46 protein-coding genes and 1 tRNA gene are annotated in these 54,935 nt (G+C 37.0%); 14 read left to right on the top strand and 33 right to left on the bottom strand.

Annotated features, from left to right (window positions below; translation table 11 throughout):
- Positions 1-157: 157 nt before the first annotated feature.
- The 6 genes from D0T49_RS03050 to D0T49_RS03025 form a co-directional block, all read right to left on the bottom strand.
- Positions 158-346 (bottom strand): hypothetical protein, encoded by a 189-nt coding sequence (locus D0T49_RS03050; protein ID WP_163629112.1) that lies wholly within the window; start codon positions 344-346, stop codon positions 158-160.
- A gap of 13 nt (positions 347-359) precedes the next feature.
- Positions 360-1,340 carry a hypothetical protein gene (locus D0T49_RS03045; protein WP_163629111.1) on the bottom strand — a complete coding sequence of 327 codons (981 nt, stop codon included), beginning with the start codon at positions 1,338-1,340 and terminating at the stop codon, positions 360-362.
- Between the two features lie 780 nt (positions 1,341-2,120).
- The gene (locus tag D0T49_RS03040) at positions 2,121-3,326 is read right to left on the bottom strand and encodes a hypothetical protein (RefSeq protein WP_163629110.1); all 1,206 of its coding nucleotides are present in this window, start codon (positions 3,324-3,326) and stop codon (positions 2,121-2,123) included.
- A complete protein-coding gene (locus D0T49_RS03035; RefSeq protein ID WP_163629109.1) occupies positions 3,313-3,519 on the bottom strand; it encodes a hypothetical protein in 207 nt (68 codons plus the stop codon). The genes D0T49_RS03040 and D0T49_RS03035 overlap by 14 nt, the downstream gene beginning before the upstream one ends.
- A gap of 259 nt (positions 3,520-3,778) precedes the next feature.
- On the bottom strand, positions 3,779-4,018 hold the full coding sequence (locus D0T49_RS03030) for a hypothetical protein (protein WP_163629108.1): 240 nt from the start codon (positions 4,016-4,018) through the stop codon (positions 3,779-3,781).
- Between the two features lie 185 nt (positions 4,019-4,203).
- Complete coding sequence (locus D0T49_RS03025) at positions 4,204-4,617, bottom strand: hypothetical protein (RefSeq protein WP_163629107.1); 414 nt, start codon at positions 4,615-4,617, stop codon at positions 4,204-4,206.
- Positions 4,618-4,761: 144 nt separating this feature from the next.
- Between D0T49_RS03025 and tsaB the strand changes: the two genes are divergently transcribed.
- Positions 4,762-5,463: a tRNA (adenosine(37)-N6)-threonylcarbamoyltransferase complex dimerization subunit type 1 TsaB gene (gene tsaB, locus D0T49_RS03020; protein WP_163629106.1), complete on the top strand. Its 702-nt coding sequence runs from the start codon at positions 4,762-4,764 to the stop codon at positions 5,461-5,463.
- Here the strand turns inward: tsaB and coaE are convergent.
- The 4 genes from coaE to D0T49_RS03000 form a co-directional block, all read right to left on the bottom strand.
- Positions 5,455-6,063 carry a dephospho-CoA kinase gene (gene coaE / locus D0T49_RS03015; RefSeq protein WP_163629105.1) on the bottom strand — a complete coding sequence of 203 codons (609 nt, stop codon included), beginning with the start codon at positions 6,061-6,063 and terminating at the stop codon, positions 5,455-5,457. The two genes, tsaB and coaE, sit on opposite strands and share 9 nt — an antisense overlap.
- 57 nt (positions 6,064-6,120) lie before the next feature.
- Positions 6,121-7,881, bottom strand: coding sequence for a capsule assembly Wzi family protein (locus tag D0T49_RS03010; RefSeq protein WP_239056994.1), 1,761 nt, complete (start codon positions 7,879-7,881; stop codon positions 6,121-6,123).
- A gap of 49 nt (positions 7,882-7,930) precedes the next feature.
- The gene (locus D0T49_RS03005) at positions 7,931-9,448 is read right to left on the bottom strand and encodes a sugar transferase (RefSeq protein WP_163629104.1); all 1,518 of its coding nucleotides are present in this window, start codon (positions 9,446-9,448) and stop codon (positions 7,931-7,933) included.
- Positions 9,449-9,619: 171 nt separating this feature from the next.
- Positions 9,620-11,920 (bottom strand): NADP-dependent malic enzyme, encoded by a 2,301-nt coding sequence (locus tag D0T49_RS03000; protein WP_163629103.1) that lies wholly within the window; start codon positions 11,918-11,920, stop codon positions 9,620-9,622.
- Positions 11,921-12,171: 251 nt separating this feature from the next.
- Here D0T49_RS03000 and D0T49_RS02995 point away from each other — a divergent pair, with 251 nt between their 5' ends.
- The 4 genes from D0T49_RS02995 (at position 12,172) to infB (ending at position 18,410) form a co-directional block, all read left to right on the top strand.
- A complete protein-coding gene (locus D0T49_RS02995; protein WP_163629102.1) occupies positions 12,172-13,467 on the top strand; it encodes an O-acetylhomoserine aminocarboxypropyltransferase/cysteine synthase family protein in 1,296 nt (431 codons plus the stop codon).
- 162 nt (positions 13,468-13,629) lie between these two features.
- Entirely contained in the window at positions 13,630-14,097 is a 468-nt protein-coding gene (gene rimP, locus D0T49_RS02990; protein WP_163629101.1) for a ribosome assembly cofactor RimP, read from the top strand.
- A 2-nt stretch (positions 14,098-14,099) separates the two neighbouring features.
- On the top strand, positions 14,100-15,365 hold the full coding sequence (gene nusA / locus D0T49_RS02985) for a transcription termination factor NusA (protein WP_163629115.1): 1,266 nt from the start codon (positions 14,100-14,102) through the stop codon (positions 15,363-15,365).
- A 144-nt stretch (positions 15,366-15,509) separates the two neighbouring features.
- Positions 15,510-18,410: a translation initiation factor IF-2 gene (gene infB / locus D0T49_RS02980; protein ID WP_163629100.1), complete on the top strand. Its 2,901-nt coding sequence runs from the start codon at positions 15,510-15,512 to the stop codon at positions 18,408-18,410.
- 341 nt (positions 18,411-18,751) lie between these two features.
- Here the strand turns inward: infB and D0T49_RS02975 are convergent, their stop codons facing one another.
- The 5 genes from D0T49_RS02975 to D0T49_RS02955 all read right to left on the bottom strand — a co-directional run bounded on the left by D0T49_RS02975 (position 18,752) and on the right by D0T49_RS02955 (position 24,262).
- The gene (locus tag D0T49_RS02975) at positions 18,752-19,651 is read right to left on the bottom strand and encodes a hypothetical protein (protein ID WP_163629099.1); all 900 of its coding nucleotides are present in this window, start codon (positions 19,649-19,651) and stop codon (positions 18,752-18,754) included.
- A 27-nt stretch (positions 19,652-19,678) separates the two neighbouring features.
- Positions 19,679-21,043 carry a hypothetical protein gene (locus D0T49_RS02970; protein WP_163629098.1) on the bottom strand — a complete coding sequence of 455 codons (1,365 nt, stop codon included), beginning with the start codon at positions 21,041-21,043 and terminating at the stop codon, positions 19,679-19,681.
- A 206-nt stretch (positions 21,044-21,249) separates the two neighbouring features.
- The gene (locus D0T49_RS02965) at positions 21,250-21,714 is read right to left on the bottom strand and encodes a hypothetical protein (protein ID WP_163629097.1); all 465 of its coding nucleotides are present in this window, start codon (positions 21,712-21,714) and stop codon (positions 21,250-21,252) included.
- A gap of 116 nt (positions 21,715-21,830) precedes the next feature.
- Positions 21,831-23,009: an SAM-dependent methyltransferase gene (locus tag D0T49_RS02960; protein WP_370519579.1), complete on the bottom strand. Its 1,179-nt coding sequence runs from the start codon at positions 23,007-23,009 to the stop codon at positions 21,831-21,833.
- Positions 23,006-24,262, bottom strand: coding sequence for a glycosyltransferase family A protein (locus D0T49_RS02955; RefSeq protein WP_163629096.1), 1,257 nt, complete (start codon positions 24,260-24,262; stop codon positions 23,006-23,008). Before D0T49_RS02955 ends, D0T49_RS02960 begins: the two co-directional genes overlap by 4 nt.
- 160 nt (positions 24,263-24,422) lie before the next feature.
- Here D0T49_RS02955 and D0T49_RS02950 point away from each other — a divergent pair, with 160 nt between their 5' ends.
- Genes D0T49_RS02950 through D0T49_RS02940 form a run of 3 tightly spaced genes read left to right on the top strand, consistent with a single transcriptional unit; the run spans position 24,423 to position 27,757 of the window.
- Positions 24,423-25,550, top strand: coding sequence for a hypothetical protein (locus D0T49_RS02950; protein ID WP_163629095.1), 1,128 nt, complete (start codon positions 24,423-24,425; stop codon positions 25,548-25,550).
- Entirely contained in the window at positions 25,547-27,118 is a 1,572-nt protein-coding gene (nadB, locus tag D0T49_RS02945) for an L-aspartate oxidase (RefSeq protein ID WP_163629094.1), read from the top strand. The genes D0T49_RS02950 and nadB overlap by 4 nt, the downstream gene beginning before the upstream one ends.
- Before the next feature lie 21 nt (positions 27,119-27,139).
- The gene (locus tag D0T49_RS02940; protein WP_163629093.1) at positions 27,140-27,757 is read left to right on the top strand and encodes a hypothetical protein; all 618 of its coding nucleotides are present in this window, start codon (positions 27,140-27,142) and stop codon (positions 27,755-27,757) included.
- Positions 27,758-27,878: 121 nt separating this feature from the next.
- Here the strand turns inward: D0T49_RS02940 and clpX are convergent, their stop codons facing one another.
- The 11 genes from clpX to D0T49_RS02885 all read right to left on the bottom strand — a co-directional run bounded on the left by clpX (position 27,879) and on the right by D0T49_RS02885 (position 40,897).
- On the bottom strand, positions 27,879-29,111 hold the full coding sequence (gene clpX / locus D0T49_RS02935; RefSeq protein ID WP_163629092.1) for an ATP-dependent Clp protease ATP-binding subunit ClpX: 1,233 nt from the start codon (positions 29,109-29,111) through the stop codon (positions 27,879-27,881).
- A 152-nt stretch (positions 29,112-29,263) separates the two neighbouring features.
- On the bottom strand, positions 29,264-29,947 hold the full coding sequence (gene clpP, locus D0T49_RS02930; protein WP_163629091.1) for an ATP-dependent Clp endopeptidase proteolytic subunit ClpP: 684 nt from the start codon (positions 29,945-29,947) through the stop codon (positions 29,264-29,266).
- Between the two features lie 205 nt (positions 29,948-30,152).
- Complete coding sequence (tig, locus tag D0T49_RS02925) at positions 30,153-31,508, bottom strand: trigger factor (protein ID WP_163629090.1); 1,356 nt, start codon at positions 31,506-31,508, stop codon at positions 30,153-30,155.
- 318 nt (positions 31,509-31,826) lie between these two features.
- Positions 31,827-33,317 carry a hypothetical protein gene (locus D0T49_RS02920; protein WP_163629089.1) on the bottom strand — a complete coding sequence of 497 codons (1,491 nt, stop codon included), beginning with the start codon at positions 33,315-33,317 and terminating at the stop codon, positions 31,827-31,829.
- Between the two features lie 49 nt (positions 33,318-33,366).
- Entirely contained in the window at positions 33,367-34,677 is a 1,311-nt protein-coding gene (locus D0T49_RS02915) for a carboxypeptidase regulatory-like domain-containing protein (RefSeq protein ID WP_163629088.1), read from the bottom strand.
- Positions 34,678-34,681: 4 nt separating this feature from the next.
- Positions 34,682-35,986: a carboxypeptidase regulatory-like domain-containing protein gene (locus tag D0T49_RS02910; protein WP_163629087.1), complete on the bottom strand. Its 1,305-nt coding sequence runs from the start codon at positions 35,984-35,986 to the stop codon at positions 34,682-34,684.
- A 26-nt stretch (positions 35,987-36,012) separates the two neighbouring features.
- Positions 36,013-36,765, bottom strand: a complete 753-nt coding sequence (locus D0T49_RS02905; protein WP_163629086.1) for a DUF5683 domain-containing protein — start codon at positions 36,763-36,765, stop codon at positions 36,013-36,015.
- Between the two features lie 92 nt (positions 36,766-36,857).
- Entirely contained in the window at positions 36,858-37,511 is a 654-nt protein-coding gene (locus D0T49_RS02900; RefSeq protein WP_163629085.1) for a hypothetical protein, read from the bottom strand.
- A gap of 47 nt (positions 37,512-37,558) precedes the next feature.
- On the bottom strand, positions 37,559-39,151 hold the full coding sequence (locus D0T49_RS02895; RefSeq protein WP_163629084.1) for a tetratricopeptide repeat protein: 1,593 nt from the start codon (positions 39,149-39,151) through the stop codon (positions 37,559-37,561).
- 29 nt (positions 39,152-39,180) lie between these two features.
- A complete protein-coding gene (locus D0T49_RS02890; protein ID WP_163629083.1) occupies positions 39,181-40,368 on the bottom strand; it encodes a murein transglycosylase domain-containing protein in 1,188 nt (395 codons plus the stop codon).
- Between the two features lie 346 nt (positions 40,369-40,714).
- Positions 40,715-40,897, bottom strand: a complete 183-nt coding sequence (locus tag D0T49_RS02885; RefSeq protein ID WP_163629082.1) for a hypothetical protein — start codon at positions 40,895-40,897, stop codon at positions 40,715-40,717.
- A gap of 128 nt (positions 40,898-41,025) precedes the next feature.
- Here D0T49_RS02885 and D0T49_RS02880 point away from each other — a divergent pair, with 128 nt between their 5' ends.
- Positions 41,026-42,876: a hypothetical protein gene (locus D0T49_RS02880; protein ID WP_163629081.1), complete on the top strand. Its 1,851-nt coding sequence runs from the start codon at positions 41,026-41,028 to the stop codon at positions 42,874-42,876.
- A 26-nt stretch (positions 42,877-42,902) separates the two neighbouring features.
- Here D0T49_RS02880 and D0T49_RS02875 read toward each other — a convergent pair whose 3' ends face one another.
- On the bottom strand, positions 42,903-44,315 hold the full coding sequence (locus D0T49_RS02875) for a hypothetical protein (RefSeq protein ID WP_163629080.1): 1,413 nt from the start codon (positions 44,313-44,315) through the stop codon (positions 42,903-42,905).
- A 141-nt stretch (positions 44,316-44,456) separates the two neighbouring features.
- Here D0T49_RS02875 and D0T49_RS02870 point away from each other — a divergent pair, with 141 nt between their 5' ends.
- Positions 44,457-45,629 carry a sigma-70 family RNA polymerase sigma factor gene (locus D0T49_RS02870; protein ID WP_163629079.1) on the top strand — a complete coding sequence of 391 codons (1,173 nt, stop codon included), beginning with the start codon at positions 44,457-44,459 and terminating at the stop codon, positions 45,627-45,629.
- Entirely contained in the window at positions 45,622-46,026 is a 405-nt protein-coding gene (locus tag D0T49_RS02865) for an anti-sigma factor (protein WP_163629078.1), read from the top strand. The genes D0T49_RS02870 and D0T49_RS02865 overlap by 8 nt, the downstream gene beginning before the upstream one ends.
- 77 nt (positions 46,027-46,103) lie before the next feature.
- On the opposite strand, the gene D0T49_RS02860 is transcribed toward D0T49_RS02865, so the two are convergent.
- The 4 genes from D0T49_RS02860 to D0T49_RS02845 all read right to left on the bottom strand — a co-directional run bounded on the left by D0T49_RS02860 (position 46,104) and on the right by D0T49_RS02845 (position 49,125).
- A complete protein-coding gene (locus D0T49_RS02860) occupies positions 46,104-46,895 on the bottom strand; it encodes a hypothetical protein (protein WP_163629077.1) in 792 nt (263 codons plus the stop codon).
- A 17-nt stretch (positions 46,896-46,912) separates the two neighbouring features.
- Complete coding sequence (pyrI, locus tag D0T49_RS02855) at positions 46,913-47,368, bottom strand: aspartate carbamoyltransferase regulatory subunit (protein WP_163629076.1); 456 nt, start codon at positions 47,366-47,368, stop codon at positions 46,913-46,915.
- Between the two features lie 14 nt (positions 47,369-47,382).
- The gene (pyrB, locus tag D0T49_RS02850; protein ID WP_163629075.1) at positions 47,383-48,285 is read right to left on the bottom strand and encodes an aspartate carbamoyltransferase; all 903 of its coding nucleotides are present in this window, start codon (positions 48,283-48,285) and stop codon (positions 47,383-47,385) included.
- A 237-nt stretch (positions 48,286-48,522) separates the two neighbouring features.
- Positions 48,523-49,125, bottom strand: a complete 603-nt coding sequence (locus tag D0T49_RS02845) for a YigZ family protein (RefSeq protein WP_163629074.1) — start codon at positions 49,123-49,125, stop codon at positions 48,523-48,525.
- Between the two features lie 141 nt (positions 49,126-49,266).
- On the opposite strand from D0T49_RS02845, the gene D0T49_RS02840 reads away from it, so the two are divergent.
- A tRNA-Thr gene (locus D0T49_RS02840) sits at positions 49,267-49,339 on the top strand.
- 8 nt (positions 49,340-49,347) lie between these two features.
- On the opposite strand, the gene D0T49_RS02835 is transcribed toward D0T49_RS02840, so the two are convergent.
- Both D0T49_RS02835 and feoB read right to left on the bottom strand, forming a co-directional pair.
- A complete protein-coding gene (locus D0T49_RS02835) occupies positions 49,348-49,533 on the bottom strand; it encodes a FeoB-associated Cys-rich membrane protein (protein WP_163629073.1) in 186 nt (61 codons plus the stop codon).
- Between the two features lie 83 nt (positions 49,534-49,616).
- The gene (feoB, locus tag D0T49_RS02830; RefSeq protein ID WP_163629072.1) at positions 49,617-52,133 is read right to left on the bottom strand and encodes a ferrous iron transport protein B; all 2,517 of its coding nucleotides are present in this window, start codon (positions 52,131-52,133) and stop codon (positions 49,617-49,619) included.
- A 246-nt stretch (positions 52,134-52,379) separates the two neighbouring features.
- On the opposite strand from feoB, the gene D0T49_RS02825 reads away from it, so the two are divergent.
- Entirely contained in the window at positions 52,380-53,582 is a 1,203-nt protein-coding gene (locus D0T49_RS02825) for a saccharopine dehydrogenase family protein (protein ID WP_163629071.1), read from the top strand.
- Positions 53,583-53,734: 152 nt separating this feature from the next.
- Positions 53,735-54,766, top strand: a complete 1,032-nt coding sequence (locus D0T49_RS02820) for a GNAT family N-acetyltransferase (protein WP_239056993.1) — start codon at positions 53,735-53,737, stop codon at positions 54,764-54,766.
- The last annotated feature ends 169 nt before the right edge of the window (positions 54,767-54,935 follow it).

The following is a 54,935-nucleotide window of genomic DNA, read 5'->3' as shown; positions in this document are numbered from 1 at the left end:
TACGCTACAACCAGAGCGTTTCTTACGTTGTCTTTGCCCCTGCTGAAAATTATGATAACCCGCGTTCTGATATTGGGGTACAGGAGCATACGGCAAAGTATTTTGCTGCTGAAAAGCAGGAGTATAAGAAAAATTTCGATTCATTTTTTTTTCGTTTTTAACGACGTCTACCGCCGTTTGTGGTTAATATTAAAATAGCTATCATAAATACAGCGAAAACACCGAGAATAACAAACAAAACGGTATTATCCTGTTTTACTACCGTAGTGGTAGTGGCAGGCGTTTGGTTTTTGCCACCAAACGCCCCCAAAATAGTAGTTAAAATAGTAGGGATTAAATTCTCCATTATACCCCCTTTCTTATTTGCTTATAGATGCCATATCACGACGCACTAACTCAACAGGTACACGAGATGAAGAATCACTTAATACATTGTTATAGCGCATTATTTCAGCACCTTTTAGCGTATAAGTGCCGTCCGTATTAATGGCACGAGCGGGAGAATTACCTAATAAACGATTAGCTGTATAACTGGTTAAATTATCAACTGTACTCTTAACAAGAATAGCTGTAAAATCTTGGTCAGAAAGCCCCGCAGAATCACGTACTACCTCTATTTTTTCAACCCCCGACATATCAACTATAAGGCCTGATTGATAACCGTAAAGAGCGGAAGCAATTACACCTTTTTCGCTGAAAAAAGCGGCGATAAGGTCATTATTTAAGCAAGTATCATACTGCAATTCAAAAAGAGTACGGGTAACAGTAACACCGCCTACGTAAGAAATTTGAACCTCATCGAAACCATCAACAGGCAATATCATCGCATTTGCACCACCATCATTACGGAATATTTCACGTGATAAGCCTTTAGGGATAGATACTTTATCATACTTGATGTTAAAAGCGGAATAGGTATCATGCTCAAAACCGTAAACCTCTACTTTGTCAACATTATCTGAAAGACCAAGCAAATCAACTAAAAGATATTTATCACCCGAAAGGTCTATATTGCCATTAGGAGTAAGTAATACACGCTGACAAAGGTCACCAACCGCCCCTTTATCTGGTAAGGTATAAAAATGACCTAAACAAAAACCCTCTTTACGTGTAGAAAATTCTGACAACTGAGCTAATGGAAGCGAGGGAATAAGATTAGTACGCGCACTATTACGGTTATCCTGTAATGATACATTTATTTTTAAATCTGGAGAAAAAAATTCTTCCGCAGAAGCCAAACCACCTGAGATAGTAATTTTAAACAAAAGAGCATGCAAAGGGCGATTTATTTGCAACTTTTCGATTTTGCCGCCTACGGGCTGATAAGTACCTAATAACATTTTTTTTATTTTTTAGAATTAAACATTTTTTTTTCATTCTGAACTACAATACAAAATTACGACACAAAAAAAAGGCACTTAAACGTTTTTGGGCGTTTCTGTACCTTTTTGGACTTTTTTGGACTTTTTTGGACTATTTTTTTAACACATCAGGAACAAATTCGGGATAATTCCGCTTTAAATACAGCTCCGTATAAGTAAAAATTAATTCTTTTGGTAAATACAAAGGGTGGAAATTACGTCTTAAAATTACCCTTACTCTATCATCCTCTATATTTTCCGAGTGAAAGAAACGATAATAACCACTTTTCAAAGCGGATTGCAATGTTTTTGTTTTTTCGTTCATAGATATATTATTTAAAATGAAGTTGAAAGAATTAAATTCAAATCATCGAACGTCATACCCTCATAAATGGCTAAATGCCACCTTGTGATACGCTTTTTGTGCGATAATTTAAAAAAACGTCGTATTTCCTCTATACGAGAAAAAGCAGTATTTCTGCTACATCCATAAAAAAAAGCTATTTCTTTGACTGTAAGTTCCATATAAATAAAATTAGTTATTGATAAAAAATTGATACGCATCATGAAGCGTGCGTAATTGCTTTAAAAATTGCTTCGTCTGTTTATCATACACGTTGATAGCGGTTAATTGATAGCCCGCAGAGAGCATGTTTTTGAATAAATTATAGACATTCGTAACTCGTCTATACTTCAATGCCCCGCCCTTATTTGCAGCGAAACAAATACATGTGTATTCCCTTTTTTTCATAAAATTTTTTAAGTAAAAGATAACTTTGTTTGAAATACATTGCGATTTGAAACAGGGGCGACAATATCACAAACAGAATTAGAAGAAGTTGAAGTAATATCGAAATTATCCATCCCGTTAAAATACTTCCTAATGTGTGAAAGAAACGTTTCATAAATAGAATTACATTTTTGTTTTAGTTGTTTAATAGTGTGGAGGATTGTTGTAAAACGTTCCTCTTTAAATACTTGTATATCTTTTTCAGTTTCGATAAGATTATCAAGCTCAGGAATAAAATCAACCTCACAATACGAGATACATTTACGAGCTTTAGCAATTACCTGTGAACACTGCCAAATACGCCCCTCAACAGTATATATTTTACGTATATCGTTATCAGTAAGGTTATATTTAGCTGAAAGTGCAGAAGCATATTTTTTTATCTTACTTTCAGAATGACCGAAGCCTTTCGACATGTATTTGCTAATATACGCAGCTACATTATTTACCTTTTTTAGTGCCTGTATATCCGTTGAATTCGGCTGTTTCCAATTCGTTTTTTGTCCGAAATCAAAAGCCTTTTTTAGCTGATTTAACCGCTTTTCATCTGCCTTTTTACCATTTGTACAGTATGACACATATTGTTCAAAATTCATTGATTTAAATCGCTCCTGATAACGGTCAACGAAGCCATATTTGTTGATTAAACCATTCCAACGGGTACGAAGCCATTCCCAATTAATACGCTTATCAAAAAGTATATGAAAATGTAAATTACCGTTTACCTGTTTTTCACATACCCACACATAATTATTGACACCCTGTGTTTGTTTCAACTCAGTCATTAACTGGTTAAAACAATTGCGTTTAATTTCCTTATCAGTTGCATAATACTCAACCTTATTTGTGTCAAATGATTTAAATTGAGACGAGGGAAGGGTAAGGGTTGCAAATGTTACATTTTCCTTACCCTTACCACTCAATAAAATTTCCTCATTTACACCAATTAAAAGAGTATTGATAGATTTCCTCAAATTTCTCGAAGCCTTAGAAGATAAGCCGCCTTGATGCTCTTTAAAAATAGGGGGCTTTACTTCCTCTATTGTACCATCATCTAATTTCCGTTGAGGTACACAAAAGCGATTCAATAAAAGGTCAAAACGACGTGTGTACAACGTAGTACTTGTAGCACTAATAGAAGCAAATGAAACGGGGACAAATCTATCTTGTACCATAATCAGGAAATTTAAAAACAATTTGCAAACCATTTTTTGAATAATACCCCTTGTTGTAATTAGTTAGAGAAGTATAATAATAAGAATGAAAAAAAGGGCTATAACCCTGATACACGTATTTTTTACGACCGTTAGGAAAGGCGAATACATCGCCAATCGCAAGATGTGAAAAAGTTGCTTCTAAATAATTCATATTTTTTTTACTTTGAATTGTGGGACAAATGACAAGCCAACCAACTATATAATATTTTAAGGCATCAACAAGGAACTACTTTAGTATAAATAGGAGAAAAGTAATAATTACCAAATTTATCTTCATACTCAATTTATGACACATAACCGAACATGCCATTAAAGACACGACTACCTAAACGACGATAAACACGTTTTCCACGTGGGAAACGGAAACAAGAATCAGGAGGAATATTTTTAAGATAAACAATCATAATTCATCATTTTAAAGGGTTATTTAATACAAAAACACCGTCTTTACCGTATATACGGTGACAAGAGGCACAACACTCAAAACAAAGAGGAAAAAGTTCCTTTCCATACAATGCACAAGAAGAACAGTTACTATTACATTCCAAAAAAGAATATTTCTTACCTAAAAGATAAATTACATTTTTATTTTCAGAAGTGCGAAAACTCTCAAGTAAGATATTTTGCTCAACTACTTTCTTTAAATCCATATCATGCAGCTATTAAGTGATTTATACGAGGTTTCAAGAAAATACAAGGCAATTCGTCAGATTCGATTAAATAAGGCTGTAAAAGCCTTGTAATAGTACAATTATCTCTTTTTTCGACAATACGGTAATGCTTTCTACCATATTTAACGACAGTACCAATAGGGTAAGAATGAATGTCCATAGGATTATTTTGTGTTAACAGAATTATAAACGATATTACAAGGAAAAGTAGCAGTAGCAGATGATGGGCCAAGAGCAGAACAATTCCCAAATTGAATAGATTGAACTTCATAATAATGCAAAGGACGTGCAACCGCATTAGTAAAAGATAAAAAATGTTCAACATCAAATATCTTATAATAAGCATCACAAAGCACCGCGAACAAATCTGACAACTCAGGCACTAAATAAGTCCGATACTCCGAAAATCTCACATCAAAAATTGTAACTTCTTTCTCCTTATCAAAAGAAAGCCAAAAACGATTTGAAAGACAAGAAACAGAACGTGAACGAACCGCTTGAAAGGGAATACCATTGTGTCTACAGTAAGAACGGAATAATTCAAATATTTCCGTACCTTTGCTTCTCTTTTTGCTCATAACAATAAAAATTATAGATGAATAAAATAAAAATTAAAAAAAAATTTGTGCGTCATTGAAACAACCAATAACACACAAATATAATTCCTATAATCTACATTATGTAAAATAGTATAAATTTAATTTATGTAGACCTTATATAACATGCACCCTACTATATTACATATTGAGACTTCGACAAACGTTTGCTCCGTTGCATTAAGTTACGGTTCAGAATGTATTTTCTTCAAATCGGATAATGAAGGTATGAACCATGCAGCTCTTTTAAGTGTGTTCATAGAACAAGCCTTAGAAGCTTTGAAATCTCATTCTAAATCATTAGATGCTGTTTCGGTTAGTTCGGGCCCCGGTTCATATACAGGTTTAAGAATTGGCGTTTCTACAGCTAAGGGAATTTGTTATGGTTTGGATATTCCTTTAATTGCTATAGATTCATTAGAAATCCTGACCGTTCCGGTTATTAAGGAAATAAATAAGCAGGAAGCCAATACTACCCTACTCTGCCCTATGATTGATGCACGGCGTATGGAGGTTTATGATGCTTTATATAGGTTGGATAGAAGTATTTTTCGCAATGTAGAGGCAGATATTATTGATGAAGATTCGTTTTCCGACGCTTTAACCAATAACAAGGTTTACTTCTTTGGAAACGGTGCTGATAAGTGTAAGACTATGATAAGCCATCAGAATGCTATTTTTGTAGATAGTATAGAGCCTTTAGCTAAAAACATGGTTGATATGGCTGTAAAGAAGTATAGCGAAAACGATTTTGTTGATACAGCTTACTTTGAGCCATTTTATCTCAAAGAATTTCAGACAACTGTTTCTAAAAAGCCATTATTTTAAAGTGGCTTCAATCTTACTAAGTTCAGAAAAGATATGCTCTACATTAGCACTCAATACGTCCTTTCCATCGGAATTTAATACAATATCAGCTTTTTTGATTTTTTCCTCTTCCGGCAGCTGTCGCGCTATGCGTTCGCGGACTTGTTCAGGAGTTATTTTATCCCGTTTTGCGACCCTTAGGATGCGTACATGTAAAGGAGCAGTAACTACAATTACTTTATCTACAAAACCTACGAATCCGCTTTCGTACATAATTGCAGATTCAACAAATAGATATTTTTCATTTGAATGTTGTGATTTCCAGTCAAGAAAATGCTCACGCACAACAGGATGTACAATTTCGTTTAACTTCGCAAGCTGTTCAGGATTCCTGAATACTATACTTGCGAGTTTTTTTCGGTTAAGCCTGTCATTATCGTAAATTTCGTCACCAAACAACTCTATCAGCTGCCTGCGAATTTCAGTATTTTTGTCTTGTAGCTTTTTTGCTTCAACATCAGTATCGTACACATGATAACCTTTTTTTTGCAACATTCGGGCTAAAGTAGACTTTCCCCCTCCTATTCCACCCGTTATACCTATAACTAAAGGCTTTTTCATGGCAAATGAGTTTTACTATTAATGATGAAACAAATCAATAATAGTTTTTGTTCACGGCTAAAATCCAAAGCTAAATCCAACGGTAATAGTTGTATTTTTACCTTGTAGGTACTTAGGAGTAAAATAGTCTAAAGCTTCTTGAGCTGTCATTTTCTTTTCTCCGAACACGGCATCTTCCCCACTGTCAAATCCCTGTATGTTGCTGTGTTCTACATTAAGAATAGCGTAAGCATTATTAAACACTTCATACACTGCATTGAAGGCAAATGTTTGATTACTCCATATTACTTTACCTAATGATGGTTGGCTTATTATATCTAATATCGAAGCGTTATCTCCACTCCATGTCCCCTTTCTTATATAATCATATTCTTTTCCATGTCGTGCGTCCATGAAAGATAGCTTTAAATCAAGTCCACGTATTGGCTTATACCTTAATTCAGCATAAAACTCCTGCGAGTTATCTCCTAAATAATGTCCTAAGTTATAACTATTCGACGCCCACGTAAGAGTAGGAATCGAATGTTTATAGTTGATTATATTAGTCCTTGTAAATTCTCCCGTCAGAGATATGTTTTGTATAGGAAAGTTACTTAATTTACCTCCTAATTTATATGAAATCGGGTTTTGCTGGGGATTATCCGATTTTAAACGTTTTGCGCTAAACTCATCTACAAATACAGATGCATATAAGTGTAAGTGCTTAATATTTCGGGAACTTATATTCAGAAACATCATGGAGTTTTGATTTTCAGTTCTTACCCCTTTTGTTAAAGTATGGTCTATCGACTTATAAAATGCTATTGGAATAAAATATGCTGCCTGCACATTGTTTTCTGCATATATTATAGCATTTCCGGCCGAAATATGTAAATTGCGGACAGGCGAAATGGTAAACATGTTTGCTGCCATGAACTTGTTTGCAGGACGATAATACTTTGTTATTTCGTTTTCTATATAATACTCAGTACTATCCAGTTGGTTTGATACGAGCCACCCATGAAAATAATTTAATTCGAACCAGCGTGCCGGTTTCAGATTCAATGTTACCATAGGGAATGAAGGCGCTCTTCCTGAGAGGATATTAGCACCATGATAGTTATCACCCCAAACGATATTGTCTTTCACTAAGCCGAATGAGCCCCAATTCCATCCATATTTAATACCACCACGCGAATCGCTATAGTCGCCGCCATAACTGGCTTCTTTATATTGATAGCCCGGTTGGTCGTTCAGGTAATTAGGTTTTGAGATTAATGCCCCGTTCATTGAAATATCGCGTAGGCTACCCCATACGCTTAGGTTTTTCCCAAACATTCCTTGAAACTCAGCTCCATACCAACGTTTTATTATATTTCCGTTTTCGTTGTGGGTAACGTGCATTCCCAGCAATGGTGTAATGCGTGCACGGAAAATATTATCCCGATAATAAACAGCAGGCTGGATAAGAGTAGCTCTTACTTTTTTATTAGCCCACGGAGAATGAGGCCACCCATTGGGGAATGTATCCCGCTCGAGAGCGTATTCGTTTAAGAAGAATTCAAGTTCTTTACGTTGGCGATTATTCAATTTATCTTTTTGCTCCTGAGTTTTAAGTAACTGGTCGCAAATAAATTTTCGTGAATATGGTTTTATTGCAGAGTTTAACTCAAAATAGCCATCATTAGCCAACTCGTCTATAAAATCATAAATCCTTGTATATGATATATGTTGAGGGATATCTTGCGATTTTACTGAATGAGAAGTTGTAAAAATGAATACTAAACCGAAAAACAATACGGTTTTAACGCTGTGATGCATTTTCAATAGTTTATTCATTATGCAAATTTATTAATTTATAAGTTTATAGGGAATAAAATGCGCTTTTTTATGCGCTTCTTGCCTTTTTAAATATGATCGTGTGTGTAATTTTAAAAAAATAACGAAAATCAGTCAAGAATACACCATCTTTTTCGCAAGCATTTAAATAGCGCATTTCGGATGCCTGTATTTCGTCCAGCGTTTTGGGCATATCTGCATAAAAAGGAGGTAAAAGCCCCGGACGGAATTTTATTCGTTTTTCTTGTAACTCCTTGCTGTATAGGCTGAAATAATGTTGACTTAAAGGCCGTACTCCTATCAGTTTCATATCGCCTTTTATCAGGTTGATAAACATCGGAAATTCGTCGATCCAGTATTTACGCATACAATGCCCTAATGTGGTAACCCTTATATCTCTTTTTATTTTTCCACCTTCTTGCAGATTGTTTTTCTCGAAAATATAAGACTGCAAAAATTCTGAATACGGGTGCATAGTACGCATTTTATAAACATTAAAGCGTTTGCCTTTCTTCCCGATACGAGGTAAACGTATTAACGGCCCATAGGTTCTTTTTTCCAACGGTCTTGGAGTTGTAATGCGTCTTGCAACAACAAAATTTAAATTATTGATTTTTTTTGTGTCAACAACTTCGTAACCAAAACAATACAAGCGCCCCAGCACTTCAGCTTTGGAAAAAATACGATTTCTTCCTTTGGTTATATCATAGTAGAGACGACGTGTTATAAATATACGGGGAATGATTCGTTTTATTATATAATCGAATGTATATACTATATAATTAAGAGGTTTTCTATACTTCCTTAATATGTATTTTTTTCGTGTGCTTTTCGATTCGAAATAACAAATAAAAAGTCCATTGTCAGGCAGTTTTTTATTGAGTTGGTAAAGCATAATATTGATTTTACGCAAATCATTAAGCCTTTCCATTTCGATGAATGAGGAGTAATGATAGTTTTCAATCAACTTCAAATCATTCAAGTCATTACCAAACAAAAACCTGAGATTACCACTCTTCAAATCTATGTATTTAGAAAGGTATTCGGCAACTCCTTTTCCTAATTTGGATGAAATAACGTCAAGAAGCGATTTGTACTTTTCCTCACTTATAGGAGGGGCTGGTATCAATTCGGCATTTTCTCTTGTTTCTTCCGTCTCAATGTCTTCCGGAATATCGTAAGTAGTAGCATAGCGATAAGCGTAATAAATAGAGATTATGACATACTCTATAGCGAAGACGCTAATAACACTTGTAGTTAAAAGCCGTAATGAGAAAAAATCGGCAAATGCTGAAAATTTATAAAATAGATATAGAATTGCAAATATGGTGAGCGACTCAAAAAATAGTCTTAATGCAGCTTTGAAGTAACCCACATTCCGTTTCCATCGCAGGAAAACATAGGCGAGAATAAGCCAAAGGGATGCAAAAGTCAAGAGAAAAACCGGAAGTTTGGGAGATGGAGTTCTATCCATTATGGGAAACCATCCAAGGACAATACCAAAAGTAATGGATAATGAAAATATATTAATAATCAATGAAATAATACTCGGTTTATAAAACTTCATCCTCTTAAATATGTATTATTTTACCTTCAAAAAAATTATTTACAAAGATAGGTGATTATCTTAATAAGACTAAATTTTTTATGTAAAAAACAAAAGTAAAAAACAAAAAAACCACATTGAAAGTTCAGTCTCAATATGGATTTTTTGAAAAAGAATGATGTTATAGTCAGTTTAGCTGATTCTTTCGATATTTTTTTCTTTGATCTGTTGTTCTACAATAGCATCCAGTACAGCTATAGCTGTCATGTTTACAATGTCGCGAACGGAACTTTCTACATCCATGATGTGGATAGGCTTGTTCAGTCCCATCTGAATTGGCCCGATCGACTCGGAAGCTCCCATTTCGAGCAACAGTTTACATGCTGTATTAGCTGAACTTAAATTGGGGAATACCAATGTATTGACATTTTTCCCATGTAGTTTTGAGAATGGAAATTTTTCGTCGCGCAGCTCTTTGTTTAATGCAAAGTTTACCTGCATTTCGCCATCTACTACCATGTCAGGATAACGCTCGTGAAGTGTTTTCACCACCTCGTGTACACTCGCTGGGCTTCCTTCCTTATCCGACCCGAAGTTTGAGTATGATAACATTGCCATCACCGGATCGTGAGCGAAAAATTTAACCGTATTATGTGTCAGTCGGGCAATATCAATCAGTGTTTCAGTCGAAGGATGGCGGTTGAATAGCGTATCGGCCAAAAAGAAAGTGCCTTTTTTCGTATTCATGATGTGCATAGCTCCGATATGGTTCAATCCCGGACGGATACCAATAATATCTTTGGCTGCTTGTACCGCATCGGCATATTTGGTATAAACACCTGTGATAAAAGCATCAGCATCTCCTACTTCTACCATCATCATGCCAAAATAGTTTCGCTCATACATTTTTTCGTATGCTTCGTCGTACGTAATCCCTTCCCTACTTCGTTTTTCCGAGAGTTTTTTAGCATATAATGCCCTGCGGTTCTCTTCCCTATCGTGACGGAGGTTTACAATTTCTATTCCTGTCAGGTCAATATCATTCTCCTTGGCTATATTACCAATTTTTTCTTCGTTTCCGAGCAATACAGGGAAGCATATTCCTTCGGCATAAGCCATCTCTGCAGCCTTTAACATGTTGACATGATTTGATTCCGAAAAAACAACACGCTTAGGATTCTGACGGGCTGTTTCGTAAAAACGACGAAGCAGTTTGTTATCATTGCCCATACGTTCCATCAATGTCAGCTCATAAGCATCCCAGTCTGTAATATTTTTACGCGCTACCCCCGATTTCATCGCGGCTTTAGCTACTGCCGGAGATACCTCGGTAAGCAAACGCGGGTCGAGTGGCTTGGGAATTATGTAATCACGTCCGAATGACAATCTCCTCAAACTATATGCAGCGTTAACTACATCAGGAACAGGCTTTTTAGTCAGTTCGGCAATTGCTTTTACTGCTGCCACCTTCATTTCTTCGTTGATAGTAGTAGCACGCACATCCAAGGCACCACGGAAAATATAAGGAAACCCTATAACATTGTTTATCTGGTTGGGATGGTCAGAGCGTCCTGTAGCAAAAATAATATCAGGTCGTGCTGTCATTGCATCATCGTACGAGATTTCGGGGTTTGGGTTTGCCAAAGCAAAAACTATGGGGTCTTTTGCCATAGTTTGTACCATTTCTTTAGTAAGTACACCCGCTACGGAGAGCCCTACAAAAACATCAGCATCTTTTACGGCTTCGGCCAGCGTTGTTATCTCACGGCTGGTTGCAAAAGGTTTTTTACGGTCGTTCAGGTCGGTACGTTTCGTACTTATTACTCCCTTGGAGTCGAGCATAACTATATTTTCGAGTCTGGCTCCCAATGCCATGTATAACAAAGTACACGAATTGGCAGCAGCTCCGGCGCCGTTTACAACTATTTTTACATTTTCTATCTTTTTCCCATTCAGTTCGAGCGCATTTACAAGTCCCGCGGCCGAAATTATTGCAGTACCATGCTGGTCGTCGTGCATAATGGGGATATCCAGTTCGGCTTTCAACCGTTCTTCTATTTCGAAACACTCGGGAGCCTTGATATCTTCAAGGTTAATACCTCCAAAAGTGGGCGAAATGGCTTTCACCGTTTGGATAAATTTTTCGGGGTCTTTTTCGTTTATTTCGATATCGAATACGTCAATTCCGGCAAATATCTTGAATAACAATCCTTTACCTTCCATTACCGGCTTTCCAGCAAGAGCACCTATATCGCCCAAACCGAGTACGGCTGTCCCATTCGATATTACAGCCACCAAGTTACCTTTCGATGTATATTCGTAGGCTGCATTGGGGTCTTTCTCTATTTCGAGGCAGGGTTCGGCCACTCCGGGTGAGTAAGCCAATGATAAATCGCGCTGAGAGCTATATGGTTTGGTAGGAACAACTTCTATCTTACCGGGCTTCCCTTCTGAGTGATAAAGAAGCGCATCTTCTCTTGTTAGTTTTGCCATAATTTTATGTATATTTAATTTGTAAGAGTAACAGACTTTTTTTTGAAAAATTGTTGCGAAATTACAAAAACAAATGATGATATGCAATATATTTATATTTAATTCTATCTTGCACATTATTCTTCACAGATATTTTTTTGTAAAAAATACGGGTATCAAATGAAGATATAATGTTATGATATGCAATAAAAAATATAACTTTGTAGCCTTTAATAAATACAACAATTACATTCTATTAAAATAAAAGAATTATGTCGAAAAAAACCTTACATTTCGAAACATTGCAGGTACATGCAGGATACACTCCCGATCACACTAACTCCAGAGCTGTACCTATTTATCCTACAACGGCTTATGTGTTTGATAATTCGGAGCATGGAGCTGATTTATTCAACTTGGATTTTAAAGCCGAGACTTCTCCTTATATATATACGCGCCTGAACAATCCCACTAATTCTGTATTCGAACAGCGTATGGCGGCTCTCGAAGGTGGTGTGGCTGCTGTAGCCGTAGCTTCTGGTCAGTCAGCGCAGATGATTACCATTATGAATATAATGAAGGCGGGGGATAATTTTGTAACATCGCCTTATCTGTATGGAGGTACTCACAACCAGTTCTTTGTTTCTTTTAAGGATTTGGGAATAGAAGCACGCAAGGCTGAAAACGATACGGCAGAGGCAATGGAAAAATTGATTGACGAAAATACAAAGGCGCTATATACCGAAAATATAGGAAACCCTTTCTTCAATGTTCCGGATTTTGAAAAACTAGCAGCTTTAGCGCAAAAATATGAAATTCCTCTTATCGTGGATAATACATTTGGATGTGGCGGGTATTTGTGCCGCCCTATCGAGTATGGAGCTAATATAGTGGTGGAATCGGCTACGAAATGGATTGGAGGACATGGAAATGCTATGGGAGGCGTAATTGTGGATGGTGGAAATTTTAACTGGGGAAATGGCAAGTTTCCGAAATACTCGGAACCATCGGTCGGTTATCACGGATTGGTATTCTGGGAAAAATTCGGTAAGGCTGCTTTTGCAATGCGCTGTGTTGCCGAAAATTTACGCGATATGGGTCCTGCTATCAGCCCTTTCAACTCGTGGCAGCTTGTACAAGGTGTAGAAACGCTTTCCGTTCGTGTAGATAAGATGTGTGACACAACAATGAAATTAGCCTTATGGCTTAAAGACCATCCTAAGGTATTTGATGTAAGTTATCTTGGATTGGAAGATCACCCATACCATGAATTGGCTAAAAAGTACCTGCAAAATGGTTTCGGAGCAGTAATGACCTTCCGTGTTAAAGGGGGATTGAAAGAGACTACACGTTTTGTTGAAAAATTGGAGCTTATAAGCCACCTGACTAACATTGGCGACGTACGTACGCTTATCACCCACCCTGCCAGTACAACTCACCGCCAACTGAGTGCAGAAGCACAGGAAGCTGCAGGTATTTACCCCGATTTATTGCGTTTCTCGGTGGGATTGGAGCATATTGACGATATAAAGAATGATTTGGAACAGGCATTTTCGGTATTATCGTAAAGGATTGAAAATATTCCTTGTTTTGCATTTCAGATATATGCAATAAAAATAAATTTGTTGCATAATTGTTTGTATTTTAAAGATTTATTTTCTATATTTGCACCGATTTTAGAATATGGGAGGGGGACAACAGTCCCCTTCCTTATTGAATATCCCTCGAATATGTTGTCAAAAGAACCTATCAGTCAAATAGTTAACGAATATCTCTCGGATACTGAATATTATTTAGTTGATATAAACATTACACCTGATAATAGAATTTTAATAGAAATTGATTCTTTTGATGGAGTGTCAGTAGAGTTTTGTGCAAAACTAAACCGCCATATCGAATCGAAACTCGACAGAGAAGTGGAAGACTACGAGCTGGAAGTTAGCTCGGCCGGTCTTACCTCTCCTTTCAAAGTAAAGAAACAGTACGAGAAGAATATTGGCAACGAGGTTGAAGTATTGACGAAAGACGGACGAAAACTAACAGGTGTATTGGTAGAGGCTGATGATGATAGTTTTACTATAGAAATAGAAAAGCAAGTAAAGCCCGAAGGCGCAAAGCGTAAAGTAACTGTTACCGAAAGCGTAACATTCCCATATAAAGAAATAAAAACAACAAAATACATTTTTAGATTCAAATAAAAATTATGAGCAAAAAAGAAACGATTAACTTAATCGATACTTTTTCGGAATTTAAAGAATTGAAAAATATCGATAGAAGTACATTAATCAGTGTGATGGAAGAGTCATTCCGTAATGTGCTCTTAAAAATGTTCGGAACCGACGAAAATTTTGACGTTATCATTAATCCTGATAAGGGTGACTTTGAAATATACCGAAACCGCGAAGTGGTGGAAGATGAGGATTTGGAAGATGAAAACCTGCAAATATCACTTACCGAAGCACAAAAGATAGATACTGACTACGAAGTTGGCGAAGAAGTGACAGATAATGTAAACTTTCTCGACTTTGGACGCCGTGCTGTTTTGACCCTTCGTCAGACGCTTGCTTCTAAGATTTTGGATCTGCAGAAAGAAAATGTGTATTTAAAGTACAGCGAAAGAGTGGGTGAAATTGTAAGCGCGGAATTATACCAAATCTGGAAAAAGGAAATGCTTTTGCTGGACGAAGATGGAAACGAGCTCTATCTGCCAAAATCGGAACAGATACCAAACGACTTTTACCGTAAAGGCGACATGGTACGTGCTGTAGTGGCGATGGTAGATAATAAAAATAATAATCCGAGGATTACATTATCACGTACCTCACCTGTTTTCCTTGAACGCTTGTTTGAATTGGAAGTGCCTGAAATACAGGACGGGCTGATTACAATAAAGAAAATAGCTCGTATCCCGGGCGAAAGAGCTAAAGTAGCTGTAGAATCGTATGACGACCGTATCGACCCTGTTGGCGCTTGTGTGGGTGTGAAAGGCTCTCGTATACATGGTATTGTTCGCGAACTTCGTAACGAAAATATAGATGTTATCAACTATACGGCAAATACTAATCTGTTTATATCAAGAGCGCTAAGCCCGGCCAAAGTATCTTCGATACGTATTGTAGAGGAAGAAAAAAGAGCCGAAGTGTATCTGAAACCCGAAGAAGTATCGCAAGCTATCGGTAAGGGCGGTTTGAATATCAAGTTGGCAGGTATGCTTACAGGATATACCCTTGACGTGTTCCGCGAATTGGACGAAAGCGAAGAGACTGAAGATATTTATTTAGAAGAATTTTCGGATGAAATTGACGAGTGGGTTATTGAAACGCTTAAATCAATAGGTTGTGATACCGCTAAAAGCGTATTGGCAATTCCACGTGATGAGCTAATCCACCGTAGCGACCTCGAAGAAGAAACTGTTGATGAGGTTATAAAGATTCTTGCAGCAGAGTTTGAAGGAGATGATAAATAATTCAGAAGTTTTCTGAATCCGGATAATATCGTTGGCTATATATTCAGGTATGACGATATTGATAAATCAAAAAAATAAGTTTTTACTTCTTATTACAATAGTGAGTTTAAGAATAAGAAGTAATTAAAATATGAGAAAAAAAGTATGTCCATAAGATTAAGTAAAGCTCTTAAAGATTTAAATGTGGGTATGTCCACTGCAGTTGATTTTCTTGGCAAAAAAGGAGAAAAAATCGATGCAAGTCCCAATTATAAATTGACGGATGACCAATACATGTTGTTGTTGAAGGAATTCAACAAGGATATGGCTTTGAAGATAGAATCGGAGCAAATAAGTCAACAACGCCAAACAAAAGAAAAAGGTGGAACTGTATCGATAGAAGGGTATGAAAAACCGCAACCCGAAGAAAAAGAAGAAGAAGTTATTCGGGTAAATATATCTGAAGAACAAAAACCTCATTTTAAGTCAGTCGGACATATTGACTTAGATGCTGCTGCAAAACCTAAACAAGAGGAAAAGAAAGAAGAACCGATTGCTCCTCAGGAAGTACAAGAGCCTAAACAAGAGGAAGAGATAGTAGAAACGAAGGAGAAAGAGATAATTCCTGTTCAGGCTGAGAAAGAAGAAGTTCCGGAGGTAGAAACTAAACATGAGCCGGAACCGGAAGAAGAGAATTTTCCTGACAATAACGATAATAAAGAGGATGATTTTGAAGAAGATGTAGAAGATACTGTTGAAAATGACGAAAAACCTGAAGCTGAAGAAGTAAAAAAACTTCCTGAATCGGAGGAAGAGTCAGAAGAGATATTCGCAGTAAAAAGACCTATACTGAATAAAACTCCGGTTGTAGTAGGAACGATTGATTTAGATACCCTAAATCAGAGTACCCGTCCGAAACCTAAAACCAAAGAGCAAAAACGTAAAGAACGTGAAGAAAAATTCCGTACTAACTCGGAGAATAAAAAAGTTGTTACACCTGCTGCTACTGGTGCAGCCGAAGACGCTACACCAAAGAAAAAACGTGAACGTTTCATAAAGCAAAAGGTTGATGTATCGAAAGTAGGAACACAAGAACCTCCTAAGAAATTAAAAACGCAAGGTTCTCAACAACAAAATAAACGTCCTATACGAAATGTTGTTAACGAAGAAGATGTACAAAAGCAAATAAAAGAGACTTTGGCACGCCTTTCGGGTGGAAACAAGAAAGGAAAAGGAGCTAAATACCGTCGTGAGAAACGTGATACGGTTCATGCAAGAATGCAAGAACAAGCAGAGCGTGACGAGCAAGACAAAAACGTATTGAAATTAACAGAATTTGTTACGGCCAGCGAGTTGGCTGTGATGATGGATGTTTCTATCAACCAGATTATTGCTACTTGTATGAGTATTGGCATAATGGTATCTATAAATCAACGTTTGGATGCTGAAACAATCAATATAGTAGCAGAAGAATTTGGTTATGAAACCGAGTTTGTAAGCCACGACGTTATCGAAGCTATCGGGGATGATGAGCCGGACAGCGAAGAAGATTTGCAACCACGCGCTCCGATTGTTACTGTGATGGGACACGTAGACCATGGTAAGACTTCCCTACTCGACTATATACGCAAAACAAACGTAATTGCCGGTGAAGCCGGAGGAATTACGCAACATATTGGTGCATATAATGTAAAGCTGGATAATGGTCAGCGTATAACATTTTTGGACACTCCGGGTCACGAGGCCTTTACGGCGATGCGTGCCCGTGGGGCTAAGGTAACGGATATAGCTATTATCATTGTAGCTGCCGACGATAATGTGATGCCGCAAACAATCGAAGCTATAAACCATGCTTCGGCTGCAAATGTTCCGATTATTTTTGCCATCAATAAAGTAGATAAGCCAAGTGCTAATCCAGAGAAGATAAAAGAAGAACTGGCTCAAATGAACTACCTGGTTGAAGACTGGGGCGGAAAATACCAGTCGCAAGACATATCGGCCAAACAAGGCCTGGGAGTTGATGAACTGTTGGAAAAAGTGCTTCTTGAGGCTGAAATGTTGGATTTGAAAGCTAATCCTAACAAGAGAGCTTCCGGTTCGGTTATCGAATCGTCTTTAGACAAAGGTCGTGGATATATATCTACTATATTAGTAGAAAACGGAACTTTACATCAAGGCGATATTGTATTGGCAGGAACGTTTCATGGTAAGGTAAAAGCAATGTTCAATGAGCGTAACCAACGGATAAAATCGGCTAAGCCGGCTGAACCGGTGTTGATACTTGGGTTGAACGGTGCACCGCAAGCGGGTGACAATTTCAACGTAATGTCGACCGAACAAGAGGCACGTGAAATTACCAATAAACGCGAACAACTGCAACGTGAGCAAAACTTACGTACTAAGAAACACTTTACACTTGATGAGTTGGGACGCCGTATTGCTTTAGGTGACTTTAAAGAACTTAATATCATAGTAAAAGGTGACGTGGATGGCTCTGTGGAAGCATTGTCCGATTCGTTACTTAAACTTTCGACCGAAAACATTCAGGTAAATGTGATACATAAAGCCGTAGGTGCTATTTCGGATTCGGATGTATTGCTTGCTGCCGCATCAAATGCAATTATATGCGGTTTCCAAGTTCGTCCTACAGGCTCGGCACGTAAAATGGCAGAGAAGGAAGAAATTGATATTCGCCTCTACTCCATTATATACGACGCTATAGAGGAAATCAAATCGGCTATGGAAGGTATGTTGTCGCCTGAGATTAAGGAAGAAGTTACTGCTACTATAGAGGTTCTGGATGTGTTTAAAATAACAAAAGTTGGTACGGTAGCAGGTTGTTTGGTACGCGAAGGAAAAGTAAACCGCAACAACAAAGTACGTTTGATACGCGATGGAATTGTTGTATACACCGGTGAGATTGATTCTCTGAAACGTCATAAAGATGATGTAAAAGAAGTGGGAACAAACTTCGAGTGTGGTATCAGTATTAAAAATTACCAAGATATTAAAGTCGGTGATATTATTGAAAGTTTCGAAGAAACTGAAGTAAAAAAGACTTTGTAGAAAACAGTAGGAGATTCTCTCTCCTACCCGCTTAATCGAGTAGGAGAAAACAAAAATAGTTTTCTCCTATTTTTGTTTTCGACCTCTCACACCACCGTACAAGCAGTTCCACATACGGCGGTTCCTTATTTACAATACAATTTGCTATAATTCAATAGTGTGGGATAACCTGCTTTTAGCAATGCCTCTGACGTTGGGAGAACGGGCTGCCTGACAATCGTCTCTTTGTCTTAATTTGCAGACTTGCACCCGCGTTAGAGTAGATACATATTGGGCGAACAAACAAAAAAATAAGGCTGTGAAAACAGCCTTATTTGTTATCTGGAATTTTTCCCTATCCATTAGAAATGGAACATCAAGAAAATTTTACCGGTTGGCACAGTTTGAAATCCTGTTGAGAATGCGTCATCTTCGTAACTTCTTTTCCTTTTTGTTTTTTCAAGAATGTCGTCACCCAAAAATTGCTCTGTTGTAATTTCAGATTGTCCTTTTATCAGATAATTGAATCCAAGTCCAAGTTCGCCACCTATTGAAATTTGTGGAGCAAAGAAATATTCCACACCAACAAAAGCACCTAACCCTGCAGTAAATTCAGCACCGCCTTTAGAGTTAACAGTACGTTTCGACATAGCTGAAGGAGTAACAGGAGGAGTAGGAGGAGTAGGAGGAGTAAGAGTGAAATCGAAAGATGTAGGACTCTGATTGTCTACAGTCATCGCATTTCCGTATACATACTCATTTTTAGTTCTGCCATATCCTAAAAGCACTTCCGCACCATAAAAACCTTGTACACGTCCTTTACCTCTACGTAGCTCGTACCCAAGATTAAGTCTGATACCATTGTTTTTAGCAATCCAAGTATCAACAGTTGTTGCGTCAACGTTTGTAGGGTCGGCCAATAACGCAGCATCGTCCTGAAGAGTTTGCTTAAATTTATCCTGAGTAAAATTCAGATTAATTTTAGCACGGATAGCCGCATTATCTTCCAGAAAATACTTCATATAAACAGTATTGTTCACACCATTAAAAGCCGGTGCTTCGTTTCCACCGAAATTAAGGAAATTTCCCAAATAATTCAGAAACGGAGTAGCGTCAACACCTATTGCAAAATCTCCGGCTTGTGGAAGAAGTGCAATACCACGCTTATTCACAGTAGGATCTTTTTTTCCTTCTGCGTCTTGTGCTATAGTTGGGACAACCAATAGCAAACACAAGATTGCTGATATAATTATTTTTTTCATTAATATTTTTTTTAATTTGATTTAATATTAATTCGATGTAAGTTTTGTTGCATAAAATGCTGCATCCAAATAAACAGAGTTTTTCACTTCTGTGCTACCATCAGGTTGAGTAAAATCAGAACCTCCATTAGTAGTTATAGTACCACGTAAACTGAAAGTATCTGAATAAACATATTTGAATTTGTTATTTATAGCACCACCGTTCGCATTTTCACCTGTTTTTCTATCTACAAGGAAGTTGATTTCAATCTTAACATTTAGTGAAGAACCTGAGATAGCTGGATCCGGAGCAAGAGTTTTGTAACCGGCACCACTGTTCAACGCTATAAATTCTCCATATGTCATTGTTTTGATAACATTAGATAGAGTTGTATTTACAGTAGTTCTATATTCAGTTATTGTAACTTTTGCATCTGCCGGAATAGCAACGTAGTTGTTTGCCGGATCAAATGCATCTTTATCATAAAGATATTTAACTGCGAATGTTGATTCTTTCCATGTCGACAAGATGTCTTGTGTTTCGATAGGATTAGTACCTTTAGTAAATGTTTTAGTACCTCCATCATTTGTTATACCACCATAAATAGTACCTGAAGCAGAGCTTAAATCAAACTTATAATTCAAGCTTGTCTCAACACCAGACGTAACCGTAGTATACTTTGCAACAAATGAAGACTTCATAGTAAACGCTAATCCACCATCTATCAACGCTTTAGCGTCCATTGTAAATTCCAAAGCACCATTAGCTCCAACTTTTTCAATAAAAACATAGTCTTCAGCTCTTACCGGAGTAAATAGATTTTTTGCAACTGTAATTTTCACTTCAGTATCAGCAGGTACATCTACATTGTTTTTACCATCGTAATATTGTAATGTAGCTTTGTATGTACCCGGTTCCCAGTTTACAGTTTGTCCAAGATCTGAATTTGCTGCATTATAAGTCAGTTTTTTCTGATAAACATAGCCTTTGATAATGTCTTCCGATGTACCAGCAGTCAGTGTGAATATCTGATTAACTGCAACACCATTTTTGTTTACTGTAAGTACAATTGGTTCAGCTGAAATCGAAACTGTAACCGAACCACCATCATTCTTTGCCGGCAATTCTACTGAGAAAGCACCGTCTTCGCCTACCAATGCTTCTTTTACATAGTTACCCGAACCTGTTAATCCATACGCTGTATTTGCTATCGTAAAGATTAACTTAGAATCTTTAGGAGCAAATTGTAATGCCGTTTCGTCTGAAGTGTTTGAACTGATGTAAGCAACACCCTTAATAGTTGCTGTCGACTTGAAAATCTCATCAATTTTCACACCTTGAGCCGGATCTTCTTTTCCACAAGAAGCGAACAAAAAAGCAGTTGCTAAAACTGCAAACCATAGTTTTTTCATTTTTACTTCAATTTTTAATTAATTAAATAAATAAAATCTCGAAACAAAAGTATAGAAAAAAACGTAAACAAAAGAAACAATTCTTTATATTTTGTTAACAACAAAGTAAAAAAACGTAATCCTATGCAAATAAAACAAAAAAACCGGCAAATAGGTCTATTTGCCGGCCTGTATGACGTTTTTACAGAGATAGTTATTTTACAAAATTATTTCATCAGTACTACTCTAAAATTCATCGTACCCGGTTGCCAATCCTCATAATAGTAATCGGACACTGTGTAATACATGATAATTTTCCCTACAGTATATTCAAAGTCAATATTTTCAGAATATTGGTTTCCATTATTATCCAAGTTATAAAGAATTTTAGGTAATGGCTGCTGATAGAGGTTTCCTACATTATCTTCCATTTCGATATATATATGTACAACTCCGTTGTTGTAAACATCGCCTGTTAACCTCGGTGCCGGAAGCTCACAATAATAAACTCCAACATCATCATTAAATCGCCAGACATACCGGGAATTATAATTAGTAACCATGTAATCATCTATGGAAACAACCGAAGCACCATCGCGTCCCGGATCACCCTTTGGCCCTTGGGGTCCCTCTAAAATACACGACGAGAAAGTTAACGCTATAACTGCCAAAAGGAATAATGTCTTTTTCATACAAAAAAAATTAGTATATTATTAATTATTGTCTTAACTTACGAATAAAATGCAAATACTATACCGTAAGTATTAATTTGTATAATTTTATGTTTTAAAACACAAAATATTCTTTTTTATACTTTCTCACACTCGATAATAACCTTGCGTTCGTCAATAGTAGTACATGCGAATAAATAACAATCTCCACCATCCGAAAGTTTTAACTTTTTTCGCAATTCATCTGCTTTCAGAGGATAATTGCGCACAGCTATATTTGCTTTCGCGATATTTTTCAGATGCTCTTTCCATTCCTTTTTAGAATTGCCCCAATTCTGTTTTATTCTGAATGTTCGCCCCGGAAAACCAGATATATATTCATCTGATGTATAAAGATGGGTATGAGGATGTATCTTTTTTACCTTTAATCGTTGAGCTATTAGCTTAAATGCGCCGCTTTTCATCAAAGCACTATTAGGCTCATACAGGTAACTATTAAACTTGTTAGCATATATAGCTACCGCACTATCTTCTTCCTCCAAATCAAAATCAAACTTCTGATTATTGTCATTTGAAGCAAAATTTATCGCATGTACTTTTATTTTACCACTTTCTTCGCTGTTTAGCTCTACCAACACTTCCTTACACTCATTTTCCACAGCAACTATATGTATGTCACTTATGCCCGGCAAAGATTTTACGATGGTTGTAATATCCAGCATAGGCGAGAGTTTTATCAGTACGTGTTTGGCCTTTTGCCTGAGCAGGGGCAATAGGTTTTCTACATCAGGTTCGCAATCGGATAAAAACACAAGTTTTTTCCCCGAATCGCTTCTTCGGGCAGGGTCGAGGTAGATACAATCTACCATCGACATTTTATTCAAATAATCCTCTGCATGTGCATTCACAACAGTTATATTTTGAGTTTTCAACACTTGGAAATTATACTCTGCTAATTGGCACAATTCCTTTTGCCTTTCCACATAAACAGATTCTTTAAACTTACTGGATATAAAGAAGGTATCAATTCCGAATCCACCTGTTAAATCAACAAAAGCAACCCCTTCGCAAATAGTGGATTTATATATAGCAGTTGTTTCGGACGATGCCTGCTCCAACGATAACCGCTGTGGGTATAACACATCATCCGATTGATAAAAAAGCGGTACTTTATGTTTTATTTTTTGCCGTCCGCTTATCTGCCTTATGGCAAGATTCATATCTATATCCGGATAACGTTTTGCCTGCAAAGCCAGCAGTCTTACATCGTTGTTCTGATGCTCTGTTATAAATTGTTTCATCATTTCATCCATCATATCGCAGCCTCCTTTAATAGATTTTCAAGTATTTCAACTTCATCCTGAACCATATACAATGAATTGATTTGTGATAAATTCTGCTTCAGAATAATACTTGCTGCCTCTGTTACATCCTGTAGTGGGTAAGCACTCTGCACATCAAACGAATTAAGAAACTTAACAATAAAAAAAGCGTCAAATTTAGAAATCAATCTTTTTTCAAGGGTCTTGCTTTCTTTCGAATTTTCAATACATTCGTTTATAACCGAAAGAAGTTTTTCGCTCCCCACAAAATCCTTTATCTCTTCCGGTATCTTATCCCTTTCGAATGTCCTGCCTACGGCTATTTCATGAATATAATCATAAAAACGCTTCAAAATCAGAAACAAACCGAAGTTATATACTTTATATTCGTCATTGGCAATAATGCGTTTCACAGTAGGGCCTGTGCCGAAAGGCACACGCTCTGAAACACGTGGAGCGGGAAATACCAAGGGCGTATTTATTTTACCTATCTCTGTCATCAACGCCAGTTTATGAAGAAAATAAAAGTCCTCTCCACCCTGTTGCCGTGCCATTCCTCCTGATTTAACATACCGCCCTGCCCTTACAGCAAAGCATGAGCCCACAGTATGAAAAGCATGGGGAAACCCTGTAAAAGCAAGTGCTATATTAAAATAACGGAGATAAACCTCGTACAAGCGGCAGGCTCGAATCTCAACCTCCGTAAACAAAGCAGAATCGTAATTGTGCTGAAACTGAATTACAAAGGCGCCTTTTGCAGCATTATTCCTAAATTCTTCTTCAATTATCGAAAAGTAGCTTTTACTAACAAGGCAATCTGCATCCAATGACACAATTATTCCATCAGGCCTATTAATCGCAGTAAAACGCCTTATAGCCTCATCCATCCCTATTTTACGTGCGTTGCCTACTCCGGCATTTTTCTTAGGCACACCCTCAATCAATACCGGCAATAATTTAAACCGCTTGTAATAATAAGAATCTGCACGGCTTTTCAGCATACCATATATTTTCCTGTTTTTACAAATAATATCTTCAGGCGTACTCGCACCCGAATTTACAACTACAATCACTTCTATGTCCGCATCTGTATTTTCATTATTTTCTAACGAACACAATGTTTTAAACACAAATTCATCATCATAACACGGAATCACAACTGCTACTCCCACGTTGGTGCTTGGAACATCATCAAACAATTGAGGATGACTAGGATAGTGTGTAAAATAATAATCTGAAAAAGACATGGGGATTAATTTACATCTCAAAAGTACAGCTTTTAACCTGATATTCTTATATTTTATATTAATTTTGCGGTGCTTTTGCAAGAGAGAATCATGGTAATTCATATTTAAGTTGTCTTAATTATTGATTCTGGTATTTATTAATTAATACACAAACTAAAAAATGGGAATTATTATTCGTGAGGTTAAGACAAATAAAGATTTAGAAAAGTTTATTCGGTTTAAATACACGTTATATAAAAAAAATAAATATGCAGCTCCGCCGTTATTCATGGACGACCGTCTGAATTTGCGGCGCGACTTGAATCCTGCATTCAAATTTTGTGAAGCAGCTTACTTCTTGGCTTATAAGGATGATAAAATTGTAGGACGAGTTGCTGCAATAATAAACCCTGTAGCAAACGAAAAATGGGGAGTAAAACATGTAAGGTTCGGATTTATCGACTTTATTGACGATGAGGAAATATCCAGAGCATTACTCGAAACGGTAGAAAACTGGGGAGAATCAAAAGGCATGAATGCCATTCACGGACCGCTTGGCTTTACCGACCTCGACCATGAAGGTATGTTGGTGGAAGGATTTGATAAGAAAGGCACTTTAGCTACTATATACAATTACCCATACTATCCGGTTCACATGGAAAAACACGGGTATGTAAAAGATAATGATTGGGTAGAATACCTTATTACCGTCCCCGAAGTGTTTCCTGAAAAGTATTTCCGTATTGCTGAAATAATAAAGCAAAAATACAACCTGACACCAAAACGGTTCAAATCGAAAAAAGAACTGGTAAAAAAATACGGTAAAAAAGTTTTTGAGCTAATAAACGAATCGTACAAGGATTTATATGGCTATTCTGTTCTGAACGAAGAACAGATTCACTTTTATATCAAACTTTATCTTACTTTCATTCGTTTAGATGCTATATCAATTATTATAGATAATAACGATGATGTAATAGCGTTGGGCATTTCGATACCCAGCCTGACAAATGCTTTACAAAAAGCAAAGGGAAAGTTATTCCCCTTTGGCTGGTTTTATTTGCTTAAAGCGCTATATTATAAAAATGACACTATAGATTTGTATTTAATGGCTGTCAGACCCGATTATCAAAACAAGGGTGTGAATTCCATCATGTTTGCCGAACTAATGCCTAATTATGCGAAAAACGGATATAAACATGCTGAAAGCAACCCTGAATTGGAAGATAACACCAAAATGTCGGCACAATGGGGCAGCTTTGAATACGTACAACATAAACGCCGTCGTGCATATACAAAAAAGATATGACATACAAATATGATTTCTTAGTTATTGGTGGTGGTATAGCAGGAATAAGTTTTGCCCTGAAAGCAGCCACCTATGGCAAGGTAGCATTACTTTGCAAAACAACGCTTGACGAATCGAATACTTCCTTTGCCCAAGGAGGAATAGCATCTGTAACCTACCAGCCCGATAATTTTGAAAAACATATTGAAGACACGCTGATAGCAGGCGATGGACATTGTTATCTGCCCGCAGTAGAAAAAGTAGTACGCGAAGCACCGTCGCAAATTGAGGAGCTACTACGCTGGGGAGTGGATTTCGACCGCGACGAAAAAGGCTGTTTCGACCTGCACAAGGAAGGAGGACATTCCGAGTTTCGCATTTTGCACCATAAAGACAATACCGGATACGAGATACAGCAAAGCCTGATACGCCAGATAAAAAAACATCCTAAAATAGATATTTTCGAAAACTTTTTTGCTATCGAAATCCTGACACAGCACCATTTGGGGCAAATTGTAACCCACCACACTCCCGATATTGAATGTTATGGCGCGTATGTGCTCGACCAACGCACCAACCATATACATACCTTCCTGTCAAAAGTAACACTCCTTGCCACAGGTGGAATAGGCAGCGTATACCTGACTACTACCAATCCTGAAATAGCAACAGGCGATGGCATTGCGATGGTACATCGTGCCCGTGGCGTGATAAAGGATATGGAATTTGTACAGTTTCATCCTACCGCACTGTACCATCCGGGAGAAAAACCGACATTCCTAATCACCGAAGCCATAAGAGGCTATGGGGCAGTACTCCGTACTCAGTCGGGTAAAGAATTTATGCAAAAATATGATGAACGTGGGTCGCTCGCACCGCGCGACATCGTGGCACGTGCAATAGATAATGAAATGAAGACCCGTGGACACGATTATGTATATCTGGATGTAACCCACAAAAATGCAGAAGAAACTAAAGCACATTTTCCGAATATATATAAAAAATGTCTTGAACTGGGCATCGATATTACTAAAGATTATATCCCCGTATCGCCAACGCAGCATTATCTGTGCGGAGGTATAGTGATCGACCTGAATGCACGTACTACCATAAATCGCCTGTACGCAGCCGGCGAATGTTCGTGTACCGGACTGCATGGTGCAAACAGGCTGGCATCCAACTCATTGATAGAAGCTATCGTATATGCCGATGCTGCTGTAAAAGATTCTGCAAAACTGCTGGATAAACTCACTTTCAACGAAAAAATTCCGGCATGGAACGACGAAGGCACATCGTCGCCCGAAGAAATGGTGCTTATTACCCAAAGTTTCCGCGAGGTAGAACAAATAATGAGTACTTATGTGGGAATTGTACGTTCAAACTTACGTCTGACACGGGCAATGAAACGTTTGGAAATCATTTTCAGAGAAACCGAAGATTTATTTGAGCGTTCAGTAGTGTCGCGCGAAATATGCGAACTACGCAATGTAATAAGCATTTCATACCTTATAATAAAACAAGCACTTCTGCGTAAAGAAAGCCGCGGGCTTCACTACACGGTAGACTATCCTGAAAAAAATAATTCATAAAACAACTTATTACTTTATATTATGAGAAAAACTAAAAAATTAGTCCTGTTTTCATTCATGCTACTCTCTTTTGTCGGATGCGAAAAACTTGAAACACCCGAAGTTGAGTGCTGGGAATTTACCGAATCGGCTCCTACCGGAAAAGTGAGTGAAATAGAATCTGAAAAAGAACAGAAATCGGGTTTTACCCTTACCGGAAACTGGATGCGACTGATAGTTCCTATGAATATTGCTAAATCAGACGAAGTAGGAACTATCTCTCCTATTGACAACTTTATAGCTTCGGATGCAACAAACAGCCATCAATTTGAAAACACAGATAAAATTAAAAAACTACAAGTAGAATATAAAATCAGCGGTAAAATAAAAAAGACTGCTACTGAATACCCTGCCACCATTAGTTTAGTGATAGAAAAAGCTGATTGCGAAAGCGAATTTACCACAGTATATCAGGGAACTAAAATAGCATTAACAAATGAAGAAATAGAATTCAACTATACAGGTTCCTTAGCTGTAGAAGAAGCTAGAAAAATAAAAGTTTTCCTGATGATTAACAGCATATCCACTGATTCTAAAAAGACTTTACAGTACGAGATAGTTGCTAACGGGGGCAACTTCCTTAAAATAACTGATTTATAATCAATCGAGTAGGAGAAAACTATTTTTGTTTTCTCCTACTCGATTTGATATGCCAGAGCAAGAAACAGGGCAGGAAATTTAAAATCCCCTGCCCTGTTTCTTTATTTGATTCGAAAGGTTGTTAAGTACTTTTCAACCTGTTTACATTTGCTTTTTCCAGTTTAGATTGGGCATAACTCAATGTAACAGTTACTTTCTTTATGTTTTTGGATGGAGTTTCGTACATTTTGTCCATCATTATAGTCTCAGTTATAGAACGAAGTCCACGTGCCCCGAGTTTAAATTCCACTGCCTTATCTACGATGTAGTCCAGTACATCATTATTAAACACTAAATCAATACCATCCATTTTGAATAACTTCACGTATTGCTTGATAATAGAGTTTTTAGGCTCAGTAAGGATTTTTCGCAGTGCATCCCTGTCAAGTGGCTCAAGATATGTAAGTACGGGTAAACGCCCGACTATTTCCGGTATCAAACCGAATGATTTCAGGTCTTGTGGAGCAATGTATTGAAGCAGGTTGTTTTTATCAACATCTTCATTCGCTCTTACCGAGTCATATCCTACTGCACGTGTATTCAGCCGTGCTGCTATCTTTTTTTCGATTCCATCAAAAGCACCACCGCAAATAAACAGTATATTTTGGGTATTTACAGCAATCATCTTTTGCTCAGGGTGCTTACGTCCTCCCTGTGGGGGAACATTTACTACAGAGCCTTCCAACAGTTTTAGCAACCCTTGTTGAACACCTTCACCACTCACATCGCGAGTAATGCTTGGATTGTCACTTTTACGGGCTATCTTGTCTATCTCGTCGATAAAAACAATGCCACGTTCTGCTTCTTTTACATTATAGTCGGCAACCTGCAATAAACGGGTAAGAATACTTTCAATATCCTCTCCTACATACCCCGCCTCAGTAAGTACTGTAGCATCTACAATAGTAAATGGTACGTGTAGCTTTTTTGCAATAGTACGAGCCAGTAGAGTCTTTCCTGTTCCCGTGTAGCCAACCATGATTATATTCGACTTCTCAATCTCCACATCGTCGTCGGTTTGCACTTGCATCAAACGCTTGTAGTGGTTGTAAACAGCCACAGACAGATGTTTTTTTGCTTCATCCTGCCCTATTATGTATTGGTCCAGGTACTCTTTTATTTCAGCTGGTTTAGGTATTTCCTGTTTGCTCAGGTCTGATTGACGACTTACAGTAAGGGTATTTTCTTTTACAATATCTGCTGCCTGCATGGCACATTCATTACAAATCTGCGCACCCTCAATCCCTGTTATGAAAAAATCTATCTGAGACTCAGGACGCCCACAGAAACTGCATGTATTTGCTCGTTTTGACATATAAATGTTCTGTATATTTATTACGTTTACAAAGTTAATGAATTATCAGAAAAGTCCGATAGAATCTTTCATTTGATAGTGTTAATTTGAGTAGATTGCATAAAAAACGGGACTATTAATCCCGTTTTTATATAGTTGAAAGATGTTTTATTTTATTTGCTTTTTCTTTCTCTTTGCAATACCCTGTCAATCATACCATAATCGACAGCTTCCTGAGAAGTCATCCAGTAATCGCGGTCTGAATCTTTTTCTACTTGTTCAAATGGTTTTCCTGAATGTTCGGATATGATAGAATAAAGTTCTTTTTTCAGCTTAATGATTTCACGTGCCGTAATTTCGATATCCGAAGCCTGCCCTTGTACACCTCCCATTGGTTGGTGAATCATAACACGTGAATGTTTCAGGGCCGAACGTTTACCTTTTTCGCCGGCTACCAGAAGAACAGCTGCCATAGATGCTGCCATGCCTGTACAAATAGTAGCCACATCAGAGCTGATAAACTGCATAGTGTCGTAGATACCCAAACCATCGTACACCGATCCGCCCGGAGAGTTTATGTAAATAGAGATATCTTTACCGGGGTCGGCAGAGTCTAAGAATAATAACTGTGCCTGAATAATATTGGCTACATCGCTATTTACCTGAGTACCTAAGAAAATAATACGATCCATCATCAGACGTGAAAAAACGTCCATCTGAGTGACATTCAATTGGCGTTCTTCCATAATGTTAGGAGTAATATAATCATTGGTAAAACGAGCATAGTCATCTATCCTAAGACCGTTTAATCCGAGATGCTTTGTTGCATATTTGCGAAATTCGTTGTTATTATCCATAATTTTTAAAATTTAAAATTTCAAAGTTGTTTTACTTTATTTGGCAAAACCTATACCAGAAATTTACTTTAAATCAAAGTGCTTGATGCATTAATATAATACAAACAAAGATATTATTTTTTTGTTCATCTGCATTAAAAACAACAGAGACACGTTGTGCGCGTCTCTGTCAACTATTTTCATAAATATTTAAAACTTAATTTTCCTATTTTGTTTCAAACATTTTATTGAATTCTTCTATTGAAACTTCTTTTTCAGTAATTTTTACCGATTTTTTGACAGTTGCAAGGACTTTGTCTTCTGCCACTTTGTCTACAATGTTTCTTATAGTATCTTCTTTTTTCAGCATATCCTGAGCATAATTTGTCAAGATATCATCTTCGATACCAATCATACCGTATTGAGCAAACTGTGCACGAGCTACTTTTTTGGCATATTCTTCTACTTCGGCAGGTTCTACCTTAATGTCGTTAGCCTTCATCAGTTTATCCTTTGTTAGGTGCCATTTAAGGTCTTCAATCATTTTAGGATAATCTTCGCCCAGTTTTTCAGCGGTCAGCGTTTCATTTGTTGTAATTAACCAACGTTTCAAGAATTCATCAGGAAATTGCACGTCTTTCAGTTTCTTAACCAAAGTATCGCGAGCATCTAAAGCAAATTTATAATCAGAATCTTCTTTTAAATTTACCTGAATACTTTCTTTTATCTTTTCGTGAAATTCGGCTTCTGTTTTCACAATGCCTTCTCCATAAATTTTATCGAATAATTCCTGATTTACCTCTGCTTCGTGGTAACGTGTAATTCCTTCGATAGTTATCTGACACTCCGAGTTGAAAGTTTCTGCTTGTTCTTTAGAGATTTTCAACATAGATGAAACCTCGTTCACGTTTTCATATGCTTTTTTAGGGTCGAATACAATAACATCCCCCTTTTTAGCTCCTACGAAAAGTTTTTTCTGATCTTCATCTTGCATATATGCGGGAGTTAATACAGCACCTTCTACGTGTATTCCTCCGTCTTTCACTTTACCACCTTCAAGCTCGAACAGGTCGCCTTTCACCATATCTTTTTCTTCAACTTCTTCTTCCTGAATGTATTTACCATAACGCCCGGTGTACGCTTTTACCTGATTATCTATCATGTCATCGCTGACTTTGATGTTGTAATAGGTTATCTTATCTTTTTGGGTAAGATTTACATCAAACTCAGGAGCAATGGCTATATCAAATACAAACTCAAAATTCTCTTGCGTATCGAAATCAATTTCAGGTTGCTCTGTTTCATTAGGAAGCGGTTCACCCAAAATATTAATATTGTTTTCTCTGATGTAGTCATATAAAGTTTCCGATACTTGTTTGTTTATTTCTTCGGCAAGTATAGATTTTCCATACATTTTTTTCATCAGATTCATTGGAACCATTCCCGGACGAAATCCCGGCATGTTAGCTTTCTTACGATAGTCGCGTAAAGTTTTTTCCACTTTATCGGCATAATCGGCTTTTTCAATGCTTATCGTAAGCGTTGCATTGTTTTGATCGATTTCTTTTTTAGCAATGTTCATAATAATTATACTGTAATTTTCAGAATATTAACCCGTTCTAATTGAGCGTGCAAAGATATAAAAAAAAGGGATAGGTTGTTACAATGATTGAAAAAATCTGTTTTAAAAAATGAAACACCGGAGAAATAAAAGTACCGGCAATTACTTTTTCTAAATAAAAAAACAAAAAACTACCTTTTACTTTAATTTACAAAACTAACAAGAGAGAGGATTGTTTTAGCCATAACCAAAAATTGAGAGAGATTTTTGTGTATTATGAGAAGATGTGTGGCTAATTATGGTTTGTAATAAAGAAAAGGTAGTTTTTATTGCCCCTGATTATATCTTAATAATATTCATTTTTACATTTTTATATTTGGGCATGGCCTGCCCTACACTCGCACCAATATACGTAGGGTCGCAAACCAAGAATCTTTCATCGTCAATAATCAAATAATCGCCGGCCGTATTGTCGTTAAAACAAACAGCAGTGGCAAGATGCGCCGGATAATGCAGTAGCACCACTTCTAAACCCAATAAATCTTTGACCAATACGGCATATAGTATGGCGCGGTCTTCGCAATCGCTATACGGATAAAAGAATGTTTCATCCGGAAAGAGAGGGCGTTCGTAACCAAACTGCTCTTCGTCTGTCTGGTATTCAAATGCTGTCTGTACAAAGTTTATCAGCATATTGGCAGCATCTTTTTTACTTTTTCCCTTTATAGCATTTCTCAAAACAGGATATAATTCGTTTTTAATGGTTTCGCTAAGCGATGCTTTAGCATAAAAGCTCCAATGTGATATAGGATAATCGTTGTAAAAATCTATTAAATTTTGATTTGTACAAATGTTGGTTTTTATCTCAGGATAATGCTTTGACGCAAAATATCTTTCTTTAGTTGGTATAGCATCTAATTTAGGTAGTTTATCCATTTGCAGCGACATACGTTTTTCATTCGGATAAGTAACTGTACATATTTCTAAATTTCCCCGAAAGGATTTATCCAAAACAAAATACTTTTCGTTGTCTATGCTAATATATGAATATCCATATAAAGTATGTTCGGATGGGAGCAATAGCAGCAAACGGTTGTTACTACGTGCTATGCGCACCTTGTACCCCGACTGTGTGAGAATATACATTTGCAGCAGCGTAGCTTCGTTTGACGCAGCTGAGTTATAAAAGGATTCAGACATATCTTTTATCAGTTGTATATATGCCCAATCGCACAAATCAAGCTGTTCTCTTAAAACTAAACAATCGGCAATTGTATTATCTAAAGAAGAATCAGACAGTTTTACCCATGTTTTGGCTATTTCTTCTTCTGTCAGGTTTTTCAATGCAAATTGCCGGGAGTTATGCCAGTTTACAGTACATTCTGTATTATAAAATTTAAAAATATAAGGTGATGGTGTATGAGAGTCGACATGTATAACCGGTTCTATTGGTTCGGGGTGTATGTAAGGTTTTCTCACACCAATTATGCTATCCGGAGTCAGTAGGTTGTTTGTTGGGGTATATCCCTTTGGGGCTACAGGAGGAGTAACAAAGTCGGGCAATTTAGGCATAGCTATTGCCGGCGAAGAGCTATACCTCTCCCACGATTGCCTCATAAATTCGGCATACTCTTTATTGACTTTGTCTCTGAAACTACAATAATTAGTATCGGATTTTTCCTTAAATTCGCTTTGCTTTTGATTACTATTCTTTTTAAAATCCTCGTAGCTTGAGTTTTGAGCATTAGAAGATAGAATGAAGGAAAAAAGAAAAAAGAAAAAGTATATTTTTTTGCTGTTTTCCAATCTATAGTGACTTAAAATACTCATGGTTAAATTAATTTGTATTTTTATTACGAAAAAAAGCAGAAAGTAGGCTTTATAGCCCACCTTCTGCTTGGTATATTTGCATTACTTCCAATTCGGTTAACACCCTTGTGTTATAAATCCGCAGATTATCTATTTGCAACCCTGATATGGATGGAAAAAGCAAACTGTTGTTTATTGTGTTTTCACCACCCAGTACAAATTTAACACCTGCATTATAATCATCTCCGCCAATATAGAAACGCTCCGATACTACATCTGCCATTTCACCGTCGATATACAGGCTGGTTGTTATATAATCGCTTTTTGTTTTTCTACAGTCGGATGTTAGTGTTATCATGTGCCAACTGTCGTCGGTAATGTTTTTATGGGAGAAAGAAGGTGTATAAGTATAGTAATAACTAACCACACCGAATTTTAATTTCCCATCATGCATATTCAGATTAAACGCACTATTACTTCCACCTGCCCCTACATGAAAAATATGCCCGTCGGCTATTCCTTTTACCCAAAATGATATGGAAAACAGTTCTTTGTCAATCATACCTTCGGGAATGTTAAGGTACCCGTCGTTTTGCAATTCCAGAGCCTTAGAGCCATCGGGCGAACCGGTTATATAATTGCCTGTATTTATTATACTACCATTCTTTCCTTTTCCAGATATCAGGTTTTTTGTATCGCTCTCGAATGTGTAATACGCATACATCCCATTACGAACTACATTCGAAGCATTTCCCGGATTTGTACTGCCATTCACACTTACATATATAGGAACATTTCCACCGTTGGATACGACTGTAATAGTTGTACTTCTTTCCGCATTTTCCGGTATTTTAGTGCGGTCGATACGGATGGTTATAATTGCTACACCATTTTCCTGAATCTTTCCCTGAGCCGGAGATACACTTACAATCCAATCTGCATTATAATCTACATACCACTCCAACGTTTCCTTACCAATGTTTTTTAGCGTCACCGAAAGACTTTTGTTATTTGTTCCGAAATACGCATTAGGGTTCTGTATCTCAAGTATGCCGCTACCCGGCGTAAGCGGTATGTCGCATTGATTAATTTCTCCGGCATACACGGTAACTCCCTTTGTGTTGCTCTGGTAATTAGTAGACATGACCTGTACGGTATATTGCCCCGCCGACAGGTTTTTAAACTCATAACTGCCGTCGCTTCCGGTATTGGTGGTATTACCGCCGGGCAACAGTTTTACGTTTGCATTACGGATAGGCTCACCTGTTACCGTATTGGTTACAAAACCCCGTATATCCCCGTACAGGTTTACCTCGTTTTTTGTACAGGCTGCGTTCAATATCAATAATGATATTAATAATAATTTAAATATGTTTTTCATTGCTTTAATTCCCTTTTTCTGCATTATATATTTGTTTTATCTCTATGTCGCTCAAAACACGGGTATTATATATCCGTAAATTATCTACAGATAGATTAGATGATAAAACCGTGTTTTTCTTAATTTTAGCATCTCCTCCAAATATAAACTTCACTCCTGCACCATACGTAGTATAATACGGGCGTTCGGAAAGGACATCGGTATATTCTCCATCAACATACAGTTTATTGACTGCCGGATCGCGAACGGAGCCGGTATCCATTTTATTTTCAGAAGTTATAGTTATCATGTGCCACTCATTATCAATTATGTCGGCATGTGTGAAAGTTTCGCTGCTATATGTATTATCTATAATGAAAGACAGCATATTATCTCTCATAGTCATAGTGAAAATTGCAGTATTATCCGAACAACTTACACTAAAGATGTGCCCATCTTTAAAACCTTTAGCCCAGAAAGATACTGAAAATCGTTGAGTATCAATCAGGCTTTCGGCTATATTGATATAACTTTTCCCATTAAAGAACATTGCTTTGGAACCATCAGGTGCACCTGTAATATAATCGGGATTACTTATGGCTACAGCATTAATATTACCTTCTATCAGATTCTTAGTATTATCCTCGAATGTATAATAAGCGTATAGTCCGTTGCGAACTACATTGGAAGCGTTTCCCGGATTTGTACTGCCATTCACACTTACATATATAGGAATATTGCCTCCATTAGAAGTTACATTAATAATAGTGCTTTTTTCCGTATTATCCGGTATTTTAGTACGGTCGATACGGATGGTTATAATTGCTACACCATTTTCCTGAATCTTTCCTTGAGCCGGAGATACACTTACAATCCAATCTGCATCATAATCGACATACCACTCCAACGTTTCCTTACCAATGTTTTTCAGCGTCACCGAAAGACTTTTGTTATTTGTTCCGAAATAAGCATTAGGGTTCTGTATCTCGAGCATGCCGCTACCCGGCGTAAGCGGTATGTCGCATTGATTAATTTCTCCGGCATACACGGTAACTCCCTTTGTGTTGCTCTGGTAATTAGTAGACATGACCTGTACGGTATATTGCCCCGCCGACAGGTTTTTAAACTCATAACTGCCGTCGCTTCCGGTATTGGTAGTATTACCGCCGGGTAGCAGTTTTACGTTTGCATTACGGATAGGCTCACCTGTTACTGTATTGGTTACAAAACCCCGTATATCCCCGTACATGTTTACCTCGTTTTTTGTACAGGCCGAAAAACCAACTGATATTAATACACTTAAAATAAGTAATTTTAAAATCCCTCTCATTTTTTTTAGATTTAAATTATTTGAAATTAAAAATTAATAGCCAATCCTATTCCCGCATAGTCAGGAGCAATTACCGGAACAAACGAAGTGTCTTTATTCCATCTTCTTGCACCGGGAGCTGCTACTGCGTCTATCAGATTGTACAGATACAAAGCGGCTGCTCCGCCAATGCATATATTACGGATATTCTCCATATTGTCGGCTTTGTTGGCATATGTCTGGATATGGCTAACATTACGCGTCTCTCCTATTTTCTTGATATAGCTTGCACGCATGCTTTCGGTGGCAATGATTCCACCTGCAAGTAAAACCTCGCCTCCTAATATGCACAGACCTTTAGCTGTACTGCCTTTATACATCTGCCCCCACCCGGGAACAATGGCCGAACGCCATAAACCACGAGCACCATATTGGGTAGTAAAAGACAAATTCTCATATTCTACCTTATCGGGATTGTAAGCCACTTCGAACAATACCCAACAGTTGTAATTGTGATACCCTCCATCTTTTTCAAAAAAATCATCAATGGGCTTGAATGATAATTTTAACTTAGGCACATCAATTACATAAATGTTTTTATAATCATTTTTCTCCGAAGTAGAAGTTGCTATTACGCTTGAGATTTCTTTACCCGAAACATACACTCCCTCGGCTTTTGCTATATCGCTCACTAAGGCAACTATTGCGTTCTCACGTGCTTCCTTTTCACTGTTTCCCTGTCCACGGGCTACCCTGAAATAATAAGAACTGTTAGTTGGCTTAGGCAATTCTTTTGCCAACCATACAGGGTGTATTTTAGAATAGTTTTGTGCCTGCAACAAACAGTTGCAAGCACAAAAGCAAATCAATAATAAAAAGATATATTTCTTTATCATTTCCTGTCGAACCCTTCGTTTACAAATTCTGATACCTTATTTGCGTAATCTTGAGCAAGTTTACTTTCTTCTAGCGCTTCTTGCATTGCTTTCTTTCTCATTTTGGCGGCTCTGTCTTCGTTTACAGTGTATAATATGCGGTATTCGTTTACATCACCTTTTTTGCGAACAATGCTGTAACTTTCGGAGATTACACCTTTCTTTATTTCAGCCCCTACAAGACGCTCGTAAGCAGCATAAAAACGGTCAAATTCTTCTTTTGCCTTAGGGTCGGCCGCATCGCCAAGTATGTCGGAGTTTACACGTCCGCGCACGTAAGAAGATGCTCTATTTGCGTAATCAATCGCTGCATTGTTGAAAGCCATTTGCCTGCAAACGTTTATCGAACGGCAGTTGGAAGCTACGCCGGGCAATTCCTCAAATACTTTTTCGCCTTCGTCGTTCTTTTTATTAAGTTTATCATAATGTTCCAATAGAGCTACTTCGAGTGTTTTTGAACTCGAATCGAGTTTCCAGCCATCTTTTTTGTATTCTTTTATTTTTTGCTTGTACATCTTTTGGCTTTCTTTTTCCAGTTGCTTGTTGTATTGTCCGAAACTTAAAGATGAAACACTTATCAACAAAGAAAAAATCAATAAAATCTTTTTCATAATAAATTAATTTTTAATTATTTATAATCTAATTTCTATTTTTATATTCACGAAATAATAAACAGTAAAACAACGGTATAGATGAGAATCAATCCTGCCAATGTAAACGGAATAAGTTTTTGGCGGTTTAATTTGTGCTGTGCATTGACCAAGGCACGGTTGCAATAAATAAGGCTAAAGATAAAAACTACAGCCATAAACAACGGAAATATCCCTTCGATAATAGCAAGGAGTAAAAACAATCCATAATATATCATCAGAGCAGCCACTAATGGAAAAATAACAAACCGCTGTAATAACGGCATAATAATACCGCCTGTCATACTTTCTATTACATCGTCGTTACGCTCATACTTCTTGTTTCCAAAACCATCTTCGTAAACATTGTAAGATTGGTATGAGCTTGTCTTTTCGCGCAACATCAGGAAAAAGCCCACAATAAATAGCGGAACAGCCATCCACGACTGGAAATAATTTGGATTCATATTAAAATTAAGGCTTCCTCTGAAAAGAGCAAGAGCAGCATAAGCCACAGCAACCACAACCATTACAATCATGGCTGTTTTCTTTTTCGAAGCAAATTTTTTCGACGCTTCTGACCCTGGCATAAAATCGTTGCCATAACCAAATTCAAACAAAAATTCATTGTACTCAGAGTTTTGTCCTAAATAATAGAATATAGATAACCCGGCTTTATTGTTTATAAACAACGACAGCAAGGTAATGCCGTAAGCTATAAAGTTCATTAAAATACCATAAGCGAATGAATAGAGTTCCATATTGACAGTGATGATGGTCAGAAGCCATGTAACCAATAAAAGGAGTAAGGAAGATAGCATGGAGACGAAGAGGAATTTTATCCCGCTTTCTTTCCACATCAATATCATTACAGCGGCAATGATATTGCTAAGACAGATCGCTGTTAATACAATATTTTTTATGTACGAAATAAAAGTAATTTCGTATCGTGAATAGCCATCTATAATGTCGATAGTATCTATGATGTTAGTTACAATAAAGTATCCCGAAACTATAATAGATAGAAACAAAAGTATAGTAGCAATAATACTACGTTTGAAATACGGTTTTTCTATTTCTCTGTTCCCATTTAAGTTATAATTTTCTTCAATGTATTTAACGTTGTATAAAGCATCATCTTCGCCCTGACCGGCTGCTATACGCGACCAATCTAACGCTTTTTTAAGATTCTTTTTCACTCCTATCCCGTTCAGATACATATATCCTAATATGCTCTGACCATACATATTACCCTGATTAGCCGACAAGGTGGCATAATATGCTGCTTTCACAGGTTCTTTAGTACTTCTTAGTTTTATCTTTTTATTCTGTCTTTTTCTCTCTTTATCTTCGTCTCCATTGAGATAAAGCAGAGCCAAATTTGTTTGTGCTACATTATATCCTCCATCGGCTGATTTTTTGTAAAATTCAATAGCCTTTTTCCGGTTTTTTTCTACAAATTCGCCTTTTTCGTAAAAATAGCCTAGTTGGTTTTGAGCTTCGAGACTCCCCTTTTCGGCAGCTTCATTCAGATATTGCAATCCTTCACTAATATTGGGTTCCGGACTATTAAGCAATTCCATCCCTTTCAGATAAAGTTCTTGTATTGATAGTTCTGTCATAATAATTGTGTATATGTATTATAAAAACATTATTTTGCTTGCCATGCCGCATACTCTTTCATTCTGCGGTGTACTTTCTCTACATAGTCCTGCGTTTCTTTATGGGGCAGGTTTTTGCGCAAGTGGGCATATAGCTTATCAAAATCGTACTCATTGATCTTTGGGATGGCATTTTTCACATTTACGTTTCCTGTAAAAGAGCGGCTTACATTCCCCGCTCCTGTATTATATGCTGCAATAGCACACAGTATCCGGCAATCTTCTTTCTCAACCGATTTGAACAAGTTAAGAAGTATTCGCAGATAAGCCGTACCCAATTCTATATTATTAGTAGGGTTGTACAAGAAATTTGGTGTGGGATTTTGTTTTACTTTGTACACATAGTTATACGCATCATGTCCTCCCGAATGTGGCACAAGTTGCATTAGTCCGTATGCCGGAACGTGCGATTTAGCCTTGGGATTGAAGTGTGATTCGGTATGAATAACCGCATAAACCAGCGATGGAGCGACATTATATTTTTTAGAATACTGGGTTACGTCATTTTTATAAGTTTCGGCCTTTGTGCGTATGTGGTCGGGAGCCAAAGGCAATGATACAACAACGATGCTTTGCTTTTTTCCTTCTACCTCTTGAATTACCGGTTTTATTGTTTCCGCAATTTCCTTTACAGCTTTTTTCTCGTTTTTTTCGGTTATTATTTCGCCGCTTGGACTTAATAGCTGTCCGATTAATACTGGTTTATCCGACAAGCTCTTTCTTACCTCAAAATTGGTATTATAGTCTTTTGTAGTACCTTTATTTTCAATTAGTTCTGTTACTTTGTTTTCTATCTTCTTTTCAATAGCTCCTGTATTTTTCAGTTCATCATTGTTTACAATAATTTCTATCTTAGCTTCACCTTTTTCAAAATCGACTATGCTACGGCTTTTCATATCATCGCTATACTCTACCCAGTCTTTGCTGGTGCTTATGGCAAAATTATTTTCTCCCCATATTTGTTCCACTTGTTTTCTGAAAGCCTCATTAGCTTTTCTTTCTGCTTCGACAAAAGCTTGATACTCTATTTCATGAGAGTAGCCAAAAGCATTAAATATACTATCCTGTTCCTGAATGAAACGTTCGTAATCGTTTTGGATATTATTAGTTTGAGCATTTGCCATTAAAGAAAACAAGCAGACAAAAAAGCAAGTATTCATCCGTATATTTTTTTTCATAATGAGTGTAATTTTAATTTATTTGACATAAAGAACACAGATAATTTTTTATATGTTATCTGTATTCTTTTTGTTCCAATCCTTAAATTTATATAGAACTAATTGAAGTTTTGCTTACCTCAACCGAGACTACATACAATAGTGTAGTATATGTGGTGCAAACTTATAAAAACACATCTTAAAAAATTGGTACAAATCGGTACAATTTACTTGTAACTTAAAAACTAACGAAGTGTTTATTCCATTGATTTTGTATTAGTTACACAGCTGTTAAACAAACAGCTGTGTAATTTCTCAAATTTACTCCATTCCTAAATCCGGAATTTATTTTCTCCGGGGCAGAATCTTATACAATCCTTTTTGGAGGAATGGTTTTAGGAGGTATGTTCATAATTTGAGTCAAAACAGCTGTAGAAGTTTCGCTTGTACTTTGAGCTGCTTTTTGTTCATCACTTTCGCTATTAGCGATTACCACTGTAGCCACACCCATTGTTAGTGTCAGAGCTACTAATAAAAAGATTTTTTTCATAAAAAAATTATTATTTAAATTTGTTCATGTGTAATTGGTATCATTCGACTACTTTTGTGACAAGATTTTATAAAAAAATTATTTTAACAATAGAGTTGTTTTTGTTATAAGTTGAAATAGAGATAGTTATGATGAAAAAATATTTATTATTTTTTTGTATTATATTTTTGGGAAGTGCTGTTTTTGCCAATGTATCAAATAAGGGAGAGTATAAGTGGCTTGCTGATATCGTACAGTCTGATGATTATGATTTGTCCGAAAAATTCGATATGATAAATGCCGACAAATCTCTGTCGTTTGAAGCAAGGATTGAATTGTATGATTACTTGTACCCTTACATGATAAAATCGAATAATGTGGATTTAAGGCTGGCTTACTACAGTCAACAGGCAATCAACCACATTTATATTTTTAAGCTGGATAAAGTGAAGTTTTATTTGGATAAAGCCTCCGAATTGTCGAAACAAATCAACAACCCTAAAGTATTGGCTATTTATTATCATGCAACCGGAGATTATCACAATCATTATAATGATGAAGTACAAGCACATCTTAACTATTATAAATGTTTGGAGTATTATGAAAAAACAGAAACGCCTGTAACCGAATTGATACCTGTTTTTTATAATTTATCTTTTACTTATATCCAAAAAGAAGATACCTTCAGCCTGAAAAAGATAATTGACAAGATAGAAGAGCCTATTAAAAAATCGGGAGATTGGGATGATTTAGAGACTTTATATATCATAAAGGCGTATTATTACGGATGCTTAAGCAAGAACAATAAAGATGATAAAAACTACTTGGACTCTGTGATACTTTACAACCGGAAAGCAATTGAGATATATGAAAAAACGCCTGACAATCCTTTTGGAAACGAAATAATAGCATATATATATAATTATCTGGCAACTAATTTGCTTGAAAAAGAAGAAATCGATACTGCTTATATCAGCAATTTAATATCCAAATCAGGTCAACTGGCTCATCCATTAGATACTACCATGCTGGTGAATAATTTATGGGCAAGCGGGCAAATGCATTATCAGAGCAAGGAGTATAGACAGGCAAAGTCCAATTTTATAAATCAGATGCATTTGATGAACAAATGGAATGCGTCTGATAATTTGATGATGTACACCAACTTGTATAATATATTGTCAGAAATAAGTTACCAAGAAAAAGAATACCTGCAAGCATGGGAGTATGAGCGAATGAAGTCAGAATATCTTAAACAAGTATCTGATAAAGAGAAGTATGAGATAATACAAGACTTGCAAACAAAATATGAAGTGGAAAAAAAAGAACAGGAGATTAATTTTTTGACACAAAAGGACAAGACTAACAAGCTGATTATTAGTCTTATTTGTGTTTTGGGAGTATTCTTTTTAATCGCTATGGTTTTCATTATCCGTTATCTCAGAAGAAACAAACAATATGTTGAAGCTGAACTTCGTTACACTTTGCTCGATAAAGAATTGAAAGAAGGAGAACTTGAAATAGAGCGTTTGGAGAAGTGTGAGGCTAAATTAGCAGTGCTTTGGAAAAGCGAGGAACTATTGAAAAAAGATGAAGAACTAAAAAACCTGAAAACAGAAAGGGAACAATACATACAGACACAGAAGAAAAAACTGGAAAAATCCAGTCCTGATAAATGGAAAGTGATTTTGTGGGACTTGCAAAACAAGATATCGAAAACGCATTATATACCAAAAGAAAGAAGAAATGAGTATCTCCACCGGCTGGATAAGATGGATTATTCGTTTCTTAGCAATTTATATCAATACTATCAGGGGAAACTGTCCACTACTAACATCTATTATTGTGTATGTTTTGCGCTGGGCATGAAAATAGAATATATTTCGACCTGCCTATCTGTTGAGACCGGCTCAATCCATACTGCCCGAAAACGCCTGAAATCGAGTTTTGGGCTAACTCCGGATGATGATTTAGATCTATTTTTGAAGGGGTTTATATAGCCCCCAATACATGCTTTTATATGAGATTATAATGTTATCACGTTTTTTACTTCTCCGGCCGACATTGGTTCGCCTACTTTAGCACCTATATAGGTCGGGTCGCAAATGGTATAAACTTTGTTTTTTGACACCACAGAAGTCCCTCCGACTTTTTCCTTGAAGCAAACTCCTGCGGCAACGTGGTCGTCATATACGATTAGTGCAACGTCCAAACCTGTAATTAAGTGCATTATTTGTGCAAATAACACAGCTCTGTCTTCGCAATCGGTATAATGGTGACTAATGCTTTGTTCGGCAAAAAAACACCTATCATGGCCATATAAATCATCATCCCTCTTATATGAAAAATCTTTATGAAACCAATTGAGCAATAAGCCGGCAAACTGAGTATCATTCAATTTTAAGGGAGCGAATGTGGTTTCAAAAGCCTGTTTTAAGTCATTACTTATCCCCGCACGGAGGTATACAGCCAGATGGGTTTGCGGGTAAGTATCGTAAAAATCAACTAAACTTTTATTCCATTTTAAATCAAGTTTTAATGGCGGATTATGTGAGGTAAAAGGTATTTGTTTTTGCTTAACGCTCCCTTTCATCGAAGGAATTGCTTTTACCCATAAATTAACCCCCTGTTTAGCCAAAGCATGATTTCCCTTGTACGAAAATATCTTTCCCGAAAAAGCGTGCAGGCTTGAGATATTAAAAGAAGAAGCGTCTTCCATTACATAATACGTACGCTTGTCGATTTCGACACCTATAAAAAAAGAAACCGGTACTTGAAACGAAAGTAAAATAACCAAGTGGCTATTATTGTCGAGTGGCTTACCTATCCTCCCCAACTTGGCGTCAATGCCTATTTGATTCAGAAGGAAAACCGTAAACATCAGTTGCTCGTTGTGTTTCGAAGGAAATAATTCGCGTGATAACTCCTGAAATAGCATCACCATCCCCCAATCATTTATTCCAGTCGTATTTTGCCACTCCTGAGCTGTTTGCAGTATTGTGACATAATCTGTAGCAGAGAGCTTTTCCCATGTTTCGCCAATGTTCCTTTCTGCTATATATTTCATATTGAGGTTGGTTTTTCCGTCTATTTTAAAAATCAGCTTATCTCCAAAGAGCGACGTTGAAACCGGACGATACTGAACACTACCCGACTCCCTTACTGTAGAATATGTGACAGGAATACGTTCAGATACAGGAAAAGCATCAATATCTATGAAATTTAAGTTTTCCGTATCTTCCGATACAGGAAAAGCCTCCCATGTATTGCGCAGGTACTCGGCAAACTCCCGGTTCTTTTCATCTATATACTGTTGCTGCTCTGTATCAATTTTCCGTTTAAAAGCGTCAAATTCAGCGTTTATTTTATCAAGAGGATTGTTTTGAGCAACAATATTTATACTGAAAAACAAAAGCAAAATGTAAATATTAGACTTCATAATTGAATGTTCAATGAAAAACAAAATTAAATTTTTATAATCAAAAACAAAAAAGTTTATTTTTGCAGAAACATTAAACACACGTTGCAGATAATTTATTGAAAACCTTTTCTCAATGTATTTGCAAAAAACAGACGACAGATGCTCCTAAAAAAGAAGGAAAAAGAAATAATAGCTCAAATCAGGGAAATAATCATAAAAGAGGATGACCGTTATCACCTGAGCGAATATCAATTTATCCATTCGCGCGAGGATATAATAACAGAGATTTGCAACAAAGAAATAGTCTCCGTTTGGGAACAAGAGGATGATTTTTCCCGTTTGAAAACCAATGTATTAAACCATTTTTACTCCCACTATGTAACAGTTGAGAACCAGTTTTCCATTACCAATAATATTCCATACAACGAGCAATGGTTTCCTGTCATATATAAAGACAGGTTAGGTGCAATTCATAAATATCATGCAAAGCACGAGATAGATACGATTGACAATGAAATGGAAGTTAGGCAGGGAAGAACAATTGCTTTCAAAAGATCTAAAGCATTATTGCAGGATATTGTAACCTATTGTAAGATAAAGGCTATTAAAATACCCGAAAACATCGAAGAAAAGATATTGGAAGAATACCCCATCAATGCTGAAAAACTGACTGACAGGTTAGAGAAAGAAGACAAAGATTTGTGGGACGAAATAGCTGATTATTTAAAGCTCATAGCTCCCAAAGTACCAAAAAACGGCAGATTTTATTTCCCTCACAAGGAAAATATAAACATAAGAACAGGAAAGTATGTGGGAAATGCTTACGAAAGTGTAAAAAGGCTTGTTACCAACGGCAATGCACAGGAAAAAAAGACGGGTTTGGAGTACCGTAAGTTTCTTTATTGGACAAGCGTGAATGCTGTAAGCAACGCTTTGAAAAAAGAAAATGTTATCAAGGAGCATCATCATTATACAGATTCGATAGATGATGTATTCCCTCCGGTTAAAAATCACCTACAGATAGAAGACTACGTCTTATTGTATGAGGTAGATGTGAAAAACTCAAGGGAAGTAACCAAAGCATTACTTGATTTGCTATGGAACAAAAAGCCTGTTAATATCTATCATGAATTAGTAAAAGGGCATGAAGACAGGGTGCAAACCTTTCTTATGTTCTTTGACGAAGACATGTCCTATAAAGAAATAGCCGAACACTATAATAATACATTGACAGAAGAAAAACTGCGACAAGATGTTTCGCGTTTAAAAAAGGACTTAATTAAACGCTTGAAACATATTTTAAAACACTTAAACCGGAATTACAATGGATAAATGTAAATATACGAAGCACGATATAGCTGATTATCATCAGAATAGAATGACCCGCAAAGAAGAAACAGAAATGCAGGCTCATTTAACGGAATGTAGTAAATGCCAAAAAGAATTAAAAGCTATCAGAAAGTTAGACGATTTCCTGAAGCAAAAAGACGAAAATAAGAAAGGTTTTCCTATCAGCCCGTATTGGCTTATTGCCGCTCCGGTAGCTGCTGCGGTTGGTTTATTGTTAGCATTATTCCCTTTCGAACGTGGAGAGGATTTTCGCGTGATACCTCCTGATAAAACTAACTATGGCAATATTGATACTTTGAAAACAGATACAACTCACATCAAAAATGATACAATAAAAATGGACACCATCATTTTTGACGATAGTTCGGAAATAGAATAGAATAAATTTGAGATGGATATATGTTTAACGACGGCTAATTGAAAAATACACCTCATCAATAAATTCCCCATTTTTAATCAGAAACCTCTATTTTTCAACTCCCGAACTATTTTTAAATACTCTTGAGGAATATCAACTCCTGATATTTTTGTTCTTTTAATATCAACAATCTCAGAATGGGATATTCCTCCCCTATTTTTTCCCTCAATCAGCTTAAAATCTTCTCCCCACTTGGAAGATTTTAAACTCACAATTCCATCATTTTCTCCAACTTTCTTCTTTAAAAAATCATATGTTATAAAATGGGAAAAATCATCAAATTTACTTTTCATCAAAGAGTGATAACTACAATAATAAACTCCTAAATCATCGGGATTATTCTGATTAAATTCAAGCATCCTCTTCGTTGTCAAATCTTCCAGTATTTTGTATGGATCCGGTTTTTTATCTCTATACAGTTTTGCTAAAGAATATGTTATCTTTTTTGCTAATTTTGTATGTATATACTTTTTATCAGATATAAAATCAACTATTTCTGAACCTAAATGTGGACTCGAAATAGTTGTAAGACTTGCTATCTTTGGGGCATAGCCTAAAGTACTTATTAAAAAACGTGAATCAATACCACCTTTAGAGTGGGCTATCAAATTTACTTTTGCTGCATTACAAATCTCTAAAACGTTATTAACCGAATCTCTTAACGCCAAAGCATTACTCTCAATCCCAGCCCAAGAATCTGTATTACCTAAAAAAATCTTAACACCAGCATGTCTTAATACTTCCGGAATTCGTCCCCAAAACAGTTTATTATCTTTCGCACCTATTCCATGTACTAAGATTACAGGATATTTTAATTCTTTTTCTAACAACAATTCTTTCCGATTTTCTATTTTATTTTTACTTCTTCTTGTTTCACTTCACGCTCACAATACCGGCATTTTAAGCGCACCTCATTATCTTCTTTCATTACAAAAAAGCGGGTTGCTACAGGCTGATGATTGGTTATACAATTAGGATTTGCACACTGTATAATATCACGTATTTCTTCGGGCAAAGTCAAAGGGCGTTTTTCTACTACTTCGTAATCTTTAATGATATTTATCTTAGCATTCGGAGCCAATAAGGCTATTTTGTTAACCTCCGATTCCTCGAAAAAACGGTCCGTTATTTTTATGATTCCTTTGGATATCAAACGTTTACTTTCCAAATTATTTCCTACTGTAACCTGATTTTTACATTTTTCAAGTTCGAGAATCAAAACAACTTTAAATAATTTATCAGCAGGGATATGGTCAATAACCGTCCCATCCTTCAATGCTGCTACTTTTAATTCCTTTTCCATATATATCTTCTCTTTTATGCTAAAACCTTACTAATTATTGCCTGGCGCACATATAAACCATTCTTTGCCTGCTTAAAGTAATATGCTTTTTCATTTGCATCCACATCGGGGTCAATCTCGGTAACGCGCGGGAGCGGATGCAGAATTTTTAAATTTGGCTTGCTGTTTTCCAACATAGCATTATTTAGTGTGTACACATTTTTCACACGTTCATATTCCATAAGGTCTGAGAAGCGTTCGCGTTGCACACGGGTCATATATAAAATATCAGCATCGTTGAAATTGTCAGTGAGTTCTGTGGATTCCGTATAGGAAATATTATGCTTACGGCAAAATGTTTTGTACTCGTCCGGCATCTTAAGCTCTTCTGGAGCTATAAACTTAAATGTAGGATTGAAGTGCGACATTGCCTGAATGAGCGAATGTACCGTACGTCCGTATTTCAAATCGCCAACCAGGCATATATTCAGATTTTCAAGGGTTCCTTGTGTTTTCAAAATCGAATATAAGTCGAGTAAAGTTTGCGAAGGATGCTGGTTTGCACCATCGCCTGCATTAATAACCGGAACCGGAGATACTTCGGAAGCATAACGTGCAGCTCCTTCCATATGATGGCGCATCACAATCACATCGGCATACGAACTCACCATCTGAATGGTATCGTGAAGGGTTTCTCCTTTCGACGAACTGCTGGTTGCAGCATCCGAAAAGCCAATAGTCTTCGCTCCAAGACGAACTGCTGCTGTCTCGAAACTCAAACGGGTACGGGTAGATGGTTCAAAAAACAAAGTTGCAACCACTCTCCCATCCAATGTTTTTCTATTCGGATTTGCCTCAAAATCGGCAGCTGAAGTCAAAATGGAGAGGATATCTTCTTTGCTGTAATCCGTAATTGAAACTAAACTTTTATTTATCATATATAATCTATTTTTTTGATTCAGATATTAGTTATAAAAAAAACCAACATAAATCCCTAAAAGACTTACATTGGTTTTATATTTTCTCGTTTTAAAAACCGTTTCAAATAACAGCTTCGTTGAAAACTGTTTAAGTAAAGAATATGTTGCAAATATTTTATATTCATATCTCTACAAAGATATAAAAGATTTTTCTAAACATTAATCAATGCAATGTATATTTTTCAACATAATTTTTCAGGCGTCATCGCTTATCCTGACCCCCTCTACTTTTTCCAGTTTCCCTCTCAACGTTTCTGCATCTTGTTTTCTGATACTTAAGCTCATCACACAATCATTATCATAAGCCTGACCTATAATCTGAGCATTTGTATCTTTTACCACACGCATTACCTCGTTCATCAATGGGTAGTCGAAATGAACTTCAAAGAAAACATCTACCGTTTTTTCAATTATCTCGGCTTGATTCAGGGCATCAATTGTAGCTTCTTTATAAGCGGTTATCAGTCCGCTTGTACCCAGTAGCGTTCCACCAAAATAACGAACTACAATTACCAGTACATCTGTCAGCTCTTTAGAATTTATCTGACCCAAAATGGGCTTACCTGCCGTTCCCGAAGGCTCTCCGTCATCATTTGCACGCCATTCTTTACGTTCGGCCCCCAGCATATATGCATAGCAAACATGACGGGCATCGTAATACTGTTTCCGATATTCCTTTACTATTTCCTTAATCTCATCTACATTGTGCACAGGCATGGCAAACGAAAGAAACTTACTTCCCTTTTCCTTATAAATTCCTTGTGTCTGTACTACTATTGTTTTATAAATATCATTCATTCGAAAAACACGTCGATACTATTTTTTCTGACAAAATTCAGACTCTTGGTAAAATTCAATTCCTAATGGGAAAAATATAAACTAAATGCTTTGATAAATTAATAACAAACTATATTTTTGCACCTGATTTCAAAAAAACAAGCCTCTTTAGCTCAGTTGGTAGAGCAACTCATTCGTAATGAGTAGGTCGTGGGTTCGAGTCCCATGAGAGGCTCTCGCTGATTATTTAACTACCCCATCCTCTCCTTCGCATTTGTCAGGATTCAAATTGCGCAAAGCACAATCAACATCACACCCGGCACATCGGCTGTTTCCTGCATTTTTTTGTGTAAACAGTTTGTAAATACGCCATCCGGTAAGCCCGAAAACCGCAATTCCTATTATAATAACTATTATTTGTTGTATCATGTTTTAGCTAAGTCAGTTTTCAAAATAACAAAAATAATAAGCACTATGTTTATACGAGCCGAAACCTTTTTAAAAAGCAACAATTACTCTCCAAATATCTGATACACAGCAAAAGCTACCAACCATGCGAGGATAAGTGTATACGCAGCTGCAAAAAGTGCCCATTTCCAACTGCCTGTCTCATGCTTGATAGCCGTAATGGTAGCTATACAGGGGAAATAAATCAACACAAACAGCATAAGGCAGATAGCAACCACAGGGGTAAAAACCAACGAACCATCCGAGTTTGTATCTGTTTTCAAACGCTCCGAAAGCGATGAAAAATCCTCTTCGGGATTGCCTGTATAAAGAACGCCTAAGGTACTTACTACAATCTCCTTAGCTGCTACACCTGAGAGCAGGGCAACGCTTATTTTCCAATCGAAACCAAGCGGACGCATAGCAGGCTCGATAAAATGGCCGATTTTTCCGATATATGAATTTTCCTGTTGCTGCATCTGTTCGGCATAAGTAAGTTCTTCCGGATTACCTTCGGGACGTGGATAATAACCCAAAAACCATATTATGATAGATGCAAAAAGTATCACAGTACCCATTTTCATCAAATACTGTTTACCCTTTTGCCATGTATGTATTGATATAGAACGCACGGTAGGCATACGGTAAGGGGGAAGCTCCATCACGAACGGAGTTTCGTCTTTGGGAAACAAAAAACGTTTAAATAGCCTTGCAAAAATCACTGCCAATATAATACCCGTGAGGTATATGCCAAACAAGACCAATCCTGCATGATTCGGGAAAAATGCACCTGACAGAAGCAAATATACAGGGAGCCGCGCACTACACGACATGAATGGGTTTATAAGAATGGTTATCATACGGCTGTTTCGATTCTCAATAGTGCGGGTAGCCATTATAGCAGGTACATTACAACCAAAGCCCATAATGAGCGGAATGAACGATTTACCATGCAACCCCATTTTGTGCATAATTTTATCCATAATGAAAGCCGCACGTGACATATACCCCGTATCTTCCATCAATGAAATAAAGAAATACAGGATAAGAATGTTAGGCAAAAATACAATAACACCTCCTACTCCTCCTATTACTCCATTTACCAGCAAATCGCGCAAAGGGCCGGGGTTCATCAGGTCATGTACTTTATCGCCAAGCCAGCCTACTCCCGCTTCAATCCAACCCATCGGGTACTGCCCAAGCCAAAAAGTAGCCTGAAACATAATAAACATAAACAGCAAAAAAATAGGATATCCGAGATACTTATTTGTAACGATGGAGTCGATAGCCGATGTTCGCTCGTATTTATTCTCTTTTACGCTCTCTGTGTATGTTTCTTTCAATGCTCCGGCTATAAAACCATATTTTGCATCGGTAATATAAGATTCTACATCTTCGCCCAACTCCACTTCCAACTGTTTTATTTCATCGTCACGAAATCTGATAATTTCATCTGCATTCGATGCTTTGCTTACAAACCCTTCGATATCCTTATCCTTTTCAAGCAGCTTGATAGCCCAAAAACGTGCCGGAAAAACAGCGCACAACACAGGGTCAACCGTCAAGTGTTTCTTAAAATTATAAATACTCCTTTCAATACTTTCGCCATAATTTATGTGGATATGACGAACCGTTTCATGTATTTTATGGCTGCCGTCCAAATCCGAATCCTGAATTCCATCTCCATGTTGGTGGGCTATTTCTATTTCATGGTGGTAATCATCCAGCAGATTATCGTCCTGAGCCGCAGGTATCAATATTCCTTCCTCGTTCAGCACATCGCTTCCTTCGTACAACTTGATAACTGTAGTAAACAATTCATCCATTCCCATTTTTTTACGTGCTACTGTCGGCACAAATGGTATTCCCAGTAATTTCCCCAGATTTTTATAATCCAGAATATCTCCGCTTTTTTCCAGTTCATCGTACATATTCAACGCCACCACCGTGCGAACGTTCATATCAATAAGCTGAGTAGTCAGGTAAAGATTTCGTTCTATATTCGACGCTGCCACCACATTTATTATCACGTCGGGCATTTTTTCCGTAATATAGTCCTGCACATAGCGTTCTTCAGGCGAATATGCCGATATAGAATAAGTACCGGGCAAGTCGACCAGCGTTATCTTGTATCCTTTAAATTCAAAATTTCCTTCCTTGGAATCGACCGTTACGCCACTATAATTCCCAACATGCTCATGCCCGCCCGAAGCATAATTGAACAAAGTGGTTTTCCCACTGTTAGGATTCCCTACCAACGCCACTGTTATACGCTTCCGCTTGCTTAACGCTGCTTTACGTACCTCTTCATCTTCAATTATTGTTTCGGGGGCTTTACGGAAATAGTTCGATGCTTCCTCTTCGCTCACAACCTCTATCAAATTGGCCTCGCTACGACGGAGAGATACTTCATATCCCATTATTTTGTATTTGATAGGGTCGTTAAGGGGGGCATTTAAGACCGATTCTACCACCTTGCCTTTTACAAACCCCATCTCCACTATACGCTTACGGAATCCTCCGTGCCCAAGCACTTTCACGATTGAGGCTTTTTCGCCTGTTTTTAATTCAGATAATTTCACTGCAAATATCAAATATATATTAAACGAAGTGCAAATATAGTTATTTAGATTGATTCTAAAGAATAAAATAATATTTTATTGAATTATTACCGCCCTGCTGAAATTAACTTCAAAATACGGCAAAACATAAAAATTATGCGAAGAATAAACATTTTACTGGTAAAAACAATTATATTTGTACGGTCTAATTCGTAGCCCGAAAAGCGTATTAAATAATCTGATTGAAGTTAATATAAACACTTATAAATGGGAAAAGTATTGATTATTGGTGCCGGAGGTGTAGGCACTGTTGTAGCGCACAAAATAGCTCAAAACAGAGATGTTTTCACCGAAGTTATGCTGGCAAGCCGTACAAAAAGCAAATGCGATGTAATAGCTTCCGATCTGAAAAAACGTTATGACTTTACTCTGCAAACGGCTCAGGTAGATGCTGACAGCGTACCGGAGTTGGTAAAACTATTCAAAAGTTTCAATCCCGAACTGGTTATAAATGTAGCATTACCATACCAAGACCTCACTATAATGGACGCATGCCTTGAGTGTGGTGTAAACTATCTTGACACAGCAAACTACGAACCTAAAGACGAGGCCAAATTTGAATATAAATGGCAATGGGCTTATCAGGATAAATTTAAAAAAGCGGGGCTTACTGCTATTTTAGGTTGTGGATTCGACCCCGGCGTAACCAGTATTTTCACTGCATATGCTGCTAAACATCATTTTGATGAGATTCAATATCTTGATATTGTAGACTGTAATGCCGGCGACCATGGTAAAGCATTTGCTACAAACTTCAACCCCGAAATCAATATACGCGAGGTAACTCAAAAAGGGAAGTATTGGGAAAATGGCAAATGGGTTGAAACTGAACCGCATGAGATACATAAACCACTGAATTATCCGGAAATAGGCGCGAAGGAATCGTATGTAATTTATCACGAAGAGTTGGAATCGTTAGTGAAAAATTATCCATCTCTGAAACGGGCACGCTTCTGGATGACTTTCGGACAGGAATACTTAACACACCTGCGTGTTATCCAAAACATAGGAATGGCACGGATTGATGAAGTGGAATATAACGGGCAAAAAATCGTTCCGATCCAATTCCTCAAAGCCGTATTGCCCAATCCGGGCGACTTAGGCGAAAATTATACAGGTTGGACTTCTATCGGATGCCGCATACGTGGGCTAAAGGATGGTAAGGAACGCACTTACTATATCTACAATAACTGCAGCCACGAAAAAGCATTCGAAGAAACCGGCACACAAGGAGTAAGCTATACTACAGGCGTTCCGGCAATGATTGGCGCAATGATGTTCCTCAAAGGAGAATGGAGAAAACCCGGAGTTTTCAATGTAGAAGAGTTTAATCCGGATCCATTCATGCAGCAGTTAAACATACAAGGCTTGCCTTGGAACGAATTGTTTGATATAAACTTGGAAGTATAATTCCCAAAAACAGACTAAAAAAGAAAACGGAAATTCTCACGATTACAGGATTTCCGGTTCTTTTTTAAACCATTATTAAACATTTCAGTCAAATAATAAATCATCCACTAAAAAATACTATTTTTGTAGTAATATATATTTTCAATATAACAATGATGAAAGCTATAATCGACCCGATAGATCGAAAAATATTGAAAAAAGAACTGACGCAGGAAAAATTTCTTCGTCCTACCAATAAAGCACATAATGAAATTTATGTTGTAACAGCTCATAACTCGCCCAACGTAATGCGTGAGATAGGACGCTTGCGCGAACTGTCCTTTCGCTCGTGGGGAGGCGGCACAGGCGAAGAGATTGATGTGGATGATTATGATTATCTGGAAAAAGCATATTATCAACTAATTGTTTGGGACCCACAGGGAGAGGAAATCATCGGAGGATATCGTTTTTTGCCCGGACATGATGTTACTTTCGACGAGGATGGTCAGCCCATGCTGGCAATGGGGCACTTGTTTACCTTTAGTGATAAATTTATTAAAGAGTATCTCCCCTATTCTGTTGAACTGGGACGGGCTTTTATCCAACCCGATTACCAAACCTCGAAGATGGGAATGAAAAGTCTTTTTTCGTTAGACAACTTATGGGATGGGCTTGGAGCTTTGATTCATGACGTAAAAAAAGCAAAGTATTTTATTGGTAAAATAAATATATACGAACATTACTCTGCAAATGCAAGAGAACTGATATATGAATACTTAGAACGTTTTTTCCCCGACAACGATAACTTAATCACGGCTAAATCGGGAATAACCATCAGCGAGCACATAAAAAATGTTGCGGGCGAAATATTTGATAAACAGGAAAATGCCCGTGGAAATTACAAAATTCTGCAAAAAGCCATACGCAGCGAAGGAGAGACTATACCTCCGATGTTCAACGCATACATAGGGCTTACCGACACAATGCGTACTTTTGGCACTACTACCGACCCCGATTTCGGACATACTTTTGAAACAGGTATTATGATTACAATGGCCGATTTACTCGAAGCTAAACGCAAACGATATATTGAGCCTTATGTCGAATATCTTTCGATGTTGCTCGAAGAAAGAAAAATAGCAAAACAAAATAAACAGTTAGCCAAAGGAAAAAAGAAAAAACGCTTCACTATAAAAATCCGGTAAAGCACATTTTTCACTCGTTAAATATTTGTCTCAAAAAACTAAAGCCTTTACATTTGCATCCACATTCTTTGAGTAAAAAGTGAAGAATGATTTAGTTAGCTACAAGCTATAAGTCTTGTCCTTTATCATTTGTCCTTTTTGTTCTTTTATCTTTTTTAATACAATATGA

The organism is Paludibacter sp. 221 (assembly GCF_010501035.1).
Taxonomy (GTDB): domain Bacteria; phylum Bacteroidota; class Bacteroidia; order Bacteroidales; family Paludibacteraceae; genus QVMH01.
This window is presented reverse-complemented; position numbering and strand designations above follow the sequence as displayed.

Excerpts from the sequence above, each read along its gene's own strand:
- D0T49_RS02910 (WP_163629087.1), bottom strand. The coding sequence starts at position 35,986 with ATGAGAGGGATTTTAAAATTACTTATTTTAAGTGTATTAATATCAGTT.
- D0T49_RS03040 (WP_163629110.1), bottom strand. The coding sequence starts at position 3,326 with ATGGTACAAGATAGATTTGTCCCCGTTTCATTTGCTTCTATTAGTGCT.
- D0T49_RS02900 (WP_163629085.1), bottom strand. The coding sequence starts at position 37,511 with ATGAAAAAGATTTTATTGATTTTTTCTTTGTTGATAAGTGTTTCATCT.
- D0T49_RS02970 (WP_163629098.1), bottom strand. The coding sequence starts at position 21,043 with ATGAAAAAACTATGGTTTGCAGTTTTAGCAACTGCTTTTTTGTTCGCT.
- D0T49_RS02825 (WP_163629071.1), top strand. The coding sequence starts at position 52,380 with ATGGGAAAAGTATTGATTATTGGTGCCGGAGGTGTAGGCACTGTTGTA.
- coaE (WP_163629105.1), bottom strand. The coding sequence starts at position 6,063 with ATGAAAAAGCCTTTAGTTATAGGTATAACGGGTGGAATAGGAGGGGGA.
- D0T49_RS02880 (WP_163629081.1), top strand. The coding sequence starts at position 41,026 with ATGATGAAAAAATATTTATTATTTTTTTGTATTATATTTTTGGGAAGT.
- D0T49_RS03050 (WP_163629112.1), bottom strand. The coding sequence starts at position 346 with ATGGAGAATTTAATCCCTACTATTTTAACTACTATTTTGGGGGCGTTT.
- D0T49_RS03005 (WP_163629104.1), bottom strand. The coding sequence starts at position 9,448 with ATGAAGTTTTATAAACCGAGTATTATTTCATTGATTATTAATATATTT.
- D0T49_RS02890 (WP_163629083.1), bottom strand. The coding sequence starts at position 40,368 with ATGAAAAAAAATATACGGATGAATACTTGCTTTTTTGTCTGCTTGTTT.
- D0T49_RS03010 (WP_239056994.1), bottom strand. The coding sequence starts at position 7,881 with ATGAATAAACTATTGAAAATGCATCACAGCGTTAAAACCGTATTGTTT.
- D0T49_RS02870 (WP_163629079.1), top strand. The coding sequence starts at position 44,457 with ATGCTCCTAAAAAAGAAGGAAAAAGAAATAATAGCTCAAATCAGGGAA.
- tig (WP_163629090.1), bottom strand. The coding sequence starts at position 31,508 with ATGAACATTGCTAAAAAAGAAATCGATCAAAACAATGCAACGCTTACG.
- clpX (WP_163629092.1), bottom strand. The coding sequence starts at position 29,111 with ATGTCAAAACGAGCAAATACATGCAGTTTCTGTGGGCGTCCTGAGTCT.
- rimP (WP_163629101.1), top strand. The coding sequence starts at position 13,630 with ATGTTGTCAAAAGAACCTATCAGTCAAATAGTTAACGAATATCTCTCG.
- D0T49_RS02940 (WP_163629093.1), top strand. The coding sequence starts at position 27,140 with ATGAGAAAAACTAAAAAATTAGTCCTGTTTTCATTCATGCTACTCTCT.
- nadB (WP_163629094.1), top strand. The coding sequence starts at position 25,547 with ATGACATACAAATATGATTTCTTAGTTATTGGTGGTGGTATAGCAGGA.
- D0T49_RS02895 (WP_163629084.1), bottom strand. The coding sequence starts at position 39,151 with ATGACAGAACTATCAATACAAGAACTTTATCTGAAAGGGATGGAATTG.
- D0T49_RS02955 (WP_163629096.1), bottom strand. The coding sequence starts at position 24,262 with ATGTCTTTTTCAGATTATTATTTTACACACTATCCTAGTCATCCTCAA.
- tsaB (WP_163629106.1), top strand. The coding sequence starts at position 4,762 with ATGCACCCTACTATATTACATATTGAGACTTCGACAAACGTTTGCTCC.
- D0T49_RS02885 (WP_163629082.1), bottom strand. The coding sequence starts at position 40,897 with ATGAAAAAAATCTTTTTATTAGTAGCTCTGACACTAACAATGGGTGTG.
- D0T49_RS02975 (WP_163629099.1), bottom strand. The coding sequence starts at position 19,651 with ATGAAAAAAATAATTATATCAGCAATCTTGTGTTTGCTATTGGTTGTC.
- D0T49_RS02865 (WP_163629078.1), top strand. The coding sequence starts at position 45,622 with ATGGATAAATGTAAATATACGAAGCACGATATAGCTGATTATCATCAG.
- D0T49_RS03025 (WP_163629107.1), bottom strand. The coding sequence starts at position 4,617 with ATGAGCAAAAAGAGAAGCAAAGGTACGGAAATATTTGAATTATTCCGT.
- clpP (WP_163629091.1), bottom strand. The coding sequence starts at position 29,947 with ATGGATAATAACAACGAATTTCGCAAATATGCAACAAAGCATCTCGGA.
- D0T49_RS02950 (WP_163629095.1), top strand. The coding sequence starts at position 24,423 with ATGGGAATTATTATTCGTGAGGTTAAGACAAATAAAGATTTAGAAAAG.
- D0T49_RS03000 (WP_163629103.1), bottom strand. The coding sequence starts at position 11,920 with ATGGCAAAACTAACAAGAGAAGATGCGCTTCTTTATCACTCAGAAGGG.
- pyrB (WP_163629075.1), bottom strand. The coding sequence starts at position 48,285 with ATGATAAATAAAAGTTTAGTTTCAATTACGGATTACAGCAAAGAAGAT.
- infB (WP_163629100.1), top strand. The coding sequence starts at position 15,510 with ATGTCCATAAGATTAAGTAAAGCTCTTAAAGATTTAAATGTGGGTATG.
- D0T49_RS03030 (WP_163629108.1), bottom strand. The coding sequence starts at position 4,018 with ATGGATTTAAAGAAAGTAGTTGAGCAAAATATCTTACTTGAGAGTTTT.
- D0T49_RS02995 (WP_163629102.1), top strand. The coding sequence starts at position 12,172 with ATGTCGAAAAAAACCTTACATTTCGAAACATTGCAGGTACATGCAGGA.
- D0T49_RS02965 (WP_163629097.1), bottom strand. The coding sequence starts at position 21,714 with ATGAAAAAGACATTATTCCTTTTGGCAGTTATAGCGTTAACTTTCTCG.
- D0T49_RS02960 (WP_370519579.1), bottom strand. The coding sequence starts at position 23,009 with ATGATGGATGAAATGATGAAACAATTTATAACAGAGCATCAGAACAAC.
- D0T49_RS03045 (WP_163629111.1), bottom strand. The coding sequence starts at position 1,340 with ATGTTATTAGGTACTTATCAGCCCGTAGGCGGCAAAATCGAAAAGTTG.
- D0T49_RS02915 (WP_163629088.1), bottom strand. The coding sequence starts at position 34,677 with ATGAAAAACATATTTAAATTATTATTAATATCATTATTGATATTGAAC.
- D0T49_RS02875 (WP_163629080.1), bottom strand. The coding sequence starts at position 44,315 with ATGAAGTCTAATATTTACATTTTGCTTTTGTTTTTCAGTATAAATATT.
- D0T49_RS02820 (WP_239056993.1), top strand. The coding sequence starts at position 53,735 with ATGATGAAAGCTATAATCGACCCGATAGATCGAAAAATATTGAAAAAA.
- pyrI (WP_163629076.1), bottom strand. The coding sequence starts at position 47,368 with ATGGAAAAGGAATTAAAAGTAGCAGCATTGAAGGATGGGACGGTTATT.
- D0T49_RS02845 (WP_163629074.1), bottom strand. The coding sequence starts at position 49,125 with ATGAATGATATTTATAAAACAATAGTAGTACAGACACAAGGAATTTAT.
- D0T49_RS02920 (WP_163629089.1), bottom strand. The coding sequence starts at position 33,317 with ATGAGTATTTTAAGTCACTATAGATTGGAAAACAGCAAAAAAATATAC.
- D0T49_RS03035 (WP_163629109.1), bottom strand. The coding sequence starts at position 3,519 with ATGAATTATTTAGAAGCAACTTTTTCACATCTTGCGATTGGCGATGTA.
- D0T49_RS02835 (WP_163629073.1), bottom strand. The coding sequence starts at position 49,533 with ATGATACAACAAATAATAGTTATTATAATAGGAATTGCGGTTTTCGGG.